Origin of the sequence: Endozoicomonas sp. ISHI1 (assembly GCF_024606225.1) — a bacterium.
Taxonomy (GTDB): domain Bacteria; phylum Pseudomonadota; class Gammaproteobacteria; order Pseudomonadales; family Endozoicomonadaceae; genus Endozoicomonas_A.
Genome location: NZ_JAGRPU010000002.1, coordinates 1 through 57,671, shown reverse-complemented (window position 1 = coordinate 57,671; position 57,671 = coordinate 1). Strand labels below are relative to the sequence as shown.

41 protein-coding genes (1 of these 41 running past the window's edge) are annotated in these 57,671 nt (G+C 43.9%); 15 read left to right on the top strand and 26 right to left on the bottom strand.

Going from position 1 to position 57,671, the window contains the following annotated elements; genetic code table 11:
- Positions 1-24, top strand: partial view of a hypothetical protein gene (locus tag KBW69_RS02295; RefSeq protein ID WP_257279779.1) — the end only. 903 nt of this gene lie to the left of the window's left edge; the window shows 24 of its 927 coding nt (coding positions 904-927); its start codon lies off the left edge, out of view; the stop codon is at positions 22-24.
- Positions 25-131: 107 nt separating this feature from the next.
- On the opposite strand, the gene KBW69_RS02290 is transcribed toward KBW69_RS02295, so the two are convergent.
- A complete protein-coding gene (locus KBW69_RS02290; RefSeq protein ID WP_257279778.1) occupies positions 132-242 on the bottom strand; it encodes an alpha-hydroxy-acid oxidizing protein in 111 nt (36 codons plus the stop codon).
- 245 nt (positions 243-487) lie between these two features.
- Here KBW69_RS02290 and KBW69_RS02285 point away from each other — a divergent pair, with 245 nt between their 5' ends.
- Positions 488-1,402, top strand: a complete 915-nt coding sequence (locus KBW69_RS02285) for a hypothetical protein (protein ID WP_257274475.1) — start codon at positions 488-490, stop codon at positions 1,400-1,402.
- 34 nt (positions 1,403-1,436) lie between these two features.
- Here the strand turns inward: KBW69_RS02285 and KBW69_RS02280 are convergent, their stop codons facing one another.
- Positions 1,437-2,609 carry an alpha-hydroxy acid oxidase gene (locus KBW69_RS02280; protein WP_257279777.1) on the bottom strand — a complete coding sequence of 391 codons (1,173 nt, stop codon included), beginning with the start codon at positions 2,607-2,609 and terminating at the stop codon, positions 1,437-1,439.
- 372 nt (positions 2,610-2,981) lie between these two features.
- Between KBW69_RS02280 and KBW69_RS02275 the strand changes: the two genes are divergently transcribed.
- Positions 2,982-3,470 carry a DUF3429 domain-containing protein gene (locus tag KBW69_RS02275; RefSeq protein WP_257279776.1) on the top strand — a complete coding sequence of 163 codons (489 nt, stop codon included), beginning with the start codon at positions 2,982-2,984 and terminating at the stop codon, positions 3,468-3,470.
- A gap of 44 nt (positions 3,471-3,514) precedes the next feature.
- Positions 3,515-3,769, top strand: coding sequence for a DUF3081 domain-containing protein (locus KBW69_RS02270; RefSeq protein WP_257279775.1), 255 nt, complete (start codon positions 3,515-3,517; stop codon positions 3,767-3,769).
- Between the two features lie 96 nt (positions 3,770-3,865).
- Here the strand turns inward: KBW69_RS02270 and KBW69_RS02265 are convergent, their stop codons facing one another.
- From KBW69_RS02265 to KBW69_RS02255, 3 genes are all read right to left on the bottom strand, one after another.
- On the bottom strand, positions 3,866-4,882 hold the full coding sequence (locus tag KBW69_RS02265; protein ID WP_257279774.1) for a low specificity L-threonine aldolase: 1,017 nt from the start codon (positions 4,880-4,882) through the stop codon (positions 3,866-3,868).
- A gap of 150 nt (positions 4,883-5,032) precedes the next feature.
- Positions 5,033-5,860, bottom strand: a complete 828-nt coding sequence (locus tag KBW69_RS02260; protein WP_257274481.1) for a hypothetical protein — start codon at positions 5,858-5,860, stop codon at positions 5,033-5,035.
- Between the two features lie 110 nt (positions 5,861-5,970).
- On the bottom strand, positions 5,971-6,291 hold the full coding sequence (locus tag KBW69_RS02255) for a hypothetical protein (protein ID WP_257274482.1): 321 nt from the start codon (positions 6,289-6,291) through the stop codon (positions 5,971-5,973).
- Positions 6,292-6,406: 115 nt separating this feature from the next.
- Here KBW69_RS02255 and KBW69_RS02250 point away from each other — a divergent pair, with 115 nt between their 5' ends.
- On the top strand, positions 6,407-7,669 hold the full coding sequence (locus KBW69_RS02250) for a DNA polymerase IV (RefSeq protein WP_257274483.1): 1,263 nt from the start codon (positions 6,407-6,409) through the stop codon (positions 7,667-7,669).
- 24 nt (positions 7,670-7,693) lie between these two features.
- On the opposite strand, the gene sctU is transcribed toward KBW69_RS02250, so the two are convergent.
- The 9 genes from sctU to KBW69_RS02205 form a co-directional block, all read right to left on the bottom strand.
- Positions 7,694-8,749, bottom strand: coding sequence for a type III secretion system export apparatus subunit SctU (gene sctU / locus KBW69_RS02245; protein WP_257255317.1), 1,056 nt, complete (start codon positions 8,747-8,749; stop codon positions 7,694-7,696).
- On the bottom strand, positions 8,746-9,537 hold the full coding sequence (gene sctT, locus KBW69_RS02240; protein WP_257255318.1) for a type III secretion system export apparatus subunit SctT: 792 nt from the start codon (positions 9,535-9,537) through the stop codon (positions 8,746-8,748). The genes sctU and sctT overlap by 4 nt, the downstream gene beginning before the upstream one ends.
- A 14-nt stretch (positions 9,538-9,551) precedes the next feature.
- A complete protein-coding gene (sctS, locus tag KBW69_RS02235) occupies positions 9,552-9,815 on the bottom strand; it encodes a type III secretion system export apparatus subunit SctS (protein WP_257255319.1) in 264 nt (87 codons plus the stop codon).
- Positions 9,816-9,836: 21 nt separating this feature from the next.
- Positions 9,837-10,496, bottom strand: a complete 660-nt coding sequence (gene sctR / locus KBW69_RS02230; RefSeq protein ID WP_257255320.1) for a type III secretion system export apparatus subunit SctR — start codon at positions 10,494-10,496, stop codon at positions 9,837-9,839.
- 37 nt (positions 10,497-10,533) lie between these two features.
- The gene (gene sctQ / locus KBW69_RS02225; protein ID WP_257255321.1) at positions 10,534-11,559 is read right to left on the bottom strand and encodes a type III secretion system cytoplasmic ring protein SctQ; all 1,026 of its coding nucleotides are present in this window, start codon (positions 11,557-11,559) and stop codon (positions 10,534-10,536) included.
- A gap of 18 nt (positions 11,560-11,577) precedes the next feature.
- The gene (locus KBW69_RS02220) at positions 11,578-12,351 is read right to left on the bottom strand and encodes a type III secretion HpaP family protein (RefSeq protein WP_257279773.1); all 774 of its coding nucleotides are present in this window, start codon (positions 12,349-12,351) and stop codon (positions 11,578-11,580) included.
- 27 nt (positions 12,352-12,378) lie between these two features.
- Positions 12,379-12,840 carry a type III secretion protein gene (locus KBW69_RS02215; RefSeq protein WP_257255323.1) on the bottom strand — a complete coding sequence of 154 codons (462 nt, stop codon included), beginning with the start codon at positions 12,838-12,840 and terminating at the stop codon, positions 12,379-12,381.
- Positions 12,841-12,845: 5 nt separating this feature from the next.
- Positions 12,846-14,177: a type III secretion system ATPase SctN gene (sctN, locus tag KBW69_RS02210; protein WP_257279772.1), complete on the bottom strand. Its 1,332-nt coding sequence runs from the start codon at positions 14,175-14,177 to the stop codon at positions 12,846-12,848.
- Between the two features lie 108 nt (positions 14,178-14,285).
- Positions 14,286-14,783 (bottom strand): type III secretion system chaperone, encoded by a 498-nt coding sequence (locus tag KBW69_RS02205; protein WP_257255325.1) that lies wholly within the window; start codon positions 14,781-14,783, stop codon positions 14,286-14,288.
- Between the two features lie 247 nt (positions 14,784-15,030).
- On the opposite strand from KBW69_RS02205, the gene tadA reads away from it, so the two are divergent.
- The 3 genes from tadA (at position 15,031) to purL (ending at position 20,125) form a co-directional block, all read left to right on the top strand.
- Entirely contained in the window at positions 15,031-15,528 is a 498-nt protein-coding gene (gene tadA, locus KBW69_RS02200; RefSeq protein WP_257279771.1) for a tRNA adenosine(34) deaminase TadA, read from the top strand.
- A gap of 172 nt (positions 15,529-15,700) precedes the next feature.
- Positions 15,701-16,009 carry a hypothetical protein gene (locus tag KBW69_RS02195; protein WP_257279770.1) on the top strand — a complete coding sequence of 103 codons (309 nt, stop codon included), beginning with the start codon at positions 15,701-15,703 and terminating at the stop codon, positions 16,007-16,009.
- A 210-nt stretch (positions 16,010-16,219) separates the two neighbouring features.
- Positions 16,220-20,125, top strand: a complete 3,906-nt coding sequence (purL, locus tag KBW69_RS02190) for a phosphoribosylformylglycinamidine synthase (RefSeq protein ID WP_257279769.1) — start codon at positions 16,220-16,222, stop codon at positions 20,123-20,125.
- Between the two features lie 78 nt (positions 20,126-20,203).
- On the opposite strand, the gene KBW69_RS02185 is transcribed toward purL, so the two are convergent.
- From KBW69_RS02185 to KBW69_RS02155, 7 genes are all read right to left on the bottom strand, one after another.
- Positions 20,204-21,067, bottom strand: a complete 864-nt coding sequence (locus KBW69_RS02185; RefSeq protein ID WP_257279768.1) for an aldo/keto reductase — start codon at positions 21,065-21,067, stop codon at positions 20,204-20,206.
- Positions 21,068-21,114: 47 nt separating this feature from the next.
- Entirely contained in the window at positions 21,115-21,429 is a 315-nt protein-coding gene (locus tag KBW69_RS02180; RefSeq protein WP_257252671.1) for a hypothetical protein, read from the bottom strand.
- Positions 21,430-21,582: 153 nt separating this feature from the next.
- Positions 21,583-23,040, bottom strand: a complete 1,458-nt coding sequence (dgt, locus tag KBW69_RS02175) for a dGTPase (protein ID WP_257252670.1) — start codon at positions 23,038-23,040, stop codon at positions 21,583-21,585.
- Between the two features lie 106 nt (positions 23,041-23,146).
- Entirely contained in the window at positions 23,147-24,343 is a 1,197-nt protein-coding gene (locus KBW69_RS02170; protein ID WP_257252668.1) for an SGNH/GDSL hydrolase family protein, read from the bottom strand.
- A 190-nt stretch (positions 24,344-24,533) separates the two neighbouring features.
- On the bottom strand, positions 24,534-28,751 hold the full coding sequence (locus KBW69_RS02165; protein ID WP_257279767.1) for a hypothetical protein: 4,218 nt from the start codon (positions 28,749-28,751) through the stop codon (positions 24,534-24,536).
- 376 nt (positions 28,752-29,127) lie between these two features.
- Positions 29,128-34,179, bottom strand: a complete 5,052-nt coding sequence (locus KBW69_RS02160; RefSeq protein ID WP_257279766.1) for a hypothetical protein — start codon at positions 34,177-34,179, stop codon at positions 29,128-29,130.
- Between the two features lie 219 nt (positions 34,180-34,398).
- Positions 34,399-38,478, bottom strand: coding sequence for a hypothetical protein (locus KBW69_RS02155; RefSeq protein WP_257279765.1), 4,080 nt, complete (start codon positions 38,476-38,478; stop codon positions 34,399-34,401).
- 317 nt (positions 38,479-38,795) lie between these two features.
- On the opposite strand from KBW69_RS02155, the gene KBW69_RS02150 reads away from it, so the two are divergent.
- Entirely contained in the window at positions 38,796-40,076 is a 1,281-nt protein-coding gene (locus KBW69_RS02150; RefSeq protein ID WP_306674476.1) for an IS4 family transposase, read from the top strand.
- Positions 40,077-40,291: 215 nt separating this feature from the next.
- On the opposite strand, the gene KBW69_RS02145 is transcribed toward KBW69_RS02150, so the two are convergent.
- Positions 40,292-44,443: a hypothetical protein gene (locus KBW69_RS02145; protein ID WP_257255123.1), complete on the bottom strand. Its 4,152-nt coding sequence runs from the start codon at positions 44,441-44,443 to the stop codon at positions 40,292-40,294.
- Positions 44,444-44,941: 498 nt separating this feature from the next.
- Between KBW69_RS02145 and KBW69_RS02140 the strand changes: the two genes are divergently transcribed.
- From KBW69_RS02140 to KBW69_RS02130, 3 genes are all read left to right on the top strand, one after another.
- On the top strand, positions 44,942-46,810 hold the full coding sequence (locus tag KBW69_RS02140; protein WP_257279764.1) for a hypothetical protein: 1,869 nt from the start codon (positions 44,942-44,944) through the stop codon (positions 46,808-46,810).
- A gap of 275 nt (positions 46,811-47,085) precedes the next feature.
- A complete protein-coding gene (locus KBW69_RS02135) occupies positions 47,086-48,897 on the top strand; it encodes a hypothetical protein (protein WP_257255126.1) in 1,812 nt (603 codons plus the stop codon).
- Positions 48,898-49,114: 217 nt separating this feature from the next.
- Complete coding sequence (locus tag KBW69_RS02130; RefSeq protein WP_257279763.1) at positions 49,115-50,512, top strand: Fic family protein; 1,398 nt, start codon at positions 49,115-49,117, stop codon at positions 50,510-50,512.
- Positions 50,513-50,567: 55 nt separating this feature from the next.
- Here the strand turns inward: KBW69_RS02130 and KBW69_RS02125 are convergent, their stop codons facing one another.
- Positions 50,568-50,777, bottom strand: coding sequence for a hypothetical protein (locus tag KBW69_RS02125; protein ID WP_257255128.1), 210 nt, complete (start codon positions 50,775-50,777; stop codon positions 50,568-50,570).
- Positions 50,778-51,309: 532 nt separating this feature from the next.
- Here KBW69_RS02125 and KBW69_RS02120 point away from each other — a divergent pair.
- Complete coding sequence (locus KBW69_RS02120; RefSeq protein WP_257279762.1) at positions 51,310-55,662, top strand: autotransporter outer membrane beta-barrel domain-containing protein; 4,353 nt, start codon at positions 51,310-51,312, stop codon at positions 55,660-55,662.
- 49 nt (positions 55,663-55,711) lie between these two features.
- Here the strand turns inward: KBW69_RS02120 and KBW69_RS02115 are convergent, their stop codons facing one another.
- The 3 genes from KBW69_RS02115 to KBW69_RS02105 all read right to left on the bottom strand — a co-directional run bounded on the left by KBW69_RS02115 (position 55,712) and on the right by KBW69_RS02105 (position 57,096).
- Positions 55,712-56,215 carry a DUF29 domain-containing protein gene (locus tag KBW69_RS02115; RefSeq protein WP_257255131.1) on the bottom strand — a complete coding sequence of 168 codons (504 nt, stop codon included), beginning with the start codon at positions 56,213-56,215 and terminating at the stop codon, positions 55,712-55,714.
- 365 nt (positions 56,216-56,580) lie between these two features.
- Positions 56,581-56,859 carry a hypothetical protein gene (locus KBW69_RS02110; RefSeq protein ID WP_257279761.1) on the bottom strand — a complete coding sequence of 93 codons (279 nt, stop codon included), beginning with the start codon at positions 56,857-56,859 and terminating at the stop codon, positions 56,581-56,583.
- Positions 56,860-56,865: 6 nt separating this feature from the next.
- Entirely contained in the window at positions 56,866-57,096 is a 231-nt protein-coding gene (locus KBW69_RS02105; RefSeq protein ID WP_257255132.1) for a hypothetical protein, read from the bottom strand.
- Between the two features lie 42 nt (positions 57,097-57,138).
- On the opposite strand from KBW69_RS02105, the gene KBW69_RS02100 reads away from it, so the two are divergent.
- Together KBW69_RS02100 and KBW69_RS02095 are read left to right on the top strand one after the other, a co-directional pair.
- Positions 57,139-57,447, top strand: a complete 309-nt coding sequence (locus KBW69_RS02100) for a type II toxin-antitoxin system HicB family antitoxin (protein ID WP_257279760.1) — start codon at positions 57,139-57,141, stop codon at positions 57,445-57,447.
- Between the two features lie 41 nt (positions 57,448-57,488).
- On the top strand, positions 57,489-57,671 hold a 183-nt coding region (locus tag KBW69_RS02095; protein WP_257279759.1), incomplete at its 3' end, for a MerR family DNA-binding transcriptional regulator.

Genomic DNA, 57,671 nt, shown 5'->3' with positions numbered 1-57,671 from the left:
CTTAATAAAAAAAATCAACAATGATAGTTAAACGGTATTGTGGGTGGTGTGAAGCAGGCTTAATTCACCGGGGATGATAGGTGAGTTCTGGTCGGAACCGGAAGTTACTTCGGTTCAACTCTGAATGCTCTTCAACCCATCAGTTTCATACCCCGTTCCATTTCACTGCGCAGATTATCAAGGGCTTTTTCAAGGCTCGTTCTTCCGGCCGCTGCCAAAGCATAAAGATATGGCGTCGCCATTCTTTATACATGTCTGTGCAAGAGCAAAGCCATCCATCCACAAAGAAATAATAACCAGAGAGTTCAGTGAACTTAATGGTGGTTTTAGGGTCTAAACATCAGTGAAAACTGTTTATCTTAAATCAATGTAGCAAGCCTGTTCCTAACTTTATTCAGTAATGGTGCTATTATCAGTCAGGCTCTCAGAGCTATTACTTAATGAAACGTCAGCTATAAACAGTTAGACGAAAAAGGAGGTTAGCGAAATGTTCTTAAAAGCTGCTGCATTAGTAGGAGCGGCATATCTTCTTGGTTTTTTTTCAGAAGATGTACCAGATACTCAGACTAAAACGACCGAAACAGGTTTGGAAGCTCATCAACCTCTAAATCCTGAGGCAGGCATAGGGAAAATATATCGAGCTCAGGGCTTGGAAAAAACGATCATTAAAGAACTGATGTCTTCAGATGGGCAAACGTTTCCTGAAGACTATGAAACCAGATTGTTCTCTTTCAGTAGGGAAAGTATAAATCCTGATGCTCTTTCTGATGCTGAACTGGATAAGATAAATCAAACCTTTGACGCAATAAAACGCTATACGATGGAGTTATTCAGAAGCCCATCTGAACTTGATATAGCAAGAACACAAGCTACTGATATCGAGGCTGTTTATATTTATTCTTTTAGCCACAAAGCCACTACTCTCCAATGTCTGACATCGAACGATATTTGCCAACCCGCTAATGCCCAACTCATAACCAAAAGCAATAGTGAATACTCAGTATTGGATGATTACAAAGAAATGTTTACTTACGATTGGATACTTAAAAATTCTAAATTGAGAATGACCGAAAATTTTCGTGATAAAAATCTCAGGGAGGCACTTTCCAGAGAGCATTTTACTAATAAAAAACTATTACTTGAAGGAATTAGCGGTTATTTAAAGATGTCAAGAGCTGCTGTAGAAGGTGAAGCATTGCCCACTATGGGATACAGAGCTGTATTTGTCATTGCAGATCCTGATAAAGATGATATTTATATCCATACTGCTTTAAGAAGCTATACACTTACGCTTGATACCGAGCAGTTAACCAATCTGTTTAAAACAATACCAGGCAAGCAAATATCAAGTTACACAGGGTTGGTCAAAAAACTTAACAAAGAAATTAATAATGATATTTAAACGGTATTATGGATTGTTGTGACTCAGGCTTTACTCAACGGGAATGACAGGTGAATTCCGGCCGGAAGCGGAGGTTACTCCGGTTCAACTCTGAAATCGTTTTACAGCCCATCAGTTTCATATCCCGTTCCATTTCACTGCGCAGATTTTCAAGAGCCTTTTCAACGCCTGCTCTTCCTGCTGCTGCCAAAGCATAAAGATACAGGCGACCTCCTGAGCAGGCTTTGGCTCCCAGCGACAGTGCTTTAAGAACGTGTGTGCCCCTTTGTATCCCCCCGTCGCATATCACATCAATCTGGTCTCCTACGGCATCTACAATTTCTGCCAGTTGATCAAAGGGCGAGCGTGAGCCATCCAGCTGTCGACCGCCATGATTGGAAATCATAATGGCCGCAGCGCCGATATCTACGGCCCTGCGTGCATCTTCAACCGACATGATGCCTTTTAGTGCTAATGGTTTGTCCCAGTAGTGGATAATTTCTTCTGCTGCCTGCCAGTCCATACTCTGATCCAGCATGGTACTGAAGTAGTGACCGACCGACAGGGTAATGCGGGTGCCTTCGCCAACATAGTCCTGAAGTTGAGGCAGCTCAAAGCCACCATGGGAAACGTAATTCAGAACCCAGGACGGATGGCAGGTAAAACTCAGCAGACTCTTAAATGTCAGTTTGGGCGGGATGGTAAAACCGGTGACAAGGTCTCTTTCTCTGTTGCCGCCAACGGCTGTATCCACCGTTAATGCCATAGCATCGAAGTTGGCCGCCTTGCATCGGTCAATCATATTGCGAGTCAGACCCTTATCTTTATGCACGTAGAGCTGGAATAGCTTCGGAGTTTTAATAGTTGAACCAATGTCTTCTATGCTGGTAGTGCCCAGAGAAGACAGGCCAAAAAGAGTGCCATACTGTTCGGCTGCTCTGCCCACAGCCATCTCACCTTCATGGTGAAAGAGACACTGCAGTGCGGTGGGCGATAAGAAGAGAGGGATGTCCAGATCCAAACCCATAACCCGGGTAGAGAGATCAACATGCTCTGCACCTCTCAATACATTGGGCACCAGGTCACAATTGGAGTAGGCCTCAGTATTTCTTCGCAGTGTGGTCTCATCATCCGCAGCACCGTCGATGTAATGAAAAATAGGGGAGGGCAGCCGTCGTCGGGCGAACTCCCTAAAGTCTCTGGTGTTGTGACAGTGTTTCAGACGCATGGCTTCCCGGATCGCCTGCCGTCGGTGACAGGCTGGAGTCGGATCATGAAAAAGGTTCAGCGTCTTATGTATAGCATTGCTTTGGAGCAGATCAACAGGAAACCGGCATATGGCCTGATCCAGTTGACCTGACTATTCGTACAGGAAAAGATGATTGTACTTTCGATCGTGGTGGTTTCTGGCTGACCTCTTACTAGCAGCCTGTCGGACTTAAGGCTGTCCTGCTGCGGTTGCAATAAATTGGTCTAAAAATTCCTGCTTCTTCGTCAAATAGCTCGCTATTCTCCTCAGAAGCAGAAATTTTTATCCCCAATTTCTTGCAATCCTCGCTACGGACGCTTAAGTCCGACAGGCTGCTAGTGAGACAAGACGATGAGACAAAAGGCTGAACAGATGGAGAAACCAGTGAATTTTTTTCAACGACTCATGTACTGGCTTGCCTGTCTTGGGATAACGCCTTTTGTTATTTCACTGTATCTATCCATCAGGGGCCAGTTTCTGTTTGGTAACAGTGGGGAGCATCTGTTTATTGTTTACTCTGTCATTATCTGCTGCTTTATGGCTGGTTCTTTATGGGGACAGGCTGCCTACACTGAGAATCGATCCGGAAACGTTATTAAAGTGCTGGCCAGTAATGTCATTGCACTCTGGGTATTTGGAGGGCTTATGGCAGGGCTGGCGGATGGTCAGATGCTGGTGCTTCTTGCCATTGGCTATCTGGCAACCCTGATTATTGAGTGCGTTCATACAGAACCTCTGGCCGATGGGCGTGTAATGTCTTACCTGTCCATGAGAGCCATCGTCACCCTGGTGGTGTTTATATTGCACTGTTTTCTCTTTGCCTCCCTGACAATGACGTAAGCAGGGAGTCTTGATTTTTTGGGTTTGCCTTAAGGAGTCAGTAAGTGGATCAACATATTGATATTCAAAAGTGTCTTGTGGCATTTGCCCGCATACTGGACGAGGGGGAACAGATCAATGGGGGCTACCTCTTGAAAGGTGTTACCGCCAGTTCACTGGATGATGGTTATACGGTTATTCTGGGCAATAGGGACTGTCAGCTATCAATCTATTTTCATAATAAATTCGCGATTGAATCCGCCAGCCAGAAAAGTACAGATGCCTTCATTAAGCTTCTTTACCGCATTGCCGAGCAATAATTTGCTGTTTGTCTGTTGGCTCTTTGAATATCAAAACCGCCGGACTGGCGGGGTTATTCGGGGGTGTCTGGCCTGTGGAGCGACGGGCGGGGAATGTTAGAAGCTTTCCAAAGCGGCGGCTGCAAAACAGTCTACTTCTTCTTCTGTCGTGTCAAACGACGTCACCATTCGATAGCACTCAGGTCCATTAGGAAAGAAGGCGCTCACTGCCATCAGTCTTGCGGCCAATGCCTTGGGCATGGTGACGAAAAGCTGGTTGGTCTGCACCGGGCAGTAAAGGTTGATATCCGGGTGTTTCAACAGGCCCTCTGCCAGCCTTGCTGCCATCTGATTGGCTTGTTGGGCATTTTTCTGCCAAAGGTGGTCGGTAAAAAGGGCTTTCATCTGGGCTGAAATAAAGCGCATTTTTGAGTGCAGTTGCAGCCCCTGCTTGCGCAAGTGCAGGAAACCATCGGCTGCTTCTTGATGGAAGAACACCAGGGCTTCACCAAACATCAGGCCATTTTTTGTCCCTCCCAGTGACAGAATATCAATGTACTGGCAGAGTTCTGCCGGAGGGCAGTCCATGGCTACAAGGGCATTGTAAATACGACAGCCGTCTACATGCATTAGCATTCCGGTCTCTTCGCAAACAGCCTTGATGGCCGCCAATTCTGACAGAGAGTAAAAAGTGCCCCATTCAGTGGGCTGGGTGATTGAGACCAGCTTTGGACGGGTAGCATGAGGCCCCCAGTAAGTTTCCTGCTCGTAGGCGGCCCGGATCTGCTTCGGAGTGATTTTGCCATGCACTGCAGGCAGCGTAATGAACTTGCTGCCGGTAGCATTAGCCGCTGCACCGGCTTCATGAGTAAAGATATGTGCACTATCAGGACAGATAATACTATCAATACTACGCAGCACCGACTTGCAGGCCAGAGTGTTGGCGGCAGTGCCGTTGTAGACGTAGTAAATGTCACATTCACGACCCAGAGTGGCCTTGATCAGGGCGTCGGCTTCCTGAGTCAACGAATCGCCCCCATAGGAAGGCGTATGACCCTGGTTGGCTTCAGCCAGTGCGTACATGATTTCAGGGCTGACGCCTGAACAGTTGTCACTGCAGAAATGCTTGTCCATGGGTTGTGTTCTGTTCCCGTGATTTAAAGTCAGTGAGTTTAGCCGGAACCAGAACAATGCCCAAGGGGTATGGCGTCGTTAAAGCGATCTGTGTGCCGGTCAGGCAAAAAAAAGCCAGGAGTGCGTCCTGGCAAGGAGGAATGTTCTCGATTATTTCAAGCGGTTGGCTTTGGCGTTCTGCCTGCTCTGGCTTTTCACAGGACGGTCCTTTTCAAAGTCCTGTCTCAGATACAGCTTGGTAAAGGCGTGGCTGGCAAACTCTCGTTGAGTAAAATCGCGAATGGCTTTCTTCTCGCCCTTGGATCGGGTGTGCTTGGGCTGTGCCAGCCGTCTGGTCGTTTCAGGGTTAACCTTGCCGCATTTGTCTCGGGTTACAGGTGCTTTCAGGTCATCCTCATATTTCTGTTTGGCATCGCTCAGTGCTTTTTGTCTGGCCAGAAAATCTGAAGAGAGTGCTTTCTGTTTTATTTTCGGCCTGCGCTCATCTTTATCACCGAAAACCACCGTGCGAATGTTTTTTTGATAACGGTCAGCAACTTCTGCCCCCGGAGTATTGAAGGGGATGGGGTGAGGCCTGGAAAGAGCCGCCATGAAGGCATGCCCCGGCTTTTTCTCTGGCCTGGCCACTGGACGAGGGATGCGTGATGGCGCTCTCATCAGTTGCTCTTTCACGGACTGCTCTTTTACGGAAACAGCGGCATCAGTAACGGCTACCTGCCTGTCGCCAATATCCGTTTCATCCCAATCCCATTCGAAGAGAAGGTCGTTCTCATTAAGTTCATGCATGTCGGCTATATAGTTTCTCGCCATGGAGCTGACTTCACTGGCACCCCAATAGAGTGTGGATACCGCTCTGGAGGCACCATTGTACAACCAGGTTTTAGCCTGCTCTTTGCCCTCTGAAAATGCGTTGAGAGCCAGTTGTAGTGCATTGCTTGTTGTATTGACTGGTGAGTGGGGGGTCATACATGAGTACATGGGCAACTCCTTTCTATCCTTGAATGCTGTTGTTGTTTTTTATGGTCAGCTTAGCCTTCTTTTAAAGGCTGTTTAATGACAACCCGGTTAGTTGGCCTAACGGTTTTTCTTCAGAATATGCAGTCCACTGCCTGAAGGTTATCTCCATGGTGCATAACCTGCAAAGCAGGTGTTTCCGTACTGATGTGGGCAACAGCCATCCGGGCATCGAAATGACTTACGTAGATCGTAGTGCGGTATCTGACCGCCAGAACAGCTTCGTTGAATCCGAAAAAGCTGAACAGTGTCAGTACGATTTGAAAGGTGATCCTTGTGCGTTTGAACATGGCTACTTCCCCGTGTGAACCAATGTAGAGCTGATCGTACGAGATGCAGACAAGGGGTTGCATAACATCTCTGTCAGCAATGCTGACGAAATCGGAAGACATCATAAAATCGCACTCATTTGTCTCAATTCATCCGCTCATGCACCTATTTCCGGGGCGATAAAAAAAATCAATCAAAGAGGGACTTGTCTGAAAGCTTCAGGTGAATAATACTGTATAAATGAACAGTATTCTTGTAAAAGACAAGCCTTGGCCCCGAATGATTGCGCTGGTGGATATGAATGCCTTTTTTGCCTCCATTGAGCAGCTGGACCGGCCTCAATGGCACCAAAAGCCGGTGTGTGTCACCAATGGCCGAACAGGGACTTGCATCATCACCGCCTCCTACGAGGCACGGGCCCGGGGCATCAAAACCGGCATGAGGTTACGTGAGGCCAGAGGTTTGGCGCCTGATCTTATCCAGGCGCCTTCGCGGCCTTATCGTTATGCTCAGATTTCCTCCAGCATCATGTCAGCTCTGGAAAACATCACTCCGGAAATAGAAGTCTTCTCGGTGGACGAGGCTTTTCTCGATCTGACCGACTGTCAGGCACTCTATGACTGCCCGGTGGCCGAGGTGGGCCGAAGGATCAAGGCCTGTGTTTTTGAGGCTTCCGGCCTGTTGTGTTCAGTGGGTATCAGTGGTGACAAGACCACAGCCAAGTGGGCAGCCAAGCAACAGAAGCCTGACGGACTGACCGTTGTCCACCCCTATCAGGCTCGTGAAACCCTGTCGGATGCTCTGGTCACTGATCTGTGTGGCGTCGGTTCAGGTATTGGGCGTTACCTGGCTCAGTACGGTGTGCGTCGTTGCGGTGATATGCAGAAAGTGCCCATTAGCGTGCTGGGCAAGCGTTTTGGTAATCTGGGCAAACGCATCTGGCTGATGGCCCAGGGCATGGACCCGGAGCCACTGCATAAAGAGGTAGGCGTGCCCCAGAGTATCGGGCACGGTAAGGTGATTCCGCCCAATACCCGGGATAAAACCATCCTGAGAACCTATCTGCTGCATATGTGTGAAAAGGTGGCCGCTCGTCTCAGACGTTATGACTTTGAAGCCCGGTTGTTTGCCATTGGCGTGAATACGCCCGGAGGCTGGGTCAGCAAAAAGCTGAAGACGACAACCCCAACATCCGATGGCGATCTGATCATGGCACTGGCAGACTTTTTCCTGGATGTCTACTGGGATGAAGGAGAGAGAAGCCGGGGAGTGCATCAGGTACACGTCGGAGCCCTGGACCCGCGACCCAAACATGGGCAAGGAGAACTGTTCAAGGAAGAGGATATTAAAAAGGAAAAACTACTGGCGACCATTGATGAGATCAACCATCGTTACGGCGAGTTCGCCCTGTGTAAGGCTCCCTTGCTGAACCGCTCGGAAATGCCCAATGTCATTTCACCGGCCTGGCGGCCAGTGGGGCCCAGAAATACTCTGGAGAGTTGAGCAGAGGTTTTGCATTGTTCAACCTTAAGAGTCGTCTGAGAGGCCCTGTTTTTCCTTGAGGTCTTCTACCCATCGGAATACTTCTGCCACCGGTTCAATCAAATCGCTGGGGATGAAACTGGCAATGTCCGTATCAAACAGGGCGTGGGCCAGGGGGACATTCTCCATAACGGGGATGCCTTCTTTATCGGCAATTTTCACAATAAAGCGTGCACGTCCACCCCGGCCTTTAACCGTCACCACGGGCAGTGGTGTCACATCCTGTTTATAGTGCAGGCCGATGGCCAGGTGAGTCGGGTTTTTGATAACAACGTCTGATTTCTTGGTGTTTTCTGCTTCGTTGAGAATTTCCTGGTGAATTTCTTTTCGTTTACCCTTGATTTCAGGGCTACCTTCCATCTCTTTGTGTTCGCGTTTGACTTCATCCTTGGACATTTTATTTTCTTTGGTGAACTGTTGCTTCTCGAAAAGATAGTCCAGCACCGAGATCACTAAGAAAGCCGCAATGGCGTAGATCATCAGTTTTTTCATCAAAACCCCGACGACAGGGAGGATACAGTCATTACCACAGTAAGGGAGGTTGACCATATCAGCGAGGCTGTTTTTGATGACGAAGTAAACAACGATGGAAAGAAACACAATCTTGATAACGGACTTGAAGAATTCCACCAGATTTTTGATGGCAAAGATGCGCTTGAATCCGGCAATGGGACTGATCTTTTTCAGGTCGGGTTTTACCGATTCACCGGCCAGCAGAAAGCCAAACTGCATAATGTTGCCTATGATGGCAGACAGCATGGATACCATAACCAGGGGTAACAGTAGCTCAATGGATTTATCAAGAATGCCCCGGGTGACAATCTTGAAAGCGTCCTGAAAGTTTTCGTTATAAACCGTTGCGGGAAGGATCACCATTTCCTGAATGGTGTTGAGATAGGTATCGCTCATAAACCAGAGGGTGCAGACCACGGCGATAATGCCAAAGGTGCTGGATACTTCTTTACTCTTGGCGACCTGACCTTTTTTTCGGGCGTCACGCAGTTTTTTTGGTGTAGGTTTCTCTGTCTTTTCAGCACTCATTTCCAGAGCTCTCCCACGGTTTTAAAAATCATGGGAATGCTTTCGTCATGTTTTTTGGCCAGTTGTAGAATCGTGCTGACGTAAACCACCAGGATGGCTGCCGCGACACCGGATTTGATCGGCATGGCCAGAATAAATACGTTCAGCTGAGGGGCTGAGCGGCTGATCAGGGCGATGCCAAATTCTGTGATAAACATGGAGATAATGACGGGGGCAGAAAGCCACATGGCCAGTCCAATAATCAGGTTGAACTGATTCAGGAAAAAAGTAGTGGCTTCAGGGTTCAGTCTGGGATAGAAACTGAACACAGGCCATACGTCATAGCTGATGAACAGACTTTGCAGCAACAGCAGAAATAAGCCACTGACCATGAAAATAGCGGTAAAAGCCTGAGAGAACAAGACACCCATGGGTGATGTTTCCGCACCCGACAGAGGATTCAGGGCGCTGGCCATGGAAGCCCCCCGTTGGTTATCAATGAAGAACCCCGCTGACTCCAGTGCCCAGAATGGAATGGTGATACAAAACCCGATAATGGCCCCTATAAAAGCTTCTTTAAGAACAAATCCGGCCGTAGCATAAATGGTGAGGGCTTCATCGGGTTTGTGTTCTGCCAGCATAGGATGGAGAAACAGGACCATGCAGGCGCAAATGCCATTTCGCATCATGGCGCCACCCAGCATGCGTTTGTGCAGGAAAGGGATCAGAGTGAACAGGGCAACAATTCTGGGCATGCCCATGGTAAATACATAAAACCACTCTTTTAGCTCATCTATTGGGATGACCATGGCGGATTACCCGGTTATAGGTCCGGTATTTTGTTCATGATGGCCAGAGAGTAATGATAAATCTCAATGCCCAACCATCGGGCAGTGGCAAAGATGCTGATGATGACGGCAATCAGCTTGAAGGCAAAGGGCAGGGTTTGCTCCTGGATCTGGGTCAGGGCCTGGATCAAACTGATCAGCAGACCTACGCCAGCCGCGGCAATGATCGGAGGCATGGATAAAACCAGAGTCAGCATCAGTGCCTGAGCTGTCAGCTGAATGATGTCCGAATCTACCATGCTCTTTTCCCTTGAGGCTTTCTAGCCATAACTTAATACCAGTCCCTGAATCAAACGGGTCCAACCGTCCAGCAAGACAAACAGGAGCAGTTTGAAAGGCAGGGATATGGTCATGGGAGAGACCATCATCATACCCATGGCCAGCAGGATGTTTGAGACGATCAGGTCGATGACGATGAAAGGCAAATAGAGCAAAAAGCCAATTTGGAACGCCTTGGTCAATTCCGTGATACAAAAAGAGGGCAGCAGCACAATAAAGTCATCCCCCGAGAGTTCCTGCTGGTATTTTTTTGGCCACAGAAGGCGTGCAGACTTCAGAAAGAAGTTACGCTCTTTTTCGTTGGTGTTGTCTTTGAGAAATTGCTTGTAAGGGGCGCTGGCCAGCTTGAAGGATTCGATCCAGGACAGATCCTCAAAATTAATCTTTTCAGGTTCCAGCAATTCATAAGACTGATAGCCTATAGGTGCCATGATGTAGAGTGTCAAAATAATGGCCAGCGCGTTCATGGCAATGTTGGGAGGAATCTGCTGAAGACCGGTGGCGTTTCTGAGAATGGAAAAGACCACCACCAGTTTCAAAAAAGAAGTGCCCATGACTGCCATGAATGGAATCAGCGCCATCAGTGCCAGTGGCACCATCAAATAAAATGGGCTGGTCAAATTCAGTATGCCGCTTTCCATGGCGGGAACCTGCTCTACTGGATGTACTGCCTGGTTATTAGGATTCGGTCTTTCCCGTGAGTTCTGTAATCCGGGCTCCGAGGCGGCCTTCTATTTCCACCAACTGGCATTTACCAATCAGCTGGCCATTGGCTCTGATCTTGACCGGTGCTTCCACAGGGTTACTGAGCTGGAAAACATACCCAGGCGTCAGGCTTTGCAATTCTGCGAATGTCAGCTGTTGTTCGCCCACTTCGAACATCAGCATCACGGGCAAATCATGAAGATCAATAGGGGTAGCAGGTGCCTGCGGAGCTTCGCCTTCTGGCATAGGCTCTTCATGCTCTGTGTACCCTTGGGCAGAATAATCTTCCATCGGCTGAAGCCTCTGTGAAATAGTGAGCCGGGTATCCTCAAGAGTGCCGAGAAACGCAGCATTCTGTTTGATTTTTACAATCACCTCTGAGTGACTGACATATTTTTCCAGAAAAACAATGTCGCCTTCTTCCAGATCATTGAGTTCACTGCGGTTCAGTGAGGTACTGCCTTTTTGCAGGGATACCCATAAAGGTATATCGGGCAGTGAGATAGATTGATGAGGTGGAATTGACTTCAACAGGTTCTCTATCACCTCGGAATACTCAATCTGAATGCTGGAACGGATGCTCCCGGCTTCAAGATCCACTGCAATTAAAGGGGCGTCTGTTTGCTCGGCAGGTTTGAGATGAGTGAGTGTGACAGACTGACCCAGCATCTGGCCCAAAAAATTAAACAAGGGGGTCAGGCTGCTCGAAATAGCCGCTTCACGAAGACTTTCAGGCAGTTTTTTAATGATTTGATGGTCGAGCTTTTTGGGCAAAAGAAAATCCAGAACCTGATGGCCCAGATAGAGTTTGTTGGGGTAGCCAGCCAGTTCTATATCGGCCTGCCAGCTGGAGGTCTGGTGATCAAGACCGGCAAGAGAGACAGTGAATTCGATACCGTTCAGTTGAATCTGGTAGCGGGTTTTGCGACGACACAGGAGCTGCCCCAACTGAAGCTCGGTTGCTGATATTGATTCAAACTTCAGTGGTATTGGTTCCATCAGTGTTTATCCGTTCTCTCAGGAATCATCGTTTTCCTGTTCTTCTTCACCCACGTACTCCTGCCGGGAACGCCCCTCACTCTGTTCGCCACCTCCGCCAGACAGGTTGATGTTGACCTGAACTTTTTCACCCAGCTTTTCGAGATTCTTCATCAAGCTGGCTTCATTGGCTTGCAGAAAGTTGTGGGAGTCTGCTGAAGAGGTATTCATGGTCACTTGCAGTTCACCAGAGACTCTCTGAATACGGATTTCGGTGCCCGGCAGAATATTGTCTTTCAGAGTGATTCGAACTTCGGCTCCTTCGATAGCGTCTTTTGAAGACACCATGATTTTATCAACCAGCTTGTTGATGACTTCATTGATTTCTTTGGGGCCACTGACGGCCTGAATGTTTTTCAATTGAACTTCAGAGGCCTGCTGGGTTTCCCTAACCTGACCGATCACATGCTCAGTGCCGTCACGCAGAGACTGCATGGCACCCTCTTCCAGACCTTTTTGACCTTCCTGACCTTTTTGACCTTCCTGACCTTCACGGCCACCGCCCTGGTCTTTGAACTTGCCTTCCAGAGCTTCCTTGGCACTTTTTCTGCGCTCTGCCATCAGGCTTTCAAGGCTTTGATCGCCCTTGGATTCCCCTTTGGTACTTTTCGGATCTTCTTTCTTTTTCATTTTTTTGGAAAAGTCAGAAGCCTGATCCTCAGACACTTTCTGGCTCTGATTCTGGCTCTGATTTTGAGCGGGCTGGTTGTTGCTATTCTGCTGAACATTCTGATTAGAGTGTGTGGGCTGCATGGTTGGCCTCCTTGCGATCTGTGCACCCTAGAATTTCGGACGAACAGTAAATTCTTCCATTTCCAGATCTTCGAGGCGAGCGGCTTCCTTTGCGGCTTCCTCGTCCTGAGCTTTGGTAAACTCTTCAAACTTTTCCACAGCCTGCATGGCTTTCGCATGATCTTCACGGGCCTGCTCAAGCTGTTCTTTGGCCTTTTCGACATTCTGTCTGGCTTCGTTGATGGCCTGTTCCAGCAGAACATCCTTTTCACGCATCTGGGCTACCTTGGCTTTTAGCTGATCCAGTTCATTCTGCTTCACCGCAGTATTGATAATGTTATCGTAGAGCCTTTCTTCTTCTTTACAGCGCCAGTCAATGTACTCTTCCAGTTCCTGCTCTTTGTTTTTGACTTCCAGCTGAGCCTGCTCCAGACGATATTCACACTTGCGAACTTCGTCCTGAGCAGACTTTTCCCGAATCTGCTTAACCTTGAGAAGTTCGTGCAGCATTCAGATCAGACTCCAACGACACGACGCAGTTGCTGGATGGTGGTGTCATAGTCACTCAGTTCATCGGTGCGCTGCTTCAGGAAGGTTCTTATGGCGTCTATTTTCCGCAAGGCTTCATCCGCCACTGCATCTGAGCCCGCTTTATACTCACCGACCTTAACCAGCAGTTCAATCTCTTCGAACTTGGCCAGAAGTTCCCTGAGTTTGCCCGCTGCGGCTTTGTGCTCTTCCGGGGTGATGGCATTCATGACACGGCTGGCACTGGATAGCACATCAATGGCCGGGTAGTGGTTAGCGGCAGCCAACTTTCTGGAAAGGATGATGTGTCCGTCCAGAATGGATCGGGTCTCATCCGCTACCGGTTCAGTCATATCGTCACCTTCTACCAGTACGGTGTAGAGCGCCGTGATTGAACCTGTATCAGACATACCGGCACGCTCCATTAACTTGGGAAGCGTGGCAAAGACTGAGGGTGGAAAACCTCGACGGGTTGGCGGCTCGCCGGCTGCCAGACCTATTTCACGCTGGGCACGGGCAAAACGGGTGACGGAATCCATTAGCAGAAGGACTTTTTTACCTTTGTCCCTGAAATACTCTGCGACGGCTGTGGCAGTATAGGCCGCTTTGGCTCTTTCCATGGACGATTTGTCAGAAGTGGCAACGATAATAACGGACTTCTTGACGCCTTCCGGGCCCAGATCATGCTCGATAAATTCCCTGAGTTCCCGTCCCCTTTCACCGATCAGCGCGAGGACTGTGACATCCACTTCAGCCCCTTTAACCAGCATCGAGAGCAGCGTACTCTTACCACCGCCGGCGGCTGCGAAGATCCCCATACGCTGTCCTTCTCCGCAGGTCAGTACGCCATCCAGGACTCTCAGGCCCAGTGGTAATGGTTTATCAATGATCTGGCGAGTCATGGGGTCAGGACTGTCGGCATAAACCGGATACCAGGTCTCAGGCTCCACTCCGTCGAAGGCTTCCGGGTTTAAAGGGTTTCCCATACCATCAAGCACGTGACCCAGAAGGTGAGAGCCAACGCCTACATGGTGAACCTTACCCGTGGGAATCACTTCTGTTGTGGAGGAGATACCCATGATTTCACCCATGGGAGAGAGTACCGTTTCGTGCCCCTGAAAGCCAACGACCTCGGCGTAGCTGGTCCTGTCATCGTTTGGCGTCACCAGCTCACACAACTCGCCAATCTTGACACCGGGAACCGCCGCTTTGATGATCATGCCCTGTACTTCGGTAACACGGCCACGAATATCCAGTAGCCGGCTGCTTTCAACCGCATTTTGAAGCGCAGAAGTGAGGTAGTTAAGTGCTTCGGCCACGATCCCCGTCTCCTTTGTTACCCGTTTTTTTTTTCTGTTCAGGATTTGATTAGTCAGAAAGAAAAAGAGGGCTGAATAAGCCCTCTTTTTCGGTGTGTTGATCAAGAATCAGACCATCATACCCATGTCTCCAGGTCCGCCGGGAGCGGTGGGAGGAGGCTTTGGACCACTCTCTTTGGGTGGTGCGGTACCATCGCTTTCAGTATTATTCACCTCGGAGATCACCCATTCAAGTGTGTTGACGAACTTCTCCAGGGTGGACTCAAAGTTGCCGTAGTCCGACGAAGCCTGCATAGAGCGAATCAGCAGAATTTCAGACTTGTCATGGTTCAGAGCGTGAAAAGCACCCTGCATACTGTGATGCTGAAGGTTCAGTGACAGGAGCTTTTCGTAGAGGCTGGTTTTGGCATCGTCGTGAGCATCCATGGGTTTTACTGAAGAGACAAACACCAGTGCTTCGTCTTCTTCCAGATATTCCATATTCACGATCAGGGTATCATCAAAACAGAGACCGCAGGCATCGTGTTCATTTAAGCTGAGCTCGCCCAGACCGATGCTCTCTGCAAAATGCTGTATATTCTCTTCTACATTTTGCTTGTAACTCATTCGATCATACCCTCCAATGGTACTTAGTCAGAAACTGAAATAACGATAATTAACTCTCAGTATATATCGCTCTTTTGCATTGCGTTGGAGAATTCCTGAACACCCGATCCGGAGAACTCCAGAACTTGATTAGTGTCTTTATCGGTCAAAGTGGCGAACGTCTGTATACTTGTTTCAACTTTTTTTTTACGTGTGAGTTGAATCGTTAACTCACGGCAGTTTCTTCGTTGAGTAGTGAGATACTTTTTTGGCAGATCAAAACACGGATAGCCTCTGGATGCGCGAGGCCCTGAAGGAAGCGGAAAAAGCCCGGGAAAAAGATGAGGTTCCGGTCGGGGCCGTTGTGGTCAGGGGTGGCGAAATAATAGGTCGGGGTTTTAACCAGCCCATCAGCGGCTGCAATCCGGTGGCCCATGCTGAGGTAATGGCCTTGCAGGAAGCGGCCGCCACCCTCAACAACTACCGGTTGGTGGATTGTGAACTCTACGTGACCCTTGAACCCTGTACCATGTGTGCCGGAGCGATTATCCACAGTCGGCTAAAACGGGTGATTTTTGGTGCCCTGGAACCCAAGGCCGGGGCTCTGGTCAGTCAGAGCCGAACATTGGAGTTGCCCTATATGAATTATCGGGTGGAAATGACTCCCGGAGTCCTTGAAGAGGAGTGTAGCGAAATCATTTCCTCCTTTTTCAGAGCCCGGCGTGAGGCCAAAAAAGCAGAGAATAAACGTTTGAAGTTGTGCTGAAATGGTGCATTCGGCTTTTTGAAAAGCGGATATGAATGAGTGCCGTTGTAAAAAACCAACGAACGATGGAACTTTTCATTGGAAGGAATGTCGAAGATTGACCTCTCATTGAAGGGGCAAGCCAAATTCTGGCTTTCTTATGATTTGATCTTTGACATTTGGAGTACATTCGATGAGAAAACTCGTTTTGACAGTCTTATTGGTGGCGTCTTCCACGGTTTGTGCGGAAATACGAAAAATAGAGGAGCAAACGCATGTGGATGCGTGGGGTGCAAGAGTCATGACAAGTTACTTTGACACAGTGTCTGAACAGTATTGTCTGGTGGTTATTGATAGTGAAAAATCAAATGCGCTTATGAACTGCAAAGCTGTCCATGAACTCTCAGAGCAGGCGCAAAAAAACATTCTCGGCGAGAACTACATACCAAAATCAGATATTGGCGCAAGTGGAGCTGATCAAGAGAGTTTTCTCGAAAACTAAATTTTAGTGTGTCAACCCGGACGGGAGAAATATCAAGTTTACATTTATCTCTAAAAGCACACTCAAGGTGCACTTTTAGAGATAAGTAAGAACGATTGAAGAGAAAACCTGCCAAGATCCGTAATTCAATCACTGGTTTCCATACTGGGATTTCGATTATCATACCGCTCCTGATTATCTCCCTGAGTCCAGTTGAGGACAGTTTTTATCATGCTGATTTTGCGTGGTGCTCCGGCTCTCTCGCCGTTTCGTAGCCAAAAGCTGCTTGAAACCCTGCAACACAGGATCCCTGAAATCACCGGTGTTTTTGCCGAATACCAGCACTTTGTCCGGGTCGACGAGACATTGTCCGACCAGGAATTGAACGTTCTGGAACAGCTACTGACCTATGGTCCCCGGATGCAGGAAGGTGAGTGTTCAGGCGCTCTTTTTCTTGTTGTACCCCGTCCGGGCACTATTTCTCCATGGTCCAGTAAAGCCACCAACATTGCTGAAAATTGTGGTCTCAGCAAGGTTCACCGTATTGAACGCGGTCTGGCTTACTATGTGTCTGCTGAACAAGGCCTCAGTGAACACCAGAAACAAGTGGTATCCAGCCTGATTCACGACCGCATGACCGAGGCTGTTTTGGCTGATGACAGAGAAGCAGAGCTTCTTTTTGCAGAAACCGAGCCAGCGCCCTTGACCCGTGTCGATATTCTCGAAGGCGGGCGTGAGGCTCTGGTTGCCGCCAACCAGTCCCTCGGACTTGCACTGGCAGAAGATGAAATGGATTATCTGGTCACCAGCTATGAGGGTTTGGACAGGAACCCGACGGATGTAGAGCTGATGATGTTTGCTCAGGCCAACTCTGAGCACTGCCGCCATAAGATCTTCAATGCGACCTGGACCATTGACGGTTTACAGCAGGATCATTCTTTGTTCCAGATGATCCGTAACACCCACAGTATGAGCAGTGAAGGTGTGCTCTCAGCCTATAAAGACAACGCATCCGTTATTAAAGGCTCCAAAGCCGGACGTTTTTTCCCGTCTCCTGAAAAGAAAGATTACCAGTACCACCAGGAAGACATTCATATCCTGATGAAAGTGGAAACGCACAACCATCCCACTGCCATCTCGCCATGGCCGGGTGCTTCTACCGGTGCGGGGGGGGAGATCCGTGATGAAGGTGCGACCGGTCGAGGCTCCAAGCCAAAGGCAGGTCTGACCGGTTTCTCCGTATCCAATCTGAACATTCCCGGCTACAAACAGCCATGGGAAAAAGAGTATGGCAAGCCGGATCGGATCGTGACTGCTCTGGATATTATGCTGGAAGGCCCTCTGGGTGGTGCGAGCTTTAACAACGAATTTGGTCGTCCAAACCTGTGCGGCTACTTCCGTACTTTTGAGGCCACAGCCAAAGGGTCTGTGGGTGAAGAAGTGAGGGGTTACCATAAGCCCATCATGTTGGCAGGCGGCCTGGGTAATATCCGGGCTGATCATGTTGAAAAAGGAGATATTCCCGTTGGCGCCAAGCTGATTGTTCTGGGCGGTCCGGCCATGCAGATCGGTCTGGGTGGTGGTGCGGCCTCTTCCATGACGTCCGGTGAAGGTCAGGAAGACCTGGACTTTGCCAGCGTTCAGCGCGACAACCCCGAGATGGAGCGTCGTTGTCAGGAAGTGATTGACCAATGCTGGCAGCTGGGTGATGAGAACCCTATCGCCTTTATCCACGACGTAGGCGCGGGAGGTCTTTCCAATGCTCTGCCGGAACTGGTCAGTGATGGTGGCCGCGGTGGTCGCTTCCAGCTCAGGGATATTCTGAATGATGAGCCCGGCATGTCCCCCCTGGCACTTTGGTGTAATGAATCCCAGGAACGTTATGTGATGGCGGTAGCGCCAGAAAATATGGGGCTGTTTGAAGCTATCTGTCAACGCGAGCGCTGTCTCTACGCCGTTGTGGGCGAAGCTACAGAAGAGTCACACCTGTTGGTAGAAGACAGCCACTTTGATAACCAGCCAGTGGATATGCCTCTGGATGTTTTATTGGGCAAACCACCTCGCATGCATCGTGATGTGCAGACTGAAAATATTCAGCAGGACGCACTGGATCTTTCCGGTGTGACATTGGCAGAAGCTTCTGAGCGAGTTCTCAAGCTGCCAACCGTCGCCAGCAAAAACTTCCTGATTACTATTGGCGACCGCTCTATCACCGGTCTGGTAGCCCGTGAGCAGATGGTTGGCCCCTGGCAGGTACCTGTTGCTGACTGTGCGGTTACCGCTACTGCTTTTGATACCTGTACCGGTGAAGCCATGTCCATGGGTGAAAGAACCCCTCTGGCTCTTATTAATGCGCCTGCATCGGGTCGTATGGCGATTGGTGAAGCGATTACCAACATCGCCAGCACCCGGATTGACAAGCTCGGCGATATAAAACTGTCGGCAAACTGGATGGCTGCTGCCGGTCATCCGGGTGAGGACGCCAAACTCTATGAAACCTGTAAAGCAGTAGGCATGGAACTCTGCCCGAAATTGGGTATTGCTATTCCGGTAGGCAAAGACTCTATGTCCATGCGTACCAACTGGAAAGACGGTGATGTTGAAAAGAGTGTTACCTCACCGCTGTCTCTGGTTATTTCGGCTTTTGCTCCTGTGACCGACATACGCAAGACTGTCACTCCAGAGCTGAGAACCGATAAGGGTGAGACCGATCTGCTGCTGGTGGATCTGGGTCGTGATCATAACCGTCTGGGTGCTTCTGCCCTGGCACAGGTTTATGGTCAGATGGGTGATGTTGCTCCTGATGTTTTCTCTGCAGAAGACCTGAAAGGCTTCTTCACGGGTATCCAGCAATGTCTGGAAGAGGACCTGCTGTTGGCTTACCACGACCGTTCAGACGGTGGTCTCTTTACCACACTGGTTGAGATGGCCTTTGCCGGTCACACCGGTATTGAGGTGAATCTGGATAAATTGGCGGGCTCTGAAGCGGCCATCATTCCAGCCCTTTTTAATGAAGAGTTGGGTGCTGTTCTGCAGGTTCGCCGTTCCGACAAAGGTAAGGTCAAGGATATTCTGGCCGGACTGGGACTGGGTTCCTGCACACACACCATTGCTGCCCTGAGATCGGATCAGCGTATCAACTTTACCTTTAATGGTGAGCTGATCAGTAGCGAAAGCCGGGTTAAATATCAGCGCTGGTGGGCTGAAACCAGTTATCGCATGCAGGCACTCAGGGATAACCCTGAATGTGCCCGTCAGGAGTTTGATAACCTGCTTGATGACGGCGATACAGGCTTACATGCCTCTTTGCCTTTTGACATCAATAGGGATGTTGCCGCTCCCTATATTGCCACTGGAGCCAGCAAACCACAGGTGGCCATTCTGAGGGAGCAGGGTGTTAACGGCCATGTGGAAATGGCGGCGGCTTTTGACAAGGCCGGCTTTTGTGCAGTGGATGTTCACATGAGTGACATTCTTTCCGGTCGCCGTGAGCTGGCTGAATTCAAAGGATTGGTAGCCTGTGGCGGCTTCTCATACGGTGACGTTCTGGGAGCAGGTGAAGGCTGGGCGAAATCGGTGCTGTTTAACAGCATGGCCCGTGACCAGTTTGCGGCTTTCTTTGATCGCCCGGACAGCTTTGCTCTGGGTGTCTGCAATGGCTGTCAGATGCTGTCCAATCTCCATGAATTGATTCCCGGTGCTGAGCACTGGCCACACTTCGTCCGTAACCAGTCTGAGCAGTTTGAAGCCAGAACCGTGATGGTCGAAGTGCAGCAAAACAAGTCCATTCTCCTCAGAGGTATGGAAGGTTCCAGAATGCCCATTGCAGTGGCACACGGTGAAGGTTATGCCGAGTTCAAAAAGGCTGACCAAATCAGGAAACTGTCTGCGGGTGGTCAGCTGGCCCTGAGATATGTGGATAATCAGGGGCGGGCTACTGAACGTTACCCCTACAACCCCAATGGTTCCGCTGAAGGTATTACGGGTCTGACTTCTGCCGATGGCAGGGTGACGATTATGATGCCTCACCCGGAAAGGGTATTCAGGGCGGTTCAGAACAGCTGGTATCCGGATACCTGGGGTGAAGATTCACCCTGGATGAGAATGTTCAGGAATGCCCGGGTCTGGGTTGACTGATATCTGTAAAGTAAAACAGGCTTGTCTGGTTATCCTTCTTGCGCCATGGCTATTGAAAGGACAACCAGACGGCTCGAGCTAAATAAACATATTCTCAATCGCATTAACCTCTTCATCGGTCAAAGCGACTTTGTCGCAATGAAGATCCTGATTCATATGATCGGATTGAGTCGTGCCGGTGAGGGTGAGCATCCCCATTCTTTGGCAGGCCTGAAAAATGACCTGTGCTGCGGTTAAGCCTGTTCGACTGACAATGGCTTGAAATTGGGGGTGGCCCAGTATGGCGTGGTTGGCCGTGAGTAAGGAAAAGCCTTGGTAAATAATATCGTGATGCTGACAGGCCGCTCTCACTTCTCTATCCCAGCCCATTGAGGCAAAGCAACGGTTCTGGACAATGTGTGGACGAATGTCGGTGTGGAGAGTCAGCCCTTCCAGTTGGCGTGCAGAAAAGTTGGAAACGCCCAGCAGTTTGATATGACCATCACGGTAGAGTCCTTCCATGGCCGTCCAGACTTCCAGATCGTCTTCCGAGAGACCTTCCCTTTGAGAAGGGCCATGGAGAAGGTAGGCATCCAGATAGTCAGTGCCAAGGTGTTCAAGGGAAGATTGGAAAGATTGCAAAACCTGCTCGGTTAAACTGGCTGAAGGGTCATAGGGCAGCCGGTCATCCTGACCTCTCTGATAGGTAAACTTGGATTGCAGGAAGAGCTGTTCGCGGCTTATTTTTTCCTGTTGATAAATCTTTTGCAGGCCATGACCAACACCGAGCTCAAAATAATGTTTGCGCTGATTGGCCGTATCAATGCCAGTGAAGCCCAGTTTCAGGGCATTCTCTACCAGCCCCTGGGTGGCTTCTTCTTTCCAGGCGGTACCGTATATAAAGCAGGGAACCCGAACACCGTTAATCTCTCTGGACGCTCGGGCTGTATTGAGCTGGCTCATGGTTTTTTAACCTTGTGAGTTATGGCCATTGATGTTTTTTGAGTCAGTTATTTGGGACAACTATCCATAGAAGCATCACATGCGCCAACGCCAGATTTTGGTACATAGGCGTCGCCGAGAATGTTTCTTTGTGCCTGCTCAGGGAGTTCATGGACACCTTTGCAGTGCATAAGCGAATTATATCCACTGGAAACCTTATCTAAAACCACCAGACAATATTGTTGAGAAACTGTGTCAAAGTAGCTTGTTGTGATCCTTTCGTACCACGGATCCCTAAAGTTGTTCTCCTGTATTAGTTGTATTTCTGCACCAACCATGGTGGACGCTGCAGCCAATAGGGCTGCCAAAATGAATTTTTTCATAGAATTTACTCCTACTGTCAAATAATCAAAGTTAAGTTCACCAAAAAGTCAGGATTTCACTTGAGTTTTTAATGAACGGTTAATTATTGGACATTCGTTCTAATAAAGAGTTCCGGCGAGACGCTTTAACAATGGCCAATTATGCTTTTTGAGTCAGATAGCAGAAAGGATTTGAAACTCGGTTAAGACAAAGTGATCGGTCATTCCGCTGACGTAATCAATCAATAATCTTGCCCGGTAATACCATTCCAGTTCGTCCTGTTCTTGAGCGGAGTAACAGCTGTCAGGCAATGATTTCACTGCCCGATGATACGCCATTTTGTGTTTGCAAGAGAGTCGGTGGTAAAGACGTTGCTCGATAAAATGTCGGCTGGAATCTTTTTTAGCAATACCGACGAACTCTGCACCGGGTAACTCCAGCAGAGGCTGGAAAATATCCATCAATCCCATCAGGGCAGAGTAGCCCCTGAGTTCTGGTGTTTCCTTCTCCATACTGGTAAAGACGTAGCGGATAGCGACGGTTTTCAATGTATTCAGTGCAAGGTGCTGGTCGGACTGGCCGTCGATCAGTGGCTCATCCAGAGTTCCGTCGAAGACAGCCTGATGCTGTTGCAGATAACGCTTTGCTGCATAATCCACCAGATCTCTGACCAGCCGGGTGCGCAGTCGGACAATAAACTCCTGCTTGTTATCGCCGGCTCTGCTGATCGCAGACTCCATAATATTGGGCAGATAGTCGTTATCTACAGTCAATTCTTCCCAGACCCCATAGAGACTGAAGCGAAGATCGCGGAAAGAGAGAATCCCCTTGTCGACGGCATCTTCAAGATCGGCAATGCAGTAGGAAATATCGTCGGCGGCTTCCATGATGTAAACCAGTGGGAAGCGGCAACCCTCATCAATAGCCAGATGCTGCCGGATGTCGGACACCAGATCGGCTTCTGAAAAATAATAACCCGGCTTTTTCTTACGGTAAGCATCGGGTGAGTCTTTATCAGGTCTTGGTTCGTAGGGCGTGCGGGTGTATTTCATCAGCGCGCCCATCTGGGAATAAGTCAGGTTCAGGTCCTGAAGATGATGAATAATTCTTAACGCCTGAGCATTGCCTTCATAGGTATACAAGTCTGGTAGCAGGGTTGATTCCAGCAGCACTGAGCGGGCTTTCTGACCTTTGAACGCTTTTTCATGACAAAGCCGGGCTTTATCCTGCATCCAGCGGCTGATGGCCGCCTCGCCAAAATGGCCGAACGGAGGGTTGCCAATGTCGTGCATCAGGCAGGACATCTCAACCAGATTGATAAAAGATGTTTCCTGGTTTTCCAAGCCCAATGATGTTAACTGATCGGCTTCGGACAGGCGTTGAAGAATCGTCTGTGCCAGAAACCGACCGGTTTGTTGCACTTCCAGAGAGTGCGTTAGACGACTGCGAACAGCGGCATTGGTCTCCAGAGGGTAAACCTGAGTTTTTTGTTGCAGTCGGCGTACGGCAGCGGACTGAATGATTCGGCCCCGGTTACTCTCTGTTTCCGTTAACAGATCCCGATCCGGGTCGGCAGAACTGACTCTGGGTCGAGTGCAGGTGAGTTTAGTCAGATAGTTCATGCTGATCATAGTCGGCAGGAGCCCCTTTAAGGTGAGGTTTGCCTTGGCTCTGCAGATGCTGAAACACCGAGTGTCAGCAAATGCATAGGGTTGTGGACACAGGAATAAACCATTATTACAGCTCTGCCGGACATTGACCTTCGAATATCAATTGAACGTATTCCCGCTCCAGATATCCCGGTTTGCACGTCAAATAATGCAACAGGAGTTCATCAGCAAGCCTGCGATCAACCTCCGGGCATTCCACTTTGTAATTGAGAATAGACAGCATCTTGCAGTTGAAATTGAAAATCCAGTTTTGCACCGTACTCGATGGATGAATGGAATCTATATAGAAATGATCACTGCGGTTCTTGCAGGGACTCGCCTTATAACTTTCGCAGATATCCACCTGAGCATTATCAGAACAGCCTCTGAAGGTGACATCAAGACAGGGCGTTTCAGTGTTAACATCTCGCTGGCGAGCCTGTTCTAACATAATGTCAAACATTCTGTTGTAATCGAAAAACAGCAGTAACAGGTCAGGATACTTTTTTTTCAGCCGGAAAAACGCTTTCACGGCCATCCGGTTATGATTGATGATCACCTGATGCACTTCCTGACGATCCTCTGAATTGCGCAGGCAGGGTGTTTTAGTAACATCGGGAAGCGTCCCCCAGAAAATGGTTCTGGCCCCATGTTCATAGAGATTTTCAATAGCCGCTGACAGCTTGGCGATCACCAGGTGGTAATTCCAGTAACGGTTGAGATAATCATTAGCGCCACCTGCCAACATAAAAACCTGCCCCTCAGAAAAGGGGGAATGATGTTGCAGCAGATGATTAACCTGTTCCTCAACCGAACTCAGAATAGGCTTTCCGCCTCTGATGCTATTGGTGAGAAAACTGATATTGGCCAGCCGACTTTCACCAAACAGAAAGGACCAGAAAAAATCCACTAACACTTCTGAAAAACCTACCACTGTGCTGCCGCCATGAGACTGATCGACATACTCGGTTTTATTGGATGGATTCAGATACAGGGCTTTGGCTATCAGTTCCGGCGCCATCAGATCATCACAAAAACGCCCTTCGTGATAATTGGCACCGGGTATGGCGCCACAAAAACTGCCAAAAACAAAGCCCGGTAACATACGACCGCCCCAGGGATAAAGTGCCATTTGACGTTCATCCAACGTACCGCTGCCTTCAAGAAATCGACTGTAGCTGTAAAAATTCCCCGAATCAACGGTGCTGTCTCCCACCACAAAGACATTGCTGACAGGCAGGGGCTCCCGGGCACAAAAGCGTTCAGTGAGTTTGGGATAAAACATCTTTTCGTACGCTAAACAAGGTAACGACAACAGCAATATCATACTAAGCCACCCACGAATCATAGTGAAACTCCCATTAGGCCGACCAGTAAAAAGCTGAGGATTATAGTGGATTACCCTTTAGGTTTGGTGAAAAAAGCGTGAAATCATCCGAAGTACCGGGGTGTACGGCCCCGGCAAGGTTGTTAACTTACATGATATTGAATGATATGCCTGGCGAGGTAAGGAGTGTTGGAAACTTGGTTTGAAGCCTCAATAATAGCGGTTTAGTATCCTGTAAAGTCTCACGACCAGTCTTATTGTTTGGTACTGAAGAAGCGGGATCAAGCTTCATTCTTTTATTCTTTTCATCTTTAAAAGAATCTTCAAAAGCTCCATCAATCTGATTGGTTTGTGGCGAATTAACCTCCATATTCTGAGGTGTTTCAATGCTTACTGCCGCATCAAAGTGCTCGAGTAGAGCTACTGAACTGGGGTAGTGGATAAGATAGGCTGAAGACTGATGGGGGTTGGTCAGAATTTGGGCGACGAAGAGCCTGGCTTGATCGAAATTTTGGCTTAACAACAATTGCAAAAGGAGTGCCCTTTGACTTTCAGAGAGATCAGGAAAGGGATAGTTTTTGTTTTCTAACAGAATTGCTAAAAGGTTAGGAGCAAAATTTACCCAGCGTTTCAGGTCATAAATCTCGCGATGAGCTCCATAGTCACCTTGTGTAATCACTGGAAACCAGACTCCCTGTGTCGGTACAAGCAAGGCAATAAGCTGAGCATCGCCAAATTGTTGTAATCTGCCCAACTCCGATTGAGCGAGTGAGGCTGAGTCAGTAATGACATTATTATTGAGAACGGATGGAATCACGTCAGCATCGATCCCCAATAGTAGCTCTAGTTCTTGCATCAGTTTTTCCTTGTCAGGATAATCCTGAATCGTTGAATAAATCTGACGAAGGTTATAATCCATAATCTGCCTAACTGCTTGCTGGTCCCATACGTCCCATACGCCTGCTTGTCCTGACCGTCTATTCCGGTTGAATATCTCTGCAATGGACGAGAACATACAGTTGCCATCGCCATTTATCCTTATCAGCTCAAAACCATCGGGGACAGGGTTATGGCAATAATCGGGTTCAAAAATCTGCTTTTTGGGGTATCCCTTTTCCATCTTTTTATATAATTGCCCTACTTGTTGCCTGATGCGTTTGTCTTCTTTCATGCAAGCTTTGTGAAAAGGCTTTACCAGCGTCTCTTTTGGTTTGCCAGTGGTTCTGTTTGTCGTACGTCCTTTTCCTCTTATGGGGTTTTCAGTTTCATAAAGTTCACGACAATGGTAACAGGTTTGTCTGAAACCACCTTTTCCATTCGGAGCATTAACCAGAAGCTCTGGAGTCTTTTTCCTGAATAAAGAGATTAATTCATCCGTTTTATCTTTGCTGAAAAAAAACGAATTTTGATCTTTGCTTTTCAGTAAAGCTTGCAGTGAAGCTTTTACATCTTGAATTTTTGTTCGATCTTCGTATTTTTTCAAAACACTTAACATAAACTTATTTAAAAACTCTTCGGATTCGAAATCCAGATCGCCGGAGTAATACTTGGCGGTAGGAAACAAGTGATCAAGAAAAAGTGGCATAATATTTTTCTCACCATCAACAATCTTGCGCATATTCTTGATATTAAGCTGAAGCCCTTCAAGCTCATGGTCATAAAGAGTAAGGTCGAAAGCCTGTTTATGAAAAGAATTAAAAACTATTTTTGTGAAAAGGAAATCAACAATTTGTAGTACATTAAAAGCTACAGCAATATCTTTTTTGTTAGAAGCATAGATAGCATCCAGGCTAAATTGCTCAGGTTTTTCTATAAGCTGTTTGACTATTTCAGAACTTGCATCCAATTCGTTATGCATCAGAGCCCTGACACATGTTTCGATCAGATAGTTTAAAACGATACGATAAGTAATTTCTACCTTATCTGGAACATTCATACTGGATAAATACCTCAGGCTTGGGGTCAGATGTCCAAGAAAAAATGCCAAATCCCCGATAACATTATTGTCAATATTCCCATTAATGAGACTTTCAAAAAAAGCATTATTTTCTTTAGCAATTGAATAATTCTCGTCACTTATGAGGAGAGACATCTGAACTCTTTGCAGCAAAAACTCCAAATAGGCCTGAGTTGGCATCCATTTATCGTCCTCCGATAATAATAATGCTTTGGTAATAATGTTATTACCTAGATTTGAAACGGAGGCTTTTTTGAGGTTGTTTGGAATTTTAAATTTATATCTTGATAAATCATACATTGACATTAAAACGAATTTTTTTTCAACGTCTGACATATCATCTCTAACTTTGGGTATCCAGATATTAGGTAGGCTTCCATATTGAGTTCCCCCTCTATAGCGTTCTGTTGTCTTTTGTGTTTCTAAAGGCAAAAAAATCTTATATTGGTGAAGCATATTATTAGATTTTGCCAACTTCTTATTGTCAACAAGATGTATTTCCCATTTTATGAGTTTACGTGGAGCTCTTTTTTTAGCTAGATCGTTATGCATCAAGTGGCGAGGATTTTCTGGGATAAAATAGTTGGCATAATAAAGAGGATAAGTTTTAGCTATTTCAAAGGCTCGACTTTCATAGCCAGGAACTTTAACAATCACTGGTAGAATGTCATGTTTTTTCTTGTGTTTGTTTTTTATCTTTTCTTTTCTACCTTCTTTTTCTGCTTCTTTTTTCTTCCTTATTGCACTCCATTTCTTTATGCCATATAAAACCTTTTTAAAATTATGCTCATCCAGTTTTTTATTCTTATAATAAACGACGGGTTCATTGTTATGAGGTATTTTGAATGCAGACTTCCTCCTGGCCTCATAGATCAGATCATGAAAATTTTTAATCGAGGTAAGCTCAAATTCCAGAACTTCAGCTTCACTATACATTTTAACAGGAATAAAAATATCAGTCTTTATTGACTCTGAATCATCTGATTTATCGAATTCTGAATCCAAATCATCCATTACCAAATAATCAAAAACTGGATCATCGTCATCTTTTATTCTTTCTCGTACACTATTTGCTATCTTATTATGATTCGTTTCTATATAAAGAGGTGTGTCAATTTTTTTTGCCTGAGTATTTGCTAATATTATTTCCTCTGTAATCAAGCTCTGAGGGCTTTTTTGATGAAAATTGTATGCAAGAATACCACTTGTTTTTATATCGAAGTCAGTTGTCACACAATTGATAATATTCAAAATTTGATTTTCTATAGAAAATTTCTCTGGTCCATAATGCACACATTTTGAATAACTCCGCGACCAATTTTTGTATAAAATGCCGAGGTATTCTTTAGAGTTTCTATAACTGTTTGTCAGGAAAAGATCACTGTGAAAAAGATGATACATTTTTGGTCCATATTCAACATGAACTGTTGGTCCTTCGTTGCCTACATTGTCAAAACTAAACACTACTCTAAAAAATGCATCTTGCCACCAACCATAGGGTACTACAAAATCCAGAGATACTCTAAACATATTGTCATCATTGATACTGAATCTAAATTTGTCTGGATACCTATTATCCAGAAAGGTTTGAAGTCGATCAACTGCCATATAAATCTCTCTGGCTTTGGATGCGGAGTTTCTTATGGGTGATAACTTCGGATAGTCTGATGTATTATCGTGTGAATTTTTGGGTGAATTTTTAGGGTAAATTATTTGATCCCCATCTTCTAAGTTTCCTTGCCGGATTATATTGACATTATTTAAAACAAGTTCTCCATTACGTAGTAGATGAAGTTTACGATAAGGAGTGCTATGTGGATGTATTAATCGATAATCAAAGTCTTTGTTTTTCTCTGCCTTAATAGTACATGGTCCCAAGGATTGATATTGCCGAAATTCATAGGACAAATTTACCCAGTCTATACCCTCTGTGGGCACTTGCTCAGCTCTTTCTGATAATAATCTGTCTACATAGTCAGTAACAACACCGGCTGCTCTATTATCCTTAGTGATTTTTATGATAGCTTTTTCTTTACCGTGATGAATCATTGCCTGAACAAGATTGAAAGTTCGTAACAGGGGGTAGGGTATTCCCAACTTGGTAGTATTATCACTCCTCTTAACACTCAATTTTTCAGCTGTTTTCCTATTTTCGCTTATAAAAAAATGATTTCTTTTTCTTCTGTTAATGCATGCCATCGCTCTGTTAATGTAAAGTTCAGCTTCCCTATACAAATGTTTTGTTTTCAGCTCTCGGTCAATTTCTTCATACTCTTGAAGGGTGAGTTGTTTTAGTATGCTTATTTGGTTTTCGTTAAGTGCAAGAGCACTCCCTGACATCAGAGCTATCAATAAAATGAAATATTGAATGAAGTTTTTATTTGATATAGATAACGCAGTAAGAATCATACTTGGGAATCCCCATATATCTTAAAATTTTCTGAATTGAACGCTATTTGAGTAGCTTTACTAATCCCTGTAGACAGTCAATAGTAGCTTGTTTTGATAACATCTGTTTTACGATTGCTGCTATTCATGTATAAGTGAATAAGGCCACATGGGTTACACGACGATTACCAGCCACCTGAACTTGCGTGGCTTTGTCAATTCTTTGAAGCAAACCGTTGTGTTCCATAAAAATTTGTCGTGAAGGGTGCGCCATATCATTGGAGATCTGATACGGTATGCGGCTAAGATTTGGAAGCCGGTAACGCCGTTCTATAGTTCCAATTACCGGCTTATGGCAAGTTTTGCGACACCCATTTCGCGGCGCCGGGAGTTTTACTTACATGGTATTGGTCGGAGTGTCTGGCATGGAAAGGAGTGCTCGAGCCCTGGTTTGAATCATTAATGATAAGGGGTTTTGGTCCTCCAAAGTTTCATGTGCAGTCTCATTGGTTGAAACGGAAGAAGCGAGGTCAAGCTTGATTCTTTTCTTATTTTCATCGATGGAAAGCGCTTCAAAAGCCTCAATCATCTGAGTCATTTGTGACGAATCAAACTCTGTATTCTGGGGCGATTCAATGCTTATTGCTACATCAAAGTGTTCCAGGAGAGCCTGTGAACTGGGGGAGTGCATAAGATAAGCTGAAGACTGATGGGAGTCTGTCAGAATTTGGGAGACGAAAAGCTTAGCTTGATCGAAATTTTGGTTTAACAACAACTGTAAAAGTAATGACCTTTGGCTTTCAGTGAGATCAGGAAAGCTATAATTTTCGTTTTTTAACAGCATAGCCAAAAGGTAAGGAGCAAAATTGACCCAGCGGTTCAGGTCATAAATCTCGTGATAAGAACCACGATGACCTTGTGTAATGACTGGGAACCAGACACCCTGTGTCGGTACTAGCAATGCAATCAGCTGGGCATCACCAAATTGTTGCAATCTGGCTAACTCCGATTGACCGAAAGAGGCTGAATCAGTAAGGACGTTGTAATCGAGAACGGCAGGAATAACGTCAGCGTCGATCCCCGATAGTAACTCAAGCTCTTGCATCAGTTTTTCCTTGTCAGGATGACTCTGAATCGTGGAAAAAATCTGACGTATGTTATCCTCCATAATTTTCCTTATTGTTTGCTGGTCCCATTTACCAGCTTGTCCTGACCGCCCAGTCCGGCTGTATATCTCTGCAATTGAGGAATACATACAGTTACCATCGCCATTAATTCTTATCAGTTCAAAACGAGATTGAATCTTTAACAATAAGGGATTGAGATCCTCTAAAGTTTGACTATCAATCTCTTTGTTTGAAACTGAAGAAGCAGAATCAGAACTCATTCTTTTACTATTTCCGTTGATGGAAAGCGCTTCTAAAGTGTGATCAATCTCCAAATTCTTGGGAGTATCAGGACTTATTGCTGCATCAAAGTGTTCCGCGAGGGCCACAGAACTGGGGTAGTGAATAAGATAAGCTGAAGCCTGATAGAAGGCTATCAGAATTCGGGAGATGAAGCCTTTCGCGTGTTCGAAATTTTCGTTTAACAACATCTGTAAAAGTGTTGCCCTTTGACTTTCAGAGAGATCAGGAAAGGTATAATTTTCGTTTTGTAACAGCATAGCCAGAAGGTTAGGAGCAAAATTGACCCAGCGCTTAAGGTCGTAAATTTCGTGAAAAGGTCCATCGTGACCTTGTGTTATCACAGGGAACCAGACACCCTGTGTCGGCACTAGCAAGGCAATCAGCTGAGCATCACCAAATTGTTGCAATAGGGCTAACTCCGACTGAGCAAAAGAGGCTGAATCAGTAATGACATTGTTATCGAGAACCGCTGGAATAACGTCAGCATTGATCCCCAACAGTAGCTCAAGCTCTTGCATCAGTTTGTGCTTGTCGGGATGATCCTGAATCGTGAAAAAAATCTGACGAAGGTTATCATCGATAATCTGCCTTATTGTTTGCTGGTTCCATTTTCCTGTTTGTCCTGACCCTCTATGCCTGTTGAAAATCTCTGCAATGGATGAGTACATTGAGTTTCCATCGCCATTAATTCTTATCAGCTCATAACCGTCAGGAACGGGAATGTGATGAAAATAGTAGGGTTCATAAATCTGTGTTTTAGGGTATCCTATTTCCATCTTTTTATATAATTGCCCTGCTTGTTCCCTGATGCGTTTGTCTTCAATCATACATGCTTTGTGAAAAGGCCTTACCAGTGGTTCTTTCGGTTTTTTAGAGCTTCGGTTTGTACGACGGCCTTTCCCTCTTATGGGATTTTCAGTTTCATAAACTTCACCGCAATGGTAACAGGTTTGTCTGAAACCACCTTGTCCATTCGGAACATTAACCATAAGCTCAGGCGTATTCTTTCTGAATAAAGAGATTAATTTCTCCGTTTTTTCCTTACTGAAAATATCCGATTTATGTTCTGTGTTTTTCAGAAAAGATTGCAGTGAAGCTTTTATATCTTTATTTGTGGTTCGATTTAAGATTTTTTGCAAAACTTTTGAGGTAAACTTATTTGAAAAAATGTTAGTTTTGAAATCAAGATTATTGGAGTAATGCCTCGCGGCAGGTAACAAGTGACTCAAAAGTAGTGGAATAAGATTTTTCTCACCATCAAAAATTTTACGCATGCTCTTGATACTAAGCTGAAGACTTTCTAACTCATTCTCATAAAAAGAAAGATCTAAAGCTTTATTATTAAAAGGATTGAAAAGGATTTTTGTAAAAAGTAAATCAGCAATAAATAATCCATTAAAAGCTACAGCAATGCTGGATTTGATGGAAGTGTGAATATCCTTCAGGGTAAATTGATCCGGTCTTTCTATAAGTTTTTTAACTATTCCAGAACTTGCGTCAAATTCGTTATCAGTCAGAGTCCTTACACATACTTCAATGAGATAGTTTAAAACAATACGATAAATAACTTCTACCTTATCTGGAGCATTAAAACTGGATACGTATCTCAGGCTTGGAGCCAGGTGTCCAATAAAAAAGCCCAAATCCTTGATAATATTCTCATCAATATTTCCACAGATGACACTTTCAAAAAAAACATTATTTTCCTTTTCAATTGAATAATCTTCATGACTTATAAGGAGAGACATCTGAACTCTTTGCAGCAAAAGTTCCAAATGGCTATGGTTTGACAACAAATCATGGTCCTGTGTCTTTAATAGTGATTTGATTATAATATTGTTACCAAGATTTAAAACGTGCGCTTTTTTAAGGTTGTTTGGAATTTTGAATTTTCTTCTTGATAAGTCATACATTGACATTAAGGCGAATTTTTTTTCAACGTCTGACATACCATCTCTAACAGTAGGTATCCAGACATTGGCGAAACTTCCATGCTGAGCTCCATCCCTATAGCGCTCTGTTGTCTTTTGCATTTCTAAAGGTAAAAGAAGTTTGTATTGATAGAGCATATTATTAGCTTTTGCTATTTTCTTTTTTTTAGCTAAATGTATCTCCCATTTTATGGGCTTGCGTACCCCGGTTACGTTATGCATCTCGTTATACGCCCAGTGACGCGGATTTTCTGGAACATAATAGCTAACTGAATGAGCTATAGCATGCTCAAACGCTAGCCTTTCATAATCAGGAACTTTAACTATCATCGACAGGATGTTATGTTTTTTATTTATTATCTTGCCTTTCTCTTCTTTCTTATTTTTTGTATTTGTCTTTTCTATGTCATATAAAACCTTTTTGAAATTATTCTCATCCAGTTTTTCATTGTTATAATAAACAACGGGTTGTACATTTTTTGCTATTTTAAATCCCGACTTATTCCTGGCCTCATAGATCAGATCATCAAGATTTTTAATCGAAGTAGAATCAAATTCTACAATTTCAGCTTCACCATGCATTTCGGCTGGAATAAAAATATCAGTCCTTATTGATTTTATCTTTTCTATATTATCGTACTCAACATCCATAACCAAATAATCGAAAGTTGGATCTTCTCCAGCTTTTACTCTTTTATTCACACTTGTTTTTATCTTATTATGATCGGTTTCTACATAAACAGAATTGTCATTTTCTATTGCTCGAGTATTGACTTTTATTATTTCTTTTGTAATCAGATCCTGAGGGCTTTCTCCATATTCATTACGTGAAAGAATACCTTCTGATCTTATATTGGAGTCAGCAGTCAGAAAATTGATAGTATTTAATATCTGCTCTTCCACAGAAAAATTTTCCGATCCATAGCGTACACGTCCTGGGCAATCAAACCACCAACGTTTGTTTAAGACGCCATTCATTATGGGAGGGCCGTCACTGAGTCTTTGAGAATTTTTATGGGTCTCCTCAATGCAAAGACGTATACCGGGAACATTGGATACTCTTGGTCCAGATATAACATAAGTGTCTGGTCCTTCGTTGCCAATATTGTCAAAAAGATAATCTATTCTAAAAAATGCATCTTTCCACCAACCATAGGGAGCTACGAAATCCAGGGATACCTTAAGCATATTTTTTTCATCGATACTGAATCTAAATTTATCTGGATACCTCTTATTAAGAAAAGTTTGAAGTCTATCGACAGCAATATAAATCTCTCTGGCTTTGGATGCGGAATTTCTCTTGGGTGATAATGGGTTAGGTTTGAATTTTTTAAAAGAGTTAGGATAGATTATTTTATCTCCATCCTTTAAGTTTCCTTGTCGAATTATATTGACATGGGTCAAAATATATTCTCCGTTGCGTAGCAGGTGTAGTGAATGGTGAGCAGGAGGGCGTCGCTGGTATAGTACATAATGTGGGTGGTCGAATGAACATATTGATTGACAATTAAAGTCTTTATTTTTTTCTGTCGTAATAACACGCGTTATTTTTTTAGCGAAATTTCGATCTTCAAAAAACACATGTACCAGCACCGTATCCATTGTGGTCTTTTGCTTAGCTTTTTCCGATAATAATCTATCTACATAGCTTTCAACAACAATGGCTGCCCTATTTTTTTTATGCGTAACCTGATCTTCATTTGTTAATTGTGTTTGCTCGGTAGATTCCACTTTACCATAGTGAATCATTGCCTGAACAAGATTAAACGTCCTGAGTAGGCTGTAAGGTATACCGAACTTGCTAGTATTGTCGTTAGCCTTAACAGCCATTTTTTCAGCTATTTCCCTGTTTTTTCTTATAAAAAAATTATTTCTTTTTCTTCTATTTATGTTTGACATCACTTTGTTAACGTAAAATTGAGCTTGTACATATAAATCTTTTTCTTTAAGCTCTCGATCAAGTTCTTCATATTCTTGAATGGTGAGCTGTTTTAGTATGCTTTTTTGAGTTTCGTTCAGTGCAAGAACACTGTCTGATATCAGGGTTATTAATAAAATGATAAAATAAATGAATTTTTTATTTGATTTAGATAAAACAGTAAGAATCATACTTGGGAATCCTTATGATATCTTAAAAGCTTCTGAATTGAACGCCGCTGGTTGAGCAGCCTTACTCATCGCAGTAGCCAATCAATAATAGTTTGTTTTAAAAAAAACCGCCTCCCAATTGCTGGTACTGATGTTTAAGTTAATAAGGCCTCATAGGTTACACGACGATTAACTGTTGCCTTAACTTGGGTCGCCTTTTGAATTCCCTGAAATATTAACTTACATAGTATTGTCTGTGGTGATAAGCAGCGCTCCAGCCGCGGTTTGAATCATTAATGATAAGGGATTGCGATCCTGTAAAGTCTCACGGTCAGTGTTATTGGTTGAAACTGAAGAATCAGCCTCTGTATTTTGGGGTGTTGCAGGGCGTACTGCTGCATCAAAGTGTTCCAGGAGAGCCGCTGAACTGGGGTAGTGAATAAGATAAGCTGAAGCGTGATGAGGGGCAATTGTAAGTCTTGAGACCAAGAGCGCAGCTTGATCGAACTTTTGGTTTAACAACAATTCTAAAAGTGTTGCTCTTTGACTTTCAGAGAGATCAGGAAAGGTATAATTTTTGTTTTGTAGCAGAATAGTCAACAGGTTGGGAGAAATATTTACCCAGCGATTAAGGTCATAAATCTCGTGATTAGGCCCGTAGTCGCCTTGTGTAATCACAGGGAACCACACACCCTGTGTCGGAACTAACAATGTAATAAGCTGGGCATCGCCAAATTGTTGTAATTTGGCTAACTCTGACTCAGCGAAAGAAGCTGAATCGGTAATGACATTGTTATCGAGAACGGCTGGAATCATGTCAGCATCGATCCCCAATAGAAGTTGAAGCTGTTGCATCATTTTTTTCTTATCAGGATGATTCTGAATAGTGGAATAAATCTGGCGGAGGTTATAATCCATAATCTGCCTTATTGTTTGTTGGTTCCATACGTCTGCTTGTCCTGACCGACCATTCCGGTTGAATATCTCTGCAATAGACGAGTACATGCAATTACCATCACCATTAACCCTTATCAACTCAAAACCATCGGGGACAGGATTATAGTGATAATCGGGTCCACGCAACTGTTTTTTGGGGTATCCCTTTTCCATCTCTTTGTATAATTGATTTGCTTGTTTCTTGATGCATCTGTCTTTTTCCATACATTTCTTGTGAAAAGGCCTTACTCTTATTTCTTTTGGTTTACCAGTTTTTTTGTTTGTCTTGCATCCTTTTCCTCTTATGGGGGTTTTAGTTTCATAAATTTCACGACAGTGGCAACAGGTTTGTCGGAAGCCACCTTGTCCACTCGGAACATCAACTAGAAGCTCCGGAGTGTTTTGCCTGAATAAAGAGATTAATTTGTCCGTTTTTTCTTTACTGAAAAAGTCATAATTTTGTTCTGTGATTTTTAGAAAAGTGTGTAGTGAAGCTTTTACATCTTTATTTTTTGTTCGACTTTCATATTTTTTTAAAACATTTAACGTAAACTTATTTGAAAATTCATTACTTGCGAAATCCAGTTCGTCAGAGTATAGTCTGGCGACAGGAAATAAATGATTCAAAAATAGTGGAATTAGATTTTTCTTATTATCAACAATTTTACGCATACTATTGATATTAATCTGGAGACTTTCTAATTCATGGTCATAAACAGTAAGGTCTAAATCCTTCGTATTAAGAACATTAAAAATAATTTTTGTAAAAAGGAAATCAGTAACTTGTAATAGATTAAAAGCTACAGAAATATCTTTTATGTTTGCAGCATAGATATCCTCAAGAGTAAATTGCCCCGGTTTATCTATAAGTTTTTCGACTATTCCAGTACTGGCATCAAATTCATTATCTAGAAGAGTCCTGACACATATTTCTATGAGATAATTTATAACAATACGATAAATAATTCCTGCCTTGTCTGGGGCGTTCATACTGGACACATATCTCAGACTTGGAGCCAAGTGTCCAATAAAAAATGTCAAATCCGTGATAATATTCTCGTCAATATTTCCATCAATGATATTTTCAAAAATAACATTATTTTCTTTGGCAATTGAATAATCTTCACGATTTATAAGGAGTGATATTTCAACTCTTTGTAGTAAAAAATCCAAATAATCCTGAGTTGGCAGCCATTTGTCGTACTGCCGCGTTAATAATGCTTTGGTAATAATGTTGTTGCCCAGGTTTGTGGCGGCGGCTTTTTTTAGATGGTAAGAAACTCTTAATTTACTTTTTGATAAGTCATACATTGACATCAAAGCGAATTTTTTTTCCACGTCTGACATGTTGTCTCTAACAGAGGGTATCCAGATATTGGCGTAACTACCATACTGAGCCCCCCCTCTATAGCGTTCTGTTGTTTTTTGTGTTTCAAACGGCAAAATAAGCTTGTATTGGTAAAGCATATTATTAGCTTTTGCTATTTTAATTTCTTCAACTAAATGTATTTCCCATTTTATTGGTTTGGCTACCTCGCTTTCGTTAACTGTTTCGTTATATAACATACGACGTGAATTATCTGGAACATAATAGGTAACTGAATTAGCTGCTGCATCTTTAAAAGCTCGCCTTTCATAACCAGGTACTTTAATAATCATCGTCAGAATGTTATGATTTTTATTCATTTTGTTCTTTTCTTTTCTCTTCTCTTTTATATTTTCTTTTCTTATGTCTTTCAAAGCCTGTTGAAAATTATGTCTATCTATCTTTTCATTGTTATAATAAACAACGGGTTCGATATTATTTGGTATTCTAAATCCTGACTTCCTCCTGGCCTCATATATTAAATCAGAAAAAGCTTTAATCGATGTAAGGTCAAATTTTACAATTTCAGTTTCACGATACATTTCGACAGGAATAAAAATATCAGTACTTATTGATTTTGAATTTCCTGCATTCCCGAATTCTTCATAAAACTCATCATCAATTACCAAATAATCAAAATCTGGGTCTTCTCCATCTTTTATTCTTTTATGCACACTTTCTTTTATTTTGTCATGATCAGATTCTACATAAAGGGAGGTGTTAACTTTTTGTGCCTGAGTATTTACTCTGATTATTTCTTTTGTAATCACTTCCTGTGGGGTGGAGTCGAAGTTAAATAAAATAATGCCTCTTGATCTTATATCAAAGTCAGCGGCCATATAATTGATAATATTCAAAATCTGCTCTTCTACAGAAAAATTTTGAGATCCGTAGTGCATGGAACTTTGCTTATACGAAAATACTTTGTTAAATCTGTAAATGAATCTTTTAGAATGTTTATAACTCTGAATCAGGCAAAGCGCACCTGAATAACAAAGGTTGGCTACCTTTGGTGAATTTTTAATATCAATTTCAGGTCCTTCGTTGCCAATATTGTCAAAATTAAACTCTATTCTAAAAAATGCATCTTTCCACCAGCCGTAGGGTGCTACAAAATCGAGAGATACTAAAAACATATTATTGTCATTGATGGTCAATTTAAATTTATCTGGATATTTCTTATCAAGAAAAGCTTGAAGTTTCCCAACTGCCATATAAATCTCTCTGGCTTTAGATGCTGAGTTTCTCGTGGGTGATGCTGGAGCATATGTTAATTTATTGGGATAAATTATTTTATCACCATTATTTAAATTTTCTTTCCGAATTATATTTACATCGGTTAAAAAAACATTTCCATTGCGTATCAGGTGCACTTCCCGATGTGGAAAAAAAAGTCTGTTATATCTATTTCTTAATTCAAAATTAAAGTCTTCGTTTCTTGGTGCCTTAATAATACGTGTTCCTGTTTCTTGAGTATACCGATCTTCATAAAAAAGTTTCACATGATCTGTATCGTCAGTGGCTACCTGAACAGAATTTTCTAATAATAACCTATTTGCATAGTTCGTAACGACGGTGACTGCTCTATTGTTTTTAGAGAACATTTTATGAGCTGTATCCTCGAGATCGTTAGGTTCTAATTTACCATAATGAATCATTGCCTGAACAAGATTAAACGTTCTTGATACAGTGTAAGGTATAGCAGGCTCGGTAGTATTATCACTGGGCTTAGTAATGATTTTTTCAGCTATTTCCTTACTTTTGTTTTTGAAAAATTTGATTCTTTTTCTTCTATTAATGTTTATCATAACTGAATTAATGTAAGCTTTAGCTTTTCTGTATAAATCTTTTTCTTTAAGTTCTCGGTCAAGTTCTTCATACTCTTGAAGAGTGAGTTGTTTTAGTATGCTTTTTTGTCTTTCGTTCAGTGCAAAAGCACACCCTGACATCATTGTTAAGGATAAAATGATAAGATGAATGAAGCTTTTATTTGATTTAGATAACGCAGTCATAATCATAATTGACAACCCTTATGATATCTCAAAAGTGTCTGGATTGAATGCCGATGTCTGATTACCTTTACTCATCACTGTTGCTAGTCAATCATAGTCTGCTTTAAAAATATCTGCTTTCCAATGACTGGTACTGAAGTCTGAGTGAATAACCCCCCATAGGTTACACGACGATTAACAGTTGCTCTTAGGGTAGACATTAAGCTCAAAAAAGCTTCATTTCCAGCGGCAGAACTCACCTTGAACAGCCAAAATAAAGCTTCGCGAAAAGTATCAAGGCTGAACAAGATGAGTACTGCAAATAGTAGACTAGTTGAAAAAAACTGCTGACGTGTTTCGACCGGTCTGAACTCATCAGCATGGCGGAACAGCTTGGTTTTACTATACGACAGCGAGATATCCGCCCCTTGGACTTTATCCTTTCACTGATTGATGCCCTCGCTGGTGATGGAAACTGCGATACTCAAGCCGATCTCCACCGTAACTTTAATGAGTTGACGGGTCTGAATGTCTCCTATCGTTCCTGGGCAAATCAAGCTAAAAAAGACGCGATGCCTGCTCTTGTCCTCTGGCTATGGGTGCAGTGTCTGGAGGTCTTTTCCCGCAAAGTCATGGCGTTTGATGAGGACAGTCCATTTTCAGAGTTTGAGCACATTCTGATTCATGACGGCTCATCGCAAGCTGTCTACGATGCCCTGAAGGAAGCATTTCCCGGCAGGTTCTCAACGGTCAGTCCTGCTGCTGTCGAACTGCGTACGACAATGGATCTTCTTACCAACAATCTGGTGCGCGTGCAGCTCACTGAAGATACCCGTTCAGAAAGAGACTGTCTGCCACCACTGCCAACCTCCATGGCCAATATCCTGATGCTGATCGATGCCGGTTATTTTGAGTTGGAATCCTTTGCTGCCATTGATGACCGGGAGGGTTCTTTTATCTGCAAGGCGCCTCAGAGTATCAACCCGACAATACTCAGCGCAGTACGGGAGGATGGCAAAAATCTCAATCGCTACAAAGGGAAAAAACTTAAGGAAGTGTTGTCTGGCTTCCCTAAAGATCAATGCCTCGACCTTGATGTAGAATGGCCAGGATTCAAAGCCTGGCCATATCGTTTGGTTGTCCGCTGGAATGACAGGAAACTGAAATGGGTATTCGTTGTAACCAACCTTAACCGGGTTGAGTTCACCCTGAGTGAAGTACTTCAGGCCTATCGTCTACGATGGCAAATAGAGCTTATCTTCAAAGAGATCAAGTCCTATTCAGGGTGGCATCGTTTTAACACTAAATCAGCGACACTGGTGTTTAGCCTGATTCTGATGTCCTTCGTGGTTGTGACGTTGAAAAGGTATCTTGCCCATGCTGCGCAGGCGAACCTCTATGAAAGTGGAGCCATTGAAGAAATCTCGACGCATAAGGCGATGAAAAGTGGAACCCGGCTGTTTGGTAATGTCATTTTATCCCTTATGAATGCAGGAAAGTCCCTACTCTCACATACAAGGAAGCTGCTCAACTTCTGGGCAGATAATGCGAAACGTGAACACCCTGCACGAGATGGTTGTTCAGGGCGTACAAGATTAGGTCTTTGTGCTGTGGGTGGGGCTTAATGTCTACCCTAAGAACAGTTGCTTTAATCCGGGAGGTTTTTTGAACTCTCCTAAGCATACGGTTGTGTTTCATAAAACTTTTTGCGAAGGGAGCGTTCATATCACAGAATGTCTGATAAGGTATGCAGCCAGATATATGGAAGCTGGTGAGGCTACTTTATAATCGCGATTACTGCCTTTTGCCAGCTCCCACAGCGTGTGTACAGGGCGTTAACTTACATACTATTCTCTGGCGTGGTTAGGAGTGCTTTAGCACTTGTTTGAATCATTAGGGATAAGGGATTGCGATCCTGTAATGTCACACGTTCAGTATCATTGGTTGAAACTGAAGAATCGGGGTCAAGCTCGTTACTTTTATTATTTCCATCTTTAGAAGGATCTTCAAACGACTCATGTATCTGAATGGTATGTGACAAATCAGCCTCTCTATTCTGGGGCGTTCCAAGTCTTACTGCGGCATCAAAGTGTTCCAGGAGAGCCGCTGAACCAGGGTAATGAATAAGATAATGAGAAGCTTGATGAGGGGCTATTGTAAGGTTTGAGGCGAAGAGTACAGCTTGATCGAAATGTTGGTTTAGCAATAACTGTAAAAGTATTTCCCTTTGACTTTCTGAGAGATCAGGAAATGCATAATTTGGGTTCTGTAACAGAATAGCCAAAAGGTTAGGAGCAAAATTAACCCAGCGATTCAGGTCATAAATCTCATAATTAGACCCGTAGTCACCTTGTGTAATTACCGGAAACCATACACCCTGTGTTGGCACTAGCAAAGCAATTAGTTGCACACTGCCATATTGTTGCAATTTTGCTAACTCCGATTCAGCGAAAGAGGTTGAATCAGTAATTATATTATTATCGAGAATGGCTGGAATCATACCAGAATCGATCCCTAATATTAGCTCAAGCTCTTGTATCAGTTTTTCATGATCAGGATGATCCTCAATCATGGAATAAATTTGACGAAGGTTGTAATTCATGATTTGTCTTACCTTTTGCTGGTTCCATGCGCCTGCTTGTCTTGAACGTTTAATCCTGTTGAATATCTCTGCAATGGACGAGTACATACAGTTACCATCGCCATTAATTCTTATCAGCTCAAAACCGGCGGGGACAGGGTTATAGTAAGAAACGGGAGCAACTAATTGTTTTTTGGGGTATCCCTTTTTCATCTTGTTATATAATTGCCCTACTTGTTTCCTGATGCATCTGTCCTGTTCCATGCATTCCTTGTGAAAAGGTCTTACTAGCGTTTCTTTCGGTTCGCCAGTGGTTTTGTTTGTCCGGCGTCCTTTGCCTCTTATGGGGTTTTTAGTTTCGTAAATTTCACCACAATGGTAACAGGTTTGTCTGAACTGACCATGTCTATTTGGAAAATTAATGAGAAGATTCGGAGTGTTTTTCCTAAATAAAAAGATTAATTCATCTGTTTTCTCTTTGCTGAAAAAACTCGAGTTTTGTTCAGTTTTTTTAAGAAACGCTTGCAGAGAAACTTGCACATCTCTATTTTTTGTACGACTTCCGTATTTTTCTAAAATGCTTAACGTAAACTTATTTAAAAATTGGCTGCTTTCGAAATCCATATCGCTGGAGTAATGTCTCGCGACAGGCAACAAGTGACTCAAAAACAATGGGATAAGATTTTTCTCATCATCAATAATTTTGCGCATGCTCTTGATAATAATGTGAAGGTTTTCTACTTCATTATCATAAAAAGAAAGTTCTAAATTACCTGTATTAATAGGATTAAAAACAATTTTTGTAAAAATAAAATCAGTGATTTGTAATACATTAAAAGCTACAGAAATACCTTTTTTGTTGGCAGCATAGATGTCCTCCAGTCTAAATTGCTCCGGTTTATCAATAAGTTGTTTGACTATTCCAGTACTTGCATCAAATTCGTTGTCTAGAAGAGTTCTGACACATATTTCTATGAGATAATTTATAACAATACGATAAATAATTTCTGCCTTATCTGGACCGCTCATAGTGGATATAACTCTCAGGTTTGGAGCCAGGTATCCAATAAAAAATGACATATCCGTGATAACATTTTTTTCAATATTTCCTTCAATGACGCTTTCAAAAAAAACATTATTTTCTTTGGCGGTTGAATAGTCCTCATGGCTTATAAGGAGCGACATTTCAACTCTTTGTAGCAATAAATCCAAGTGGCTCAGAGTTGGTAACCATTTATCGTCCTGTGGCATTAATAATGATTTGGTAATAATGTTATTACCCATATTTAAAACAGCGGTTTTTTTTAGATTATTCGGAATTTTTAATTTATTGCGTGATAAGTCATACATTGACATTAAAGCGAATTTCTTTTCAACTTCCGACATGTTTTCTCTAACAGTGGGTATCCAAATATTAGCCTGATTATCATACTGAGATCCTCCTCTATAGCGTTCTGTTGTCCTTTGTCTTTTTAGAGGTAAAATGAGTTTATACTGATAAACCATATTATTAGCTTTTGCTAATTTCTTATTTTCAACTATGTGTATTTCCCATTTTATGGGTTTGCCTACTGTGCTTTCGTCAGCTCTCAAGTAATGTGCTAGTTGGAAGTGCTTCTTTGGAATATAAAATTTATCTGAATGGGCTGCAGCAATTTCAAACGCTCGCCTTTCATAATCAGGGACTTTAACAATCAGCGTAAGAATGTTATGCCTTTTCTTGTGTTTGTTTTTTATATTTCCTTCTTTTTTATTTCCTTTCCTTATCCTATTCAGAACCTGTTTAAAATTATGCTCATCCAGCTTTTCATTCTTATAATAAACAACGGGTTCTATATTTAATGGTATTTTAAATTCCGATTTTCGCCTGGCTTCAGAGGTCAGATCATGAAAAGTTCCTATAGAGGTATAATCAAATTCTACAATCTCAGCTTCAGGTTGCATTTCGATAGGAATAAAAGTATCAGTACTTATTGATTCTATATTGTTTTTATCATCGGACTCATCGTCCATTACCAAATAATCAAAAAATGGATCTTCTCCTTCCTTTATTCTTTCTCGAACACTTTCTTCTATCTTAATGTGATCCGTTTCTACATAAACAGACTTGCTGATTTTTTGTACCCGTTCATTTACGTCGATTATTTCTTTTGTAATCACATTCTGTGGGCTTCTTGCATGCAAGTCATGTGAAAGAATTCCTTCTGATCTTATATCGAAGTCAGCTGTCAAACAATTGATTATATTCAAAATATGTTCTTCTACGGTAAAATTGTCTGATCCATAGAGTACACTTTCGGGGCTGTGTGACCAGCAGTATTTATAACCACCGAAGTTGATTCCATAAAAGCAGTTATAACTCTTTGTTGAGAAAAGTTTATTTGTAAAATGGTGGGCTACCTTAGGTGCATATTTAATGAAAACGTTTGGTATTTTGTTGCCAATATTGTCAAAATTAAGCGTTATTTTAAAAAATGCATCTTTCCACCAGCCATAGGGTGCTACAAATTCCAAAGACACTACAAACATGTTGTCGTCATTGATAGTTAATTTAAATTTATCTGGATACTTCTTATTAAGAAAGACTTGAAGTTTATGAGTTGCAATGTAAATCTCTCTGGCTTTAGATGCGCTGTTTCTCTTGGGAGAGGTTGGAGCAGATGTTGATTTATCGAATAAAACTATTTTATCTCCATCCTCAAAGTTTCCTTTCCGGATTATTTTGACATTTTTTAATATAAACTCTCCATTGCGTAGTAGATGTAACTGAAGATTTAGAGGGCTATATGGATTGGATAATCCAGGATTAAAGTCTTTGTTTTTTGCTGCCTTAAAAATAGATGTTTTTCGCTCTAGATAAGCCCGATTTTCATAGAACATACTTATCCAATCCATATCCTTTATGGGCGTTTTTTCTGCTCTTTGTGATAATAATCTATCTACATAGTTTTCAACAACACTGGCTGCCCGATTACTTTTTCTAAGCGTTACTTGATCTACACTTGTTATCGGTATTTGCTCGATAGATTCTACTTTACCATAATGAATCATTGCCTGAACAAGATTAAACGTCCTTAATAGAGTGTAAGGTATGCCAGGCTTGGTAGTATTGTCACTAGCCTTAACCCCCATTTTCTGAGCTATTTCTCTATTTTTACTTTTGAAAAAATTGTTTCTTTTTCGTCTATTAACATCAGCCATCAACGTATTAATGTAAGCTTCACCTTCCCTGTATAAATATTTTTCTTTAAGTTCTTTATCAAGTTCTTCATACTCAGGAAGGGTGAGTTGTTTTAACATGCTTTTTTGTTTTTCGTTTAGTGCAAGAGCACTCTCAGACTTCAGGGTTATCAATAAAACGATAAAATGAATGTTTTTTTTTCTCAATTTAGATAACGCGGTTAACATCATAGCTACCAGTCCTTATAATGTCATACAAGCTTCTATATTGAGCAGTATTGTCCGGGTAAGACCTACCAAACCTTATAACAAGCGAATAGTAGCTTGTTTTAAAACTATCTGCTTTCTAATTGCTGGTACTGATGTTTATTATCACTTGATCATCCTCTTAATCTCTGAATAAACGGCTCTGAATAAGTTAAATATTGTTCTCATGGGCTGTACAAAGAATAATATTGCCGTATAGTTTTGCGCGTTTATCACGCAACCTGTTCTGAGCCAGTGAAAATGGACTAGTAAAAAGGAGCTACTGGTCTACTATATGTGTCTTATTGATGAAACCGGGATACACTCTGATTACCACTCAGTTTTGATCTGGAGCAAGAACGTTTATACGCCAACTGACACCAGAATCCGGTGCTCGTTCCGGCACCTGCTTGATCGCGGTTTAGTGGAGAAGGTTAGATGGTTTACAAGAGGGTCATTATACGTTTTAAGGTGATTATCTTTATGAATTATCTGAAACAAGTGCTTTCGTCCCATGATCGTATTGTATTGAAACTCACTGACAGTTATTCTGCACTCAAGGCCTTTACAACTATTATGCTGTTACTGGCCGTTACCCTTTGTTTTATGACCTCGTTTACCTCTGCTACAGAAGTCGAAATGGATGGAAGGGTAATAAACCTTAAATCTTCCATAGTCAAATGGATGCTTGCACTGAATGATAGTCCATTTGTTGATTATCCCAATGAGCCGAAATTGATTTTAGCAACAATGGTAGAAGAAGGTACGGATGACTTTGCCTGTTTACTGGAATTAAACAGAGAGTTTCTTGGCAATGGATCTTTTAATAATAGTATTCCGGTTGAATTGAATGTACAGACTACCCGGTCCCAGCAAAAAGAATTATACGATGCTTTTCCTGAAGCTGCAGATCTTAAAATTAATTGGATTTTTGAAGATGAAGGACATGAAGACAAATCCTGGCTTCAGATGGAGGTTTCCAGTTTAACTCTATCCCTATCAAACTGGGAGGAAATGAGAGCACCCAGTTCAACCAATTGGCTGGGAATTAGTCAGTATTCTAATATTTATGCCAGAGGTAAAGGCTTCAATGAAAGTTTTATTGATTCTTTATCGTTGGTAGAAAAATTTCACCAAAGAGCTGGATTTTATAGCCCTAAAACCATGTCTTTGAGTCATCGAACCATGAGTTGCATTTCAGACTTTTGGTATGAGGGTGATGATGTGTATCAAAACCTTTCAAATTGCTCCATTAGCACAGAACAACATAAATTCTCTATTGCTACGCCAAGATTTGGTCTGGGTGGACTGCACATTGGGTTGCCTTTTAACTCTGAGCTGATCGCGAAAGTTGACAATTACGAATTATCAAAAGACAAAACATCAACTTCACTGCATAATGATTTTAAGCAATTACTGAACGATAAGCCATGGCTGGTATATGCTCTTACAGATAATAATGATTTGGACACTCAGCCAGAAACTATCCAGCATGTTTCGTATTATATCGCCTATTACCGCGATGAAGCCTTCTTGAAAGAGTATTTGGACATTATCAGAAGAATAGAATCTGGCGAAGTAAAAATTGTTGCACCTCTTAAACGGTCAACTTTTGTAAAGCCAGCCTTTAAGGAAATGCTCAAAGAACTGGGTTTTAGCGAAGTTAATTACAAATCAAACGGACAGTCAAGTGGCTATGTTGACCGCACTGCCCCTGCATATAGAAAAATAACGTTTATCGATCCAGGTTTTATTGCTAACGAGAATGCTTACAATGCTTTGCTTTATTTCTCTAATCCTTTAATTCTCGTTACAGGTAATATTGGTCTGGCCAAAGCCATCACAATGAATAAGATTCCTTTTTACGAATGGCGTTACTTTGAGAGTCACACGAATGAGCATCTCCAATCCTTCTGGCAAGGCACCACCCTTGAGGCGTTTTTCGTAAGTGAGTATCAGCCAGAAAGAAAAGCAGCAGCACTCAATCAATTTAACTTTGACTCAGTGCTTCGTCGTCAGACAAACCAGCGTATTATTAAAGAAAAAAACGCCATGCCTGATCTGCTCGACGTTATATGGTTGGTCCATCGCCCCAATCTTGCGCTCTGGCGTCTTGATAAAAAGGTCAAGGAAAGATTGCGGCTGGGAGAAAAAAGTCAACTATTCGATGAAATCAAACACACAGAAAGTGCTGATATACGGGATGTTTTGGCTGCCAAGGTACTGATTCAGCACATTTTAGATCAGAATACCGGTTATGATTCAGAACAGCTTGACGAGTTAATCAAGCTAATTCAGGATCCAAGGCTCAGGGAGTACCTGATATCACTGATGATCAAACATAAGCCATAGAAACAGTTGACGTTATATCTGTTCAATTAATGCAGGAGCCAGAGCAACGCAGGAACCGTTGCCGCCTGGGGCAGTCTATTCTCAGTCAGGCTGCTAACACTTTGACACTATCCGAAATAAATCGAAGCTGTGAGTGCAGAAGTTTACATGGGTTACACGACGACTATTAATTGTCTTAATAGGATTGTCTTTGTCAATTCTTTGAAGAAAACCGTTGTGCCCAGTAAAACATTATCGTATAGGCCGTTCTCATATCATAAGGAGACTAATAAGGCATGTATCTGAATAATTTTCACAAAGCCTTTAAAGCAATAATGCAGTTGTTCATCGTTATTTTTAATTTTATGACTCCATTTGCCTGCGCTACAGAAGTCGAAATGGATGGCAGGGAAGTAAACCTTGAATCTTCCCTAGTCAAATGGTTACTTGCACTGAACAACAGGCCAACTTATTTTTATCCCCGTGAGCCAAAGTTGATTTTGGCAACAATAGCAGAAGATACAGATGACTTTGCCTGTTTACTGGAAGTAAACAGAGAGTTTCTTCGCAATAGAGCATTTAGTAGTATTCCTGTTGAACTGACTGTACAGAGTACCTGGTCTCAGAAAAAAAAGTTATACCGTGATTTTTCTGAAGCTTCTGATCTGAAAATTAATTGGATTTATAAAGATGAACGACGTGAAGATGAGGCATTCTGGCTTCAGAAGGAGGTGGCTAGCTTTATCCTATCCCTATCAACCTGGGCAGGAATGAGAATCCCCAGAACACTCAATTGGCTGGGAGTTGGTCGGTATGCAAATATTGCTGCCAGAAATGAGGGTGTGGCAAAGAATTTTATTCATTCTTTATGGCTGGTAGAAGACTTTCACCAGAGATCTGGCTTCAGCAACTATGACAGTATGCCTATCAGTCATCGAACCATGAACTACATCTCAGACTTCCTCCGTGAGGGTTATGATTTGTGCCAGAATCTTTCGAACTGCTCCATTAGCACCGAACAACATAAATTCTCTACTGCTACGCCAAGATTTGGTCTGGGTGAACTGCATATTGGCCTGCCTTTTAACTCAGAGCTGATCGACAAAGTTGACCATTACGAATTATCAAAAGACAAAGCATCAACTTCATTGCACAAGGATTTAAAAAAATTACTGCGTGATAAGCCTTGGCTCGGATATGTTCTTACAGGTTATGATGATTTGCATACTCAGGCAGAAAATATTCAGAATGTGTCGTATTATACCGCTTATTACCATGATGAGGCCTTCTTGAAAGAGTATTTGGGCATTATCAGAAGAGTAGAACCCGGCGAAGTAAAAATCATTACTCCCCTCAAAGCATCAACTGTTGCAAAGCCAGCCTTTAAGAAAATGCTCAAAGAACTGGGTTTTAGTCATGTTAGTTACAAGTCAAATGACCAGTCAGGGGGTTATGTTGACGGCACTGCCACAGAACATAGAAAAATAACGTTTATCAACCCTGGCACTATCGCTAACGAAAATGCTTACAATGCTTTGCTCTATTTCTCTAATCCGTTAATTCTCGTTACAGGCAATATCAGCCTGGCCAAAGCCATTACAATGAATAAGATTCCCTTTTATGAGTGGCGCTTTTTTGAAAGTCAGGTCAATGCGGATCTCCAATCCTTCTGGAAAAACACAGGCCTTGAGTCGTTTTTCGTGAGTGAGTATCGGCCAGAAATAAAGGCAGCAGCGCTGAATCAATTTAACTTTGACTCACCGCTTCGTCGCCAGGCAAACAAGCGAATCATTAAGGCTAAAAATGCCATGCCCGATCTGCTCGATGTTATATGGCTGGTTCACCGCCCCAATCATACGCTCTGGAAGCTCGATACACAGGTCAAAAGAAGATGGGTACAGGGAGGAAAAAGTGAATTATTTGAAGAAATCAAACACACAGAAAGTGCCGATATACGCGATATTTTGGCTGCCAAGGTAATAGTTCATAACATCTTATATCAAAATACCGGTTATGATTCAGAACAGCTTGACGCGATATTCAAGTTAATTCAGGATCCAAGGCTAAAGGGCTACCTGCTATCTTTGCTGAACGACATTGAGCCATAATACCAGCCATCTGGAAGTAAGCGGTGTCTGGTTATTCGGGGTTATGCTCGATCAGAAAAAAACTGTCCTTCCACCGAATGAAGAGCAATTCGGATCTTGTGTCTCTCGCTGTTTTTCGTACCACAAGGGCTATAACTTCTTAAAGTCACTTGACTAAATCACCGAGAGACTAATAGTTTGGGAGAGAAATACTTCAAAAACGACAGTGAGTCATCAAATGATACCCTCTTATTTTGCTAATGCGCTCCGGAATATGATTCATCCATTTGACGATATAAGCGATGCGAACCTATATCTGTTTGGTTCGAAAGAGCAGTCACGATTTGTTTTTGGCCGATGTCCTTCTACCGTAAAAAGGGATTTGCCGTCGGATGAATCACAGGTTCCTGATAAACAGTTGTCGGGCAGAAAAATAACCAGATTATCTCCTGATAATGTTGAGCAGAGTGAACGAAGTTTTGAAAAAATCGTTAATGGTTGTAAAGCAGCATTTAATCAGGGACGAGCAACGGAGCTTATTGATAGGCGGGGACATACTTATTACGCATATTTCCTTGCGAGGCTCGACGGATGGCTCAGCAATTTTGAAGCTGTGCCTATGTTTCAGTGGGATAGCTCCAGCACCTTGAGTAAGTGTGAAGACTTACTTAGCTCGATAGAACAGCTGCCAAATTATTTTCATGAAGAGAAGCAGGTTGGGGCCTTTGCACGCAAGGCTTGCGCTCTTGTTCTTTCAGAAATGAGTATTGAAGCCATTCAACAATCTATTATTGATCACGAAAAAGGTGAACAGCGCCTCTCTTTGCGTTTATACCACCTTTTAAAGGGTATTTGTCGCGCTTTTGAGAAGTCCGCTGAAGTTCAGACTATGCTGGATCAAACAGAACCGTTCAAAGGCTTTCCTTTGGATGAGCTGTACAGATTTTTTATTGATGAGGGACACTGGGAAGAATACGGTTTAGGTCTGTTTTGTTATGAGGATGAGCCTGGGTATGCAGCGGCTATGCTAACTGCCTTTAAAGAAGCCGGTAATATTTTGGCTAATAAACCCCTGGATTACAGTAAGCTTGAAGCTATTCATGAGTTGACTACATCCGATGTTATGTCTGCTCGTGCAGATGTGATTATTAAAGACTTCTCCTGGAACGAAGCGGTCGTTGGTTATGTGAGGGGGCAAAACTTCACAAAGAATGGCTTAATTGAAATAACGAAGTTGGCTAACGAGAACAATTTTCCGAGAATAGAAAGACTCGATCGTTATACATACCAGGTTTTCATTGATTTTAAAGGTCAAAAAGGCATTGAGTTATCCATAAAATATTGCCAGGCCTTTGAGAACAAGTTGCAAGAAATAACTGAAACGGACAGCGAGCTGCGACATGACGCAATTATCCACGCTATTGCTGAACTCTGTCGAAATCTTCAACATACCCACCCTTTTAGAGACGGGAATGCCAGAACTATCGGCTGCATTCTGGTCAATGGACTCCTTCTGCGAGAAGGGCTTTCACCCGCCATTATCGATAATGTTAATAAATTTGATGGCTACAGTGTGGATGAGTTGGTTCTGACCATTAAGAATGGGCAGCAGTCCTTTCTGTCTCTTCGGAAGTAATCTGCCCCCCGGGTTTCCTTTTAACTCAGGGTTCAGGGCCTACCTGCTATCTTTGCTAAACGAACATTAAACCAACTGGCCAGTAAAGACTGAAGCCCTGAGCTGTCGGGATATTCAGGGCACTCCTTTGTGCGGCAACGTCCACTCCCCTGACTTTAAGCCATTCGGATATATCGTTGTACCTTATCCGAAGATCCATGGTCTCGTCTTTGAATTCTTCCCTAAGCTCCTCAAACTCCTCTCTGGTCACAACGTTTCCAGACATTGAAAAACCTCTTTACCTTCAGTTTTAATGAACAGGCTTTGAATCGCCCGCTCACTAATGTTGTTGGTAAAAGCTAGCTGCACAGGGTTTTCCAATGGGAAGATAGTCTTAGACGGGGAAATAGTCGTAAACGGAAAGACAGCCATAAACAATCCCTTTCAGAGAAATGCAATACTTTAAGTTTGGCTATTAAACAGCGTACGACACTTTAACGCCAGTTCTTAAATATTAAAACTGTGTCGTTTTTTTGGGTTAAAGACTTATTTTTTTACAATTAAAGGGTATTTCAAAACATTTCTTTGTCTACCTCTAGCCTTTATATCCGTACAGCCCTCGTTCCAACGCTCCAGATTATCAATGGCACCCAAACTCCGCTCAGGATGAACGGGGGGCTGTATGGATATCAAGGCTCAGCTGCACTAGACTGCACCCAGTCCAGTCTTGGTCATTTCTTGAACGCTGAATCCGTTTTTTTCAGCGGTAGTCTTCTCCAGCCTGTCTGCCGCCTTTTATGATCTTTGAAGGTGTATCAATGAGTCATCCCAAGTCTCATGTTTTTTACCCGAAGCATATTTTAACGTTTGTCATCGCTTCTGTGATTTCCGGATGGGCTTTGGGAGATAATACGGGTAGCCGCTTTGACCCGAAACAATGGCCCCCCGGTAAAACCAAAATTGTCGAGGGAGTAGAATCCATCCCGAAAGGCACTACCGTCGTCGTAGGCCCCGCTGATCCCTCTAAACCCGGCCCGATAAACTACATAAAAATGGTGAATGGAACCTTGTACATCGAAGGTTCTGTGACGAGCGAATTGCCCGCTGGCGATAAAGTGAAGACTGAGATTCGTATGATCGATAGCGCTGTAGGCATGAATAATAAAGTCATTAACAAGGGCCAGCTCAGCAGTGCACGAGAGAAGACCGGCAACGCTGCAGACGTCATTATGGCCCTAACCAAATACGGCGATACTATCAGCAACCAGGGCACAGTCACTGTTCAGGGGGTCAAGAGACAAACTGCACCCATACCCTCTCACATAGCCTTTCAGGCTGCGCGCAAAATGAACGCTGCCGCAAATGAGGTCAATGGCACCTTTAATATTTTAAGCGCCCCCGCCATTGGCTTTTTCATTATCAACGGTTTGGGTACCAACAGCGGCATTCTTAACCTATCCAGCCAGTCCTCAAGCGACCAACCATCCTATGGAATGAAAGCCAGCAATGAAAATATCAGCAAACCCGGAGTGGACCAGGGGAATGCAGAGATCGTCAATGATGGCACTATCAACATTAGCGGCAAAAACAATTACGGTATGACGGCCACCATCAATACCAGTAACCCCCCTGCGGACAATTTCTTCTCCAGTGCGACCAACCAGGGCACCATCCACGTTACTGGCGACGGTAACGTTGCCATGAGCACAGACACCCAACAAGCGAAAGTCAACAACAGTGGTCATATATTTACCCAGGATAATGCCGTTGGCATCAAAATCTCAGGTAATGGCCAGTTAGTGCATGAGGGTTCCGTAAGCGGTACTGGTACCGGATTGCTTTACTTGGGTAACTTTCCAAATGGCGTTGTCATCGAACCCGGATACATCGTTGGGGGATCGACTGCCATTAAGATGGAGCAAACCGGCCAAACCCCGCTGTTTGTGCATGGAGGAACCATCACAGGAAACATCGAAAGTGTGGGTGGCAAAGACAATACTCTTTATATTGCGCCTCCCCCTAAAAAAGATGTTTCTGATAAAAATACGACAGTATCCATAAAGGGTAATATTTCCGGTTTTGCCACCGTTGAGATTGGCGGAACTGACTGGCTCGCTGACGGCTGGATTATAGATACATCGCTCATTAATGCGGTAAACGCCAGTATCGATACAATTTCTACTCAAAGCCCCTCGGCCAGTCCTGAATCACTCTATCTGTCGTTCAGTCAACCCACATCGGAGGATCGCCAGCTTACCGTACACAGCTTGCCTGAGAGCACCATCAAGACGATTGACCTATCTTCCAAAAACTACCGGCCACCGCTACAGCTGTTAATGGAAGGGGGTGAAACCGGCACCGTCAAGGGCCGTTCTGACCTGAACGACACACTGGTATTGAATACGGGTTCAGTTACAACAGCGGTTGATACTATCTCTACCATCACTGTAACCAGTGGCAGTGCTGACGCCTGGTCAGTGGCAGTGCCGGTCATGAATCCCAATTACGTCAATATAGAGAAGGGTGCGCAGATCAACAGTATCAATGCAAGCTCCAGCGGCAGCAGTGGCCGTGGCGCGTTAAATCTGGCATTCAACAGCGACTTTACCGAAAACGGCTTCGTTGAAGTGGATAACTTTGGAACATTAGGGAGTCTGGATTTCTCGGGTGACGCTCAACGCCCTTCACTGCACTTTGTTCAATCCGGTGGTGATGCTGGCCTTCTAAAAACACGCCCTGGAATGAACGACACTCTTGTCATGGTTTCAGGCACAGTCAAGGAACTGAGTGGCTTTGATAACCTGATTATCCGGGGAGATAAATGGGGCTCTACGAAAATCGATAACCCTGGCACTCTCAGCATTGCCAGAGGCGGTGTCGTTACCAGAATCACCGATGACATGGCGGCTAAAAAAGAAACGGGTCAGCTGATAGTAGACTTCACCAGACCTTCCTTAAATCAGTCAGCCTTTGCTATCAATAATGAAGGGGGTGAAATCCATGGAATTGACCTCTCAAAACCAGACTCCACACGTCCGCAGCTCTTCCTGAACCATCTCGATGGCACCACCGGCAACATTACAGGTCAACCAGGCAACGGCGATCGTCTGCTTCTCAGCGGCGGCAAAATCACTGAATCAGTCAGTGGCATAGACGACATCTGGATCACAGGCAAACAATGGGAAACTATTTCAATACAGAACCCATCAAGCATCACGGTAACTGAAAGCGGTACAGCCAGCCTGGTGACCACCAAAGACGTAGCCAGCGATAAGCTAACATTGCCGCTTAAATTCACTCAGTCAGCAGTACCTGTCAAGAACGTGTCATTAAACGCCCATGGCACAATAGCAAAGATGACGTTTGATGACACCGGTCACCGCCCACCCATTAACATGACCCAGAAGGTTGGCACCATTGGCAGCATCCAGAGCCTGGTGGGTAAAGGTGACACCCTGGATGTTCAGAACGGTACCGTAGGGGGCGACATTATCGGGCTGGGCTCCGTGACCTTCAGTGGTCCGGTGGCTCAATTCGGCGGTCAGCGGATTGAGACTATGACAACGGTGAGCATTTCAGGCAAACTGATCCTGACCTCAAACCAGAAAGTGTCGGCCACCCCCGTCGTCCACATTAGCAAAGGCGGTACTTTATACGCGAAGGTATCTTCTGCAGCTCAACCGTCCGGACGTGACACGGCATTGGAAGTGACAGGTGTTTATAAGCAAGAGGGCACACTGGAAGTGACTCTGGATGAGCAGACTGACCCAAAAGCGCCTTACGTCAAAGCCACCGAAATTGAAATCGGCCCTGAAGCCGTTGTTTTACTGAATAATCAACCGAATTTCAGTGAGAGCGCCGAATATATTTTGATGCAATCATCCGACAGCGACATTAACGCAATGCCCTCCTTGCTAACGACTTCACCAAGCCCTTACAACACTTACTCCCTTCGCCTGGCGGCCAGACAGCTGTTCGTTGTCAGCTACCACCATACAGCAACATTCGTGGGTGATCTTGCCCGATCCGGCGGTGCCAACGATTCAGCCTTGAAAGCGATTAACGTAGCAATCAATCGAAAAACAACTGACAAGCTGACCACCGGCCCAACCAGGGACAGTGACCCACTAAACCGCTGGGTTCTGGACCAGCTCAAGGCGGTCAATCACAACCCTGCCGAAGTCGCCAAAATTGCCGGACAGATGACGCCTGACCTGTCCGGTGCTTCCATCAGCTCTGCCATCGCTTCAATCAGGCAGTCCCGCGCGGCCATTGGCGCACGACAGTCTGGCCTTCGCACCGGTATTGCTGCCGGTGATACAGTGACTTCCGACCACCTCTGGTTGCAGTACGCCAACATGGATGCTATCCAGGATAAAAAAGACGGGTATTTCGGTTATGAGGCCAAAACCCAAGGCTTCACGCTGGGTATCGATTCTGACCTGAATGAACGACTGACGCTAGGTGTCGCCTATACCTATTCAAAGGCTGATGTTAAAGGAACCCATGGCTCAACCAGCAGGATCGATGCCGAAGGCCATACCTTCAGCGTCTACTCCAACTTTAAGCAAGGCTCACTGTTTGTCGATGGTCGTATAGGTTATAGCTGGGGTGAAAATGACGGTAAGCGCTACGTTGGGAAAAGTGAGATCGAGGCCAAATATGACGTCAACTCATGGGATATCGGTCTGCTGACTGGCTGTCAACGCCCCTTGGGCCAGTCAGGAGAATGGAGCTGGATACCTCAGCTAGCCTTCAACTATGCCAACATCAAGCCGGACGATTACCGGGAAAAGCGGGGAACCGGTTGGTTTGACATCCTGGGGTTTGACAGGGTCAAAAACGACAGTTACGAAATACTGGAACTGGGAGCCGGCCTGAAACTGTTGGGTGATATCGCCACAGCCAGTACGACCGTCAAACCTGAAGTCAGCCTGATGGCCTACCACGACTTCAAGGACGACCCGGTGACCATGACCGCGCACTTTGCCCAGGGTGGCGACGCTTTCCTGGTGAACGGCGCCAAACGTGAACAAAACCGTTACCAGTTCGATGCCGCGGTTAACCTGGAAAGCCACAGCAACCTGACCTTTACCCTGAGCTATCACTATGACTGGATGGACAGCTACAAGGCTCATGGGTTTATTGCCAGGGTTAGCTATGGGTTCTGAGTCAGGCGCAATTTATGCATTCCCACGCAGAGCGTGGGAACGAGCTAAATTACTCATAGAGATTTACTCCGTTCAGCGGATACCAATCTTCAGTCATCATTTGATCGTAAGACCATGGGCAAGTATCTGGGAAGCTACTTTCATCAAGCCTTTGATTGGCATTAACATAAAGGTTCATAGCTTTTATAGCTTTCTTTTTTGCTTTAAAGTAAGAATCTTCTAAAACATCTTCGATTCTTGGTGCTAAGCTGTGGTTTTTTTCCACTAATTCAACTATCCCATCCCTTGCATTAAATACACTTTCAGCCCAACCTTTAATAACTCGTTTAGTGGCTACACTGTCTCTCAACACCGTTGTCTGGTAATCCATTTTAAGCAGATGGAGTATGAGATTAACCAAAAAACTTTCTAACTCTCGAAGGTCTTGCTTAATACTCAACTCCAGCTCCTCCAACAGATTTTCAAGGTCTAGTTGGTCAAAATTATGATTTCTAAGCAAAGCTACTTGATTAGTCAGCCACTGGTGATAATCAGTTTCGTATAAATTACTCATAAATGTTCACTCCATTAAACGGATACCATTCTTCAGCCATCAACCGCTCCCTCCCAGTCGCGCTCCAGGCGCTTGGTGGGATACCCCCCATCCCTGGGGATAAGTCGGCCAGCAGGTCTGAGCCTTCAATTTTGTTTGAGGTTTGAGGATAGCAGTTGAAGAGGCGGGTGCAAATTGTTCGCCTTTTCCCCAACGCTCACGATCACCACTCTTAATGACAGCCGCTTGAGGTGGTTTGGAGCCCGCCTCCGACGACCGACTCCGCCATCTTTCCCATAGCTTCCACACACTCAGGCTAATCATCCCTTATCATTCTGATTGTGTGTACGGCACACCGTTCCCATGCTCTGAGGCTGTCGCAAAACTCAGGTTCCGCTCCCGTCATTCTTGGCTTCACTCCCGTCATTCCCGCGAAGGCGGGAATCCACACTGACTAACCACCAGAACCGTACTGCCCGTTTACCCCTCGGCCTTGTCATCACCGAGAAGGTAGAGTCCCACTGTTGGCACTGGATTCCCGCCTTCGCGGGAATGACGACCTCGGAGCATGGGAACCAGAGTTTTGCGAAACCCTCCGGAGCGTGGGAGCGATCTGAAAAGGGAATGCTGGCGTAGACAAGAATATTAGTATCAATCAGCTTCATCGAGCATTAAACCAGGTCATCAAGATAGCTACGATCAGACGGATCAAAACCTTCGGCAGGTTTGCTATTTTTTGCCACATACCACTGGAAAAGCACATTCCTTGGTTTATTCTGCTGTGTGGCAATAGCCATGCGAATAAGCTGGTTTGCCAACTGGCTCACGGTTGTGCGCTCTCTGGCGGCTTGCTCCTTGAGCTGGGCAAGCAAACCCGGTTCCAGATCCACTGTCGTTCTCATGTTTTAAACCCATTTTCTTTTTTAGTGTGATACATCACGAATATGATGAAACACAGAGGTTACATTGCCAAAGTTGAGTACGATAACGAAGATCGCATCTTTCTCGGTCATCTTGCTGGCATAAAAGATATTGTTGGTTTTCATGGCTCTTCCGTCGATGAACTGGAAACTGCATTTCATGAGGCAGTTGATGAATATATCGCCATCAGTGAGAAAACGGGCCGTCCAGTTCAAAGGCCATACTCAGGCAATCTCATGCTACGGATCAGTCCTGAAGTTCACGCTGCTGCTGCCACTGCTGCTGAAGCCAAAGGCAAAAGTCTTAACCAGTGGGTTAAAAACAGTTCGTAATAATCTATTATAATCTAAAACTATCTAATACAATCTCAAGAATGGATAAGAGATTAGTGAAGATAGGTGAGGCAGCTCGTTTACTTGGTACAGACCCAGTAACACTACGAAAATGGGAAAGTACAGGTGAGCTGCTTCCTGCCAGAAAGACCAAAGGCGGAACTCGTTACTACGACGTGTCTGAATTGATGGGCCTCAGTAACGAAGTTGCGACTACGCTTTGC

Coding starts and splice junctions, on each gene's coding strand:
- KBW69_RS02205 (WP_257255325.1), bottom strand. CDS start 14,783: ATGAGTTACAAGCAAAATGTAGAAGAGAATATACAGCATTTTGCAGAG.
- sctU (WP_257255317.1), bottom strand. CDS start 8,749: ATGAGTGCTGAAAAGACAGAGAAACCTACACCAAAAAAACTGCGTGAC.
- KBW69_RS02125 (WP_257255128.1), bottom strand. CDS start 50,777: ATGTCTGGAAACGTTGTGACCAGAGAGGAGTTTGAGGAGCTTAGGGAA.
- KBW69_RS02145 (WP_257255123.1), bottom strand. CDS start 44,443: ATGATGTTAACCGCGTTATCTAAATTGAGAAAAAAAAACATTCATTTT.
- KBW69_RS02165 (WP_257279767.1), bottom strand. CDS start 28,751: ATGATTCTTACTGCGTTATCTATATCAAATAAAAACTTCATTCAATAT.
- KBW69_RS02170 (WP_257252668.1), bottom strand. CDS start 24,343: ATGTTTTATCCCAAACTCACTGAACGCTTTTGTGCCCGGGAGCCCCTG.
- dgt (WP_257252670.1), bottom strand. CDS start 23,040: ATGATCAGCATGAACTATCTGACTAAACTCACCTGCACTCGACCCAGA.
- KBW69_RS02140 (WP_257279764.1), top strand. CDS start 44,942: ATGAATTATCTGAAACAAGTGCTTTCGTCCCATGATCGTATTGTATTG.
- KBW69_RS02250 (WP_257274483.1), top strand. CDS start 6,407: ATGAACAGTATTCTTGTAAAAGACAAGCCTTGGCCCCGAATGATTGCG.
- KBW69_RS02215 (WP_257255323.1), bottom strand. CDS start 12,840: ATGCTGCACGAACTTCTCAAGGTTAAGCAGATTCGGGAAAAGTCTGCT.
- KBW69_RS02260 (WP_257274481.1), bottom strand. CDS start 5,860: ATGTACTCATGTATGACCCCCCACTCACCAGTCAATACAACAAGCAAT.
- KBW69_RS02115 (WP_257255131.1), bottom strand. CDS start 56,215: ATGAGTAATTTATACGAAACTGATTATCACCAGTGGCTGACTAATCAA.
- KBW69_RS02180 (WP_257252671.1), bottom strand. CDS start 21,429: ATGAAAAAATTCATTTTGGCAGCCCTATTGGCTGCAGCGTCCACCATG.
- sctR (WP_257255320.1), bottom strand. CDS start 10,496: ATGGAAAGCGGCATACTGAATTTGACCAGCCCATTTTATTTGATGGTG.
- purL (WP_257279769.1), top strand. CDS start 16,220: ATGCTGATTTTGCGTGGTGCTCCGGCTCTCTCGCCGTTTCGTAGCCAA.
- KBW69_RS02290 (WP_257279778.1), bottom strand. CDS start 242: ATGGCGACGCCATATCTTTATGCTTTGGCAGCGGCCGGAAGAACGAGC.
- KBW69_RS02265 (WP_257279774.1), bottom strand. CDS start 4,882: ATGGACAAGCATTTCTGCAGTGACAACTGTTCAGGCGTCAGCCCTGAA.
- KBW69_RS02135 (WP_257255126.1), top strand. CDS start 47,086: ATGTATCTGAATAATTTTCACAAAGCCTTTAAAGCAATAATGCAGTTG.
- KBW69_RS02275 (WP_257279776.1), top strand. CDS start 2,982: ATGAGACAAAAGGCTGAACAGATGGAGAAACCAGTGAATTTTTTTCAA.
- KBW69_RS02285 (WP_257274475.1), top strand. CDS start 488: ATGTTCTTAAAAGCTGCTGCATTAGTAGGAGCGGCATATCTTCTTGGT.
- KBW69_RS02195 (WP_257279770.1), top strand. CDS start 15,701: ATGAGAAAACTCGTTTTGACAGTCTTATTGGTGGCGTCTTCCACGGTT.
- KBW69_RS02105 (WP_257255132.1), bottom strand. CDS start 57,096: ATGAGAACGACAGTGGATCTGGAACCGGGTTTGCTTGCCCAGCTCAAG.
- KBW69_RS02280 (WP_257279777.1), bottom strand. CDS start 2,609: ATGCGTCTGAAACACTGTCACAACACCAGAGACTTTAGGGAGTTCGCC.
- KBW69_RS02220 (WP_257279773.1), bottom strand. CDS start 12,351: ATGCAGCCCACACACTCTAATCAGAATGTTCAGCAGAATAGCAACAAC.
- KBW69_RS02110 (WP_257279761.1), bottom strand. CDS start 56,859: ATGAAGCTGATTGATACTAATATTCTTGTCTACGCCAGCATTCCCTTT.
- KBW69_RS02255 (WP_257274482.1), bottom strand. CDS start 6,291: ATGATGTCTTCCGATTTCGTCAGCATTGCTGACAGAGATGTTATGCAA.
- KBW69_RS02155 (WP_257279765.1), bottom strand. CDS start 38,478: ATGATTATGACTGCGTTATCTAAATCAAATAAAAGCTTCATTCATCTT.
- sctQ (WP_257255321.1), bottom strand. CDS start 11,559: ATGGAACCAATACCACTGAAGTTTGAATCAATATCAGCAACCGAGCTT.
- KBW69_RS02120 (WP_257279762.1), top strand. CDS start 51,310: ATGAGTCATCCCAAGTCTCATGTTTTTTACCCGAAGCATATTTTAACG.
- sctS (WP_257255319.1), bottom strand. CDS start 9,815: ATGGTAGATTCGGACATCATTCAGCTGACAGCTCAGGCACTGATGCTG.
- KBW69_RS02185 (WP_257279768.1), bottom strand. CDS start 21,067: ATGAGCCAGCTCAATACAGCCCGAGCGTCCAGAGAGATTAACGGTGTT.
- KBW69_RS02130 (WP_257279763.1), top strand. CDS start 49,115: ATGATACCCTCTTATTTTGCTAATGCGCTCCGGAATATGATTCATCCA.
- KBW69_RS02100 (WP_257279760.1), top strand. CDS start 57,139: ATGATGAAACACAGAGGTTACATTGCCAAAGTTGAGTACGATAACGAA.
- sctT (WP_257255318.1), bottom strand. CDS start 9,537: ATGGTCATCCCAATAGATGAGCTAAAAGAGTGGTTTTATGTATTTACC.
- KBW69_RS02160 (WP_257279766.1), bottom strand. CDS start 34,179: ATGATTCTTACTGTTTTATCTAAATCAAATAAAAAATTCATTTATTTT.